Source organism: Kosakonia sacchari SP1 (assembly GCF_000300455.3).
Taxonomy (GTDB): Bacteria; Pseudomonadota; Gammaproteobacteria; order Enterobacterales; family Enterobacteriaceae; genus Kosakonia; species Kosakonia sacchari.
This window is the reverse complement of sequence record NZ_CP007215.2, coordinates 3,506,394-3,564,064: the sequence shown is the minus strand read 5'-3', so window position 1 is coordinate 3,564,064 and position 57,671 is coordinate 3,506,394. Positions and strand designations below refer to the sequence as shown.

The window sequence follows — 57,671 nt, the reverse complement described above, 5'->3', positions numbered from 1 at the left end:
GATGTCTGATTTTGCCTGTTTAATGTCAAGTTCGCCATCTTACCACGTCAGGTTGCTCTGATTACACTCTCTGCATTGTGTTTATCACTTCATCAATACGTGGCGGGAGAGAACATGCGCAACGCTTTTCGCAAAGGAAAACGGTTTATCACGGGGGCCTCATGTGCGGCCATGTTGAGCGTGATGTCGGCGCAGGCTGTCGCACAGCCGATTAAAAATATTGTGCTGGTTCACGGTGCGTTTGCGGACGGTTCCAGTTGGGCCGCCGTGACCGAGCGTTTACAAAACATGGGCTACCACGTTTCGGCGGTGCAAAACCCGCTGACCTCGCTGGATGATGATGTTGCCGCCACCGAACGTGTGCTGGCGCGCCAGCATTGCGATGTGCTGCTGGTTGGTCATTCATGGGGCGGGGCCGTTATCAGCCAGGCCGGTAACAACAGCCATGTGCGGGGGCTGGTCTACCTTTCAGCGCTGGCACCGGCAACGGGGGAATCCGTGACGGATTTACTGGCACGGCTTAACGCGCCAATGAGTGGGTTAACGCCGGATGCGCAAGGGCTGGTGTGGTTAGATGATGCCAGCCAGTTTCAACAGGTGATGGCGAACGATATCTCAACCCGCAATGTCCAGGCGCTGGCTGCGGTTTCACAACCGATCGCGCTCACGGCATTTCAGGGAAAAATCACCCATGCCGCCTGGGAAAATAAACCGAGTTGGTATTTGCTGACCGAAAATGATCATGCTTTGTTACCTGTCGTTCAGGAGAAAATAGCCAGACAGATCCACGCCACTGTATATAGCGTTAACAGTTCACATTTATCTATGGTTTCGCAACCCGATGCCGTAGCGAAATTTATCGATACTGCCGCTAAGTCCTTTAAATAACTATTGTGTTTATTGTCGGAGAGCATCATGAAGATTCTGCATATTGATTCCAGTATTTCGGGTGACTATTCCGTCACGCGTGCACTTTCCGCTGATGTTATGCGGGAAATAAAAGCCCATTATCCGCAAGCAGAAATAACCTATCGCGATGTGGTTCGCGACGAAATAAGCCATTTAACTGCAGATATCGCCGCCGGATTCCGCCTTGTTGCCGGTAGCCAAACGGCACGTGACAGGCACCCGGAGCACCAGATTTCACAGCAACTGGTCGATGAGTTCCTGTCCCATGACCTGATTGTTATCGCGGCACCCATGTATAACTTCTCTGTTTCCAGCCAGTTAAAAGCCTGGCTGGACAGGCTTGCGCAACCGGGAAAAACCTTTCAGTACACCGCCACCGGGCCGGTCGGGCTGGCGGAGGAAAAACAGATATTGATTATTTCGGCGCGCGGTGGCTTTTATTTACAGCCACCTTTTGATGGCATGGATTTTCAGGAAAAATATCTGCGTGCGTTTTTTGGTTTCCTGGGTATTGACGCTCTTCATATTATCCGCGCGGAAGGTACCTCGAAAGGGGATGACATTAAGCATCAGCAAATTACCGCCGCGCGATCGGCTATCAGTAATATTATTGCCGCACTACCATTAAATTAATCTGCGGGGAATGAATTATGTTATATGCGATTACGCTTAATTACGGTAGTGAACCCGATATTCTTGGCGCATATGTTGATGCGCATAAACTGTGGCTTGGGGAGATGATCAAAAAAGGTCATGTTATTTTCGCCGGGCCTCTGCGAAACAAACCGGGTGGATTTATCCTGGCGACGGCCAGCGACAGCCATATCCTGCAAAACGAAATAGAGCGCGATCCGTTTGTGAGATTTGGCCTGGTTAGCGTCGATATTGCGGTTATCGAGCCTGCTATTTGCTCCACGCATTTCCTGCGTGAATGGGCAGGAGAGGCAAAAGCGCTATAGTCTGGATGAACGTCGGTGCAAGGGAGGCGACGCTCAGCCGCCCCCTTTTGCATTGCAGGTCTTCATGAGGGATACGCGCAGGCATCTTTCCCCGCGACGAGAGATCCACACTCTGCATGCCATTTGGCGTTGCAGAACGGACATTTCTGACAAAATTATTATTTTCGCGTCATGTTTGCGTAAGTATCACTCCGCTAAGGTGAATGCTCCTGTTCTCAAGGAGGTTTCAACCATGGGTATGCAACACGCGGTAATTCTTGAGATCCAGCAATGGATTGACGATAACCTTGAAAGGCCGCTGCGGATCGAGGATGTCGCCACGCGGGCGGGGTATTCGAAATGGCATCTTCAGCGTCTGTTCCAGCAAGTAATCCAGATACCACTCGGGATCTATATCCGCGAGAAGAAGCTGGAAAGCGCCGCGCATGAACTGCTGGCGACTGAGCAGTCGATTATGGCTATCTCCACCAAATACGGTTATGACTCGCAGCAGACCTTTACACGCACCTTTACGCGCAAATACCAGATGCCGCCTGGCGTCTGGCGACGTCAGCATCAGAGCCTGGGAAAGTGGGCGTGATGAAAGGAAAACGAGCGGAAAATGAAGGTGAAAAAAAGGCGGCCTGTGCCGCCTTTTGCTGGTTTAGAACTGGTAAACCATACCCACAGCGACCACGTCATCAGTGTTGATGCCAGCGGCGGTGGTGAATTTATCTTCATCAATCAGGTTGATTTTATAATCAACAAACATGTTGAAGTTCTTGTTGAAGTAGTACGTGACACCGAGATCGACATATTTTTCGATGTCCTGATCGCCGTATTTATCGCCCGCGCTGTTGCTGCCAATATTCTTACCTTTAAGCGCGTTATACGCCACGAATGGCTGCAAGCCAAAGTCGAACTGGTAACTGGCGTACGCTTCAAAAATCTGCGATTCGTTGGCGTAGCCGTAGGCGGTCGTCGTATCGGAAGCACTGCCAAAACGCGAAGCGTTATAAGCCTGAGTAAACATCGCCGCCAGATAGATATTATTGGCGTCATATTTAATCGCGCCAGAATAGGCTTCGGCGCGATCGCCATCACCGAGAATATTGGTAGCGGTATTTTGTTCTTCGGTACGTTTGGCACTGGTCATGGCACCGACAACGCTTACGCCCGCGCCGATGTTATATTCCACGGATAAGCCATAACCGTCGCCGTTTTGACGTAATACATTTCGACCGGCACCTGATTCGCCGCCGCCATCATTTTTACCCTGGTATTGCAGGGAGAAATTCAGGCCGTCAACCAGACCGAAGAAATCCGTATTACGGTAGGTCAGCATGCCGCTGCCACGGCTAAACATAAATTGATCAGAACCGTATGTCATACCATCGAATTCTGGCTGCATATCGGTATAACCGAGGGAGTCATATAAAACACCTTTATTGCGACCGTAATCCACAGAACCGTAATTGGCGAATTTTAAACCAGCGAAGCCATAACGCGTGCGTGGTGTATTGGTATCACCTTCCGATTTATTGGCGTCAATATGCATCTGCCACTGGCCGTAGCCGGTCAGTTGATCATTAATTTGTGTTTCACCGCGAAAGCCAAGACGCATATAAGTCTGGTCGCCATCCCAGCCGCTGTTATCAGAAAAATAATGTTCTGCTGATACCAAACCATATAAGTCTAACTTATTACCGTCTTTATTATATATTTCTGCCGCCTGTACTGACGAGCACAGTACCGCAGCAGAGACGAAAAGACTCAGTTGAGAGATTTTCATATAAATAAACCCTTGATGTTTGCCACTGTGTTTTTTAATAACAACAAGAATACATTGCCACTTATGAGAGTGGCTCATGGATTATTCCGGTTGTAAGATATTGTTTATCACCTGAGTTCTTCTGGTGTAAATATTTAAATTTGTTTTAGCACATATTGACAAATATCGGCTGGAAATTTTTTTGGTGCTATTTTTAATCGCACAGATCGCTAATATCAACCCGCGTTTTATCGGTTACCGTTAAGACGCTTTATTAACCTCATTGCATTTTTTGTGTCTACTGTTACTTTTTTCTCTATCCGGGGGGTAATTCCCCCGGCTTTTATTGGCAAAATGTGCGATTAAATATGCAGGTTGATTAAGGCGTTGTTTTAAACAAGCGAGAGTGGCAGGTGTTTAATTATTAAATATCTGCCGCTGCTGCATGGTTAATTTTAATGGTGTATCAGCGCGTTTATGCCTGGCGAATAATAAAATGTATTGATTAAGTAATATGGCTCATTGCGGTTATGAGTATGGTTCATCAAAAAGAGAGGCGCTGGCGCTTATTAACATAAGCAGAGGTGACCTGCTTCACGATCAGAGCCCTTTTATTGCGGGATTAGTGAATTATAGACATATATTAAAACTCAGCCGAAGTGTAGCATAAACGCTATTTTCATGGTCTGGTCACGGGGCGGAAATGCTGAAAGATAATTTTAACGATCTGTTCTATTTAATTGTGGTGGCCCGCGAACGCAGCTTTACTCGCGCGGCAGCAAAATTAGGCGTCTCGCAATCGGCACTCAGCCATGCTATTCGCGGGCTGGAAGAGCGCCTGCAAATTCGTCTGCTTACCCGTACTACGCGCAGCGTCGCCCCCACCGATGCAGGCGAGGCATTAATAAATAGTATTGGCCCGCGCTTTAAAGAGATTGAGGAAGAACTGATTGCCTTAACCGATATGCGCGATCGCGTCGCCGGCAATATTCGTATCACGCTTGGCGAGCACGCATTGCATTCGACGGTGTGGCCAGCCATTAAGCCTTTTTTAGACGCTTACCCTGACGTGAAAGTGGAATTAACCATCGATAACACCCTGACGGATATTGTCAGTGAGCGTTACGATGCCGGCATTCGCCTTGGTGAACAGGTTGCCAGAGATATGGTCGCGGTGCGTATCGGTCCGGACTGGCGCATGGTGGTGGTGGGTGCGCCAGGATATTTTTCCCGTCATGGTAAACCGCAAACACCGCATGATTTACAGCAGCACAACTGTATTAATATGCGCCTGCCGACGCTCGGCGGGCTGTATGCCTGGGAGTTTTCCAAAGACGGTCAGCCAATGCGTGTGCGCGTGGAAGGGCAATTAACCTTTAATAATCTGGCTTCCAGAATCGAAGCGGCAACAAGCGGTATGGGGCTGGCGCTGGTACCGGAAGATTGCGTGACGCAGGCTGTTAGCGAAGGCAAACTTGAAACGGTGCTCGACGACTGGTGTGAACCGTTCCCCGGCTATTACCTCTATTATCCCAGCCGCAAACAGCACACTGCCGCGTTTAGCTTATTGATTGACGCGCTGCGTTACGCTTAATTGTCTGGCTTTACAGAATGGGATAATCAACCGCGAGGTGTTGCTGAAAAAACGTTTCCCGGCAATAAAGCGTCAGCACCTTTTCCGGCGGAATAAGATACCCTTTCCCGGCTACGCGCAGAATAAAATCATCGGGCAAACCGAATACCGCCAGTTTACGTTTCAGGTTGTTCATCACTTGCCACAGCCGCTGGCTTGAACAACTCAATCCGTTATTTTCCCATACCTGAATCTGCAGCGTTTTGTCGGCCACAATATTCCCCACGGCGTGTGCCAGCAGATAGGTCAGCAGGTTGTTCATGGTGTTACGTAAATAGGTGCAGTTGCCGCGGATCGCGCAGGTTGTCAGACTTTGCTTATAAGGCACGAATTCCACTTGATATTCGTTACCGAGGCGATATCCATATACCGTTAACTTTTCCATGATGCGCGTCCAGTGATCAGCCGAGTGAACCGAAGCAGCGGTGTACATACACCCTACTGATTAAATCGGCTGTCTGGTGCGAAAACTGAAATGATCAGCTGACATTTGACGGGATAGCGTTGGTCCATTTGGTGGCGGCTTTAATCAATTCCGCCACCATGCTGCGGTTAAAACCCAGCCGATGGCCGAGCGCGCTGACCTCTTCCCAGTTGTGATTTTCGTACAGTTCAATCAGTTGCAGATAAGGGTAGAGCGGCCCTTTTTGCTCTTTTAGCGCCATCATTACACTGGCGGAGATATCAATCTGGCTTAATAAATCGGCCATCGGCATTTCAAAAATGCTGTCGAGCTGAGAAAACAGACCGACGATAAACGCGTCATCGGCGGAGTGACGGCTGATGGAGTGCGCCGAGGCCAGCTCGCAAAATTTGGCGCGGATCAGGCTCTGGTAGTAAATGTCATCAGTCTTTACTTTGTTGACCGAGGTCAGGCAGGAAACCAGCACAAAGCGGCGTAACTCGTTGGTGCCAAGGTAAAAAATGACGTCCTTTAACGACTGGCTGCGGAAGTTTTTAATCCCGCGCGCGTTGAACACAATATTTTGTGCATAGCGCATGATCTTAAACGACAGCGCCAGATCCTGTTTCAGCAGAGCTTCGATTCGGCCAAAATCCGGTGAGTCGGCATTCACCTCTTTCATCAGTTTTAAGGTGATTTCCTGATTCTGAAACAGTTTATTGGCTGAGTGGATCACCGGCTTGCTGAAAAAATGCCCCTGAAACAGCGTGCAGCCCATATTGCGAAAACACTCGTACTCTTCCTGGGTTTCCACCTTTTCGGCAAGAAATATCGTGTCATTCAGCAAATGGGTCTTGTCATTGATATAGCCGCTTATCTCGTCGGGCGTATTTTCCCGCACGTCGAATTTGATGATGCTGATATAAGGTAAAAACGCGTTCCAGGTGTCGCCTAACGCGAAGTCATCCAGTGCGATGCGAAAACCTTGCGCAGAGAGTTTTTTTACCGTGTTGAGCAACTGAGGCGTGGGTTTGGCGGTTTCGAGGATTTCCACAATCACGCGGTCTTTCGGCAATGTTTCCGCCATCCCCTGCACCAGCAGTTCATAGGGGAAGTTAACAAAGATCGCGCTGTACTCTTTCAGGCGGCCCAGCGGCGCGCCGAGAAACTGTTCGACAATAATTTGGGCAGTGGCGTACTCCGGCGTAACGTCGGGAAACCGGTTCGTCATACTGTCTCTGAACAACAACTCGTAACCGACTGTGTTCATATTTGCATCAAAAATCGCCTGCCGGGCGACAAAAGAGAACATGCGATACTCCACTTACAGATGCCTGCAAATCTTAAAATAGTCGGTAAAACGCAAATCTGAACCGGTCAATCCGCGCCATTTTTACGCAGGGTAAAATGGAAGCCTGGACGAAAACAGGAAAGACGCAAGTCGGACTTAAGGAAGGCAGTATCTTTTGTAAACGTCTGAAGGATTTAAGTCAAATTCCGAATGGCGCAATCATAACGCATTGCCTCTTTTATCGACAATGGCGGCGAAAAAATCATCAATTTTGCGCTCGCATCGCGATACGCGTCACGCTTCGTCTGTTTTTTTCGGCACGCAAATTGTCATCCCTTGCTGACAAGTGACCGCCGTCACGCGGGGTTGCGCGAAGATCCGGCAAATTATGACCAGCATCAAAAAACAGAAAATTGCAACGAAAGGGCTATTGTTAAGAACATTCCGATGGACTATTGTGGTCTCACCCCATAAAGAGCTAACGCCACCTAAAAGAGTGAGTGCCGGAGATAAGCGCCGGGCGGGGTAAAACGATTAAACACCCAGGAAAAAAGAATAAAAGCAGGCCCCGGCATTTATGCCGGGGCGTTTTATTTTGTGGCTCAGTACAACTCAGGTTTAATCCCGGTCGATGGCAAACGGCTGCCAGGCCTGGCGCACCGGCATCACTTCTACACGGTTGATATTCATATGATCCGGCAGGGTGGCGATGTAGAACATCTGCCCGGCAATATCCTGCGCGCTGAGCGGCGTCGTGCCGCGATACAAATTATCAGATGCCGCCTTGTCACCTTTGGTGCGTACCAGGGTAAATTCCGTTTCGGCAATTCCCGGCGCAAGATCGGTTACCCGCACGCCCGTTCCCAGTAAATCGCAGCGCAGGTTGTAGCTAAATTGCTTCACAAAAGCTTTGGTCGCGCCATACACATGGCTGCCGGGGTAGGGCCACTGCCCGGCGATAGAGCCAATATTGATAATCGATGCCCCCGCACCATGCGCAATCAGCGTTGGCAGCAGCGCGTGTGTCACATTTACCAGCCCGGTGACATTGGTGTCGATCATCGTTTGCCAGTCCTGCAACTCCACTTTCTGGGCGGGCTGCGGGGCGAGTGCCAGCCCGGCATTATTGATAAGCGTTGTGATATCGGCGAATTCCGCAGGCAGTTCGGCCACCGCTTTTTTTACTGCGGCGTTATCGCGGACATCCAGTTCAATAATGTGTACCGGTACCTTGCCATGCAGCCGTTCTTTTAGATTTTCCAGACGCGTAAGCCGACGCCCGCTCAATACCAGCGCCCATCCGGCATCGGCAAAAACCTGTGCCGCCGCTTCGCCAAATCCGGATGTCGCGCCGGTAATGAACACCACGTTTTTCGCTGCCATTGTTCTCTTCTCCTGTGCAGGGTTATTGCGCCACTATAAAAACCCTTCCGCCTGCCAGACAGTGCCAGTTACGCCACTGACATGTGACACGGGTGTCACATCCTGCGAAGGCGACTGGCTCTACCCGCCTATTTATGGCGCGCAGCATGATGCAGACAACAACAACGGCATGAGAGGATCTGGCATGAAACTGGCACTTCACAACGAGATGGCGATAACGAACGACGACGTGCGTCAACTGGACCGGTCATATGTGTTTCATTCATGGTCGATGCAGGGCAACCTCAACCCGATGGTGATTGCCGGGGCGCAAGGCTGCGAGCTGTGGGATTACGATGGTAACCGCTACCTCGATTTCAGCAGCCAGTTAGTGAACGTTAATATTGGTTATCAACACCCGCGCGTGCTGGCGGCGATGAAAGCGCAGCTGGAAACGCTGGTCACCATTGCGCCGGCCACCGCCAACCTGGCGCGTGGCGAAGCGGCAAAACGCATTGTGGAACTCGCGCCGGAAGGCTTCAGTAAAGTCTTTTTCACCAACGCCGGGGCTGATGCCAACGAAAACGCCATCCGTATGGCACGGCTGTACACCGGGCGCGACAAAATTTTCTCTGCTTATCGCTCTTATCACGGCAACACCGGCAGCGCCATTGCGGCAACCGGCGACTGGCGGCGTGTGCCAAATGAATATTCGCGCGGGCATGTTCACTTCTTTAACCCGTACCTGTATCGCAGCGAATTTAATGCCAGCAGCGAAGCCGAAGAGTGCGAGCGCGCGCTGGCGCACCTGCGCCGCATGATTGAGTGTGAAGGGCCGTCGTCGATTGCGGCGATCCTGCTGGAGTCCATTCCTGGCACAGCCGGTATTCTGGTGCCGCCCGCCGGGTATATGCAAGGCGTGCGCGCGCTGGCAGATGAGTTCGGCATTGTGCTGATCCTCGATGAAGTGATGGCTGGTTTTGGCCGTACCGGTAGCTGGTTCGCTTTCGAACAAGATGGCATCGTGCCGGATCTGGTCACCTTCGCCAAAGGGGTGAATGCAGGTTATGTGCCGGCGGGCGGCGTGCTGATTTCCGCGCCTATCGCTCACTATTTTGACGATCACTTCTTCGCCGGTGGGCTGACGTACTCCGGGCATCCGCTGGCGATGGCGGCGATTGTCGCCACGCTTGATGCGATGAAAGAGGAGAACGTGGTGCAGAATGCGGCAGAAGTCGGCAACGGCGTTCTGCGCCCTGCGCTGGAGGCACTGGCAGCAAAACATCCACTGATTGGCGAAGTGCGTGGCCGCGGCATGTTCCAGGCGCTGGAACTGGTGAGCAACCGCAAAACCAAAACGCCTTTAGCCGCGACAGAGATGGCAGCGATTAAGACGGCGCTCACCGGAGCCGGACTGTTAACTTTTGTTGTCGAAAACCGCATTCATGTGGTGCCGCCTTGCATTATGAGCGCGAAAGAAGTCCAGCAAGGAATGGCCATTTTTGACCAGGTTTTGGCTCAATTTGGCCATTTTGGTCAGTAAGTGTAAAGGCATCAGACTATTCTGATGCCAAATCTGGTCAGTCCTCTGATTTCAAAGACATTTTTCTCTACTTCCCCACTAATTTTAGGCACTATATTCCGGGCTTAACTGCTGATAAAACACTCTTTTTCTGTTTAACTTTTTTATCTGGGGGAAAAAAGTGCCGGAATTGAATCATTATGGTCAAACCGTCGGTGACATGTTGCCGCACTGGCACGGCGTCCAGCCGTTGCCGCGCAGTGTGCTGCACGGACAATATTGTCGGCTGGAACCGCTTGACGCCAGAGTACACACGCACGATCTTCTGCACGCTTACTCTCAAGCGGAAAACGAGGCCGACTGGACATGGCTGGCAAGTGAACGCCCACAAACGCTGGACAACATGGCGCAGTGGGTAGTGGGTAAAATGGTCGACACCACCGTCGCGCCTTTCGCCGTGGTGGAGTGTGCCAGCGGTGAGGCGCTCGGCGTTGTCGCCTGGCTTGCCATCAACGCACAGAATGGTTCGGTAGAAATCGGCCACGTCACCTGGTCACCGCGTATGAAAAACAGCGTGCTGGGAACGGAAGCTATCTGGTTAATGCTGCGCCACGCGTTTGCCTGTAACTACCGCCGCGTGGAGTGGAAATGTGATGTGCTCAACGTCGCTTCCCGCCGTGCCGCCGAACGTCTCGGCTTTAGCTGGGAAGGGCGTTTCCGCCAGCACATGGTGCGCAAAGGACGCAACCGCGATACTGACTATTTATCGATGCTGGATATCGAATGGCCGCAGCGAGACGCGGCGATTTCCGCCTGGCTGGCGGCCAGTAATTTTGACGGGCAGGGCAGGCAAAAACAAAAACTCAGCGCCTTCTTTGCTCCCTTATCACCTTAATAAACAGGGCATCGGTATCCGCCGATGCCCTCGCTTATCCCTTCCGCGCGCCATGCAACACGACATCGTTTACCGATGTAAACGCCTGCCAAATTATCACTTTACGTCCGTTTAAAAAGTTAAGTCACGGTAAACTACGTGTTATCACCATTTCAATAAAAAGGTTATTGCCTTACTTCTTTTTATTCTTAATTAACCCGGAGACTTAGCCGATGGGGTTTATGACAGCGAGAAGAACGCTGCTTTAAAACGTTATTTCACAACTATTTACCGGGGTTTTTATGCACTTTATTCGAAATTTAAAAATCAAGGTCGCGATGCTGGCGATCCTGGTCATTTTCACTTTGCTCTGGGGCGGTGTCTCGTTTTATTCGTTACACGCGTTGAGCGCCTTAACCGATGAAGTGGAACTCACCAACGTTCAGCAAATTAACGGCGACATCATCAACAATGCCAGCGATCGCTACTACCAGGTCAAACTGCTGATGGATCGCGCGCTGGTTTTCCAGGCCAATAATGATGCGCAAAACTACCAACAAATGATCGATCGTATCGGCAAAGATATCGATTTTCTGCAAAACGGTCTGAATCAGTTCAAAGTGACCGACCATGCGAATATCAGCACCGAGGCCATCGATAATATCTATAACAGCTCCTTGAACCTGTTTAACCAGGCGATTACGCCGATGTTCGCCGCCATTAAAGCCAACAACGTTGAAAGCTATAACCAACTGTCGAAGGCGCAATTCAGCCCGCTGCGCAGCGGTTTTTCGCAGGCGATCGTGGCGTATAACCAGCAAATTCATGACCTGAAATCTGCCGCTAACGCGCGTATTGCCAGCTGGGTTTCCCTGACGCGCACCATCATCATTGTTGCCATGATTATTGGCCTGGCGATGTTGGTGATGTCCGAGCGTTACCTGGCGCTGTGCCTGGCGCGCTCGCTGGAGTGGGTAAAACAGCACTTGCAGGTGCTGTCGGTGGGCAAGCTGGATAAGCCGACAAAAGATCTGGGCAACAACGAAGTGGGGCAACTGATCCCCTACCTTGAAACCATGCAGAACAACTGGGTGCAAACCGTCACGCAGATCCGTAACAGCGCCGGGGAAATTTACCAGGGGGCGAGCGAAATCGCGTCCGGTAACACCGATCTCTCTTCGCGCACGGAAGAGCAGGCCGCCGCGCTGACGCAAACCGCCGCCAGCATGGAAGAGCTGAGCGCGGTGGTCAAACAGAACGCTGACAACGCCAGCGAAGCCAGTACGCTTGCAAAAACGGCGTCAGCCGCGGTGAATAAAGGCGAAGAGCGTGTGCAGGCGGTCATTGCCAGCATGAAAAACATCACCAGCAGTTCGCAGAAAATCACCGACATCATTAACGTCATTGATAGCATCGCCTTCCAGACCAACATCCTGGCCCTCAACGCCGCCGTCGAAGCAGCGCGAGCCGGTGAACAGGGCCGTGGTTTCGCGGTGGTCGCCAGCGAAGTGCGTAACCTCGCGCAGCGCAGCGCCGGTGCAGCAAAAGAGATCAAAACGCTGATCGATGAGTCGGTCACGAACGTCAACAACGGTTTTGACCAGGTGACGCTGACCAGCGAATCGATGGATAACATTCTGCGTTCGGTCACCAGCGTGACGGATATCATGGGCGAGATCGCATCGGCGTCTATCGAGCAGAGCAAAGGGATTGGTCAGGTCGGCACGGCGATTTCGCAAATGGACAGCGTCACGCAGCAAAACGCCGCGCTGGTGGAAGAGTCCTCTGCTACCTCCGGTTCGCTGGAGCAGCAGGCCTATCAGTTAACCGAGATTGTATCGGTGTTTAAACTGCCGGGTGATGCAGAGCAGGGTGCTACTGGCAAACCGTCAGCCGCTGTGCCAAAAGCGGGGAAAGCCTTGCGTCGACCTGCTTTGGCAGGCGGCAGCAAAGCGCCAGAACATGACTGGGAAGCATTCTGATAACCCCTGCCCGGACGCATTGTCCCGGCAATAGATAAATCCGGCACGCGAACCGTACAGGTGGCGTGCCGTCTTCATTCAGCCCTCTCTTGATAAGGCAAGCGCCCTCTCCCCGTGGGAAGTGGGGTAGCTTCCGTTGGGGGGAGGGCGCTTGTTGCTTAGAAGCGGGTGTTTACGCCCATATACCAGGTGCGGCCCGACTCGTTATACGTTGCAGCACCTGCACCGTACATCCAGTTTGCGCCGCCGCCAGTGGTTTGCGCGTTACCTTCGCGCCAGTGACGTTTGTCAAACACGTTACTGACCCCGCCCGTCAGGCTGACGTTTTTGGTCACGTCCCAGGTGCCGCTCAGGCCAACGATGCTGTACGGGCTCACTTCGTTGGTGGCGGAACCAGTCACGCGGTTACCTTTGTAGTCATATTTCTTCGGCTGCTGTTTACCGTACCAGGTAAAGGTCGATTGCAGCGAAACATCCTGGGTAACCTGCCAGCTCAGCGTGGAGTTCCAGGTGTATTCAGGAATGATCGACAGCCGTTCGCCGGTGGTTTTGTTTTTGCTTTGCAGCATATAGGTGACATTGTTGGTCCAGTTTACCGTCTCGCTTACCGGCACATTCAACGCACCTTCTAACCCTTCCACTACCGCTTTCGGCACGTTATCCCACTGGTAGATATAGGTGTTCAAGTTTGAATTGCCGCTCTTGATGGAGGTCTGTCCAACCGGCGCGTAGCCAGACTCAATCTTGTTGCGGTAGTCGTTACGGAACCAGGTGACACCCGCCAGCCAGCCGTCACGTTTGAACTCCAGACCAATCTCTTTGTTGATGCTGTTTTCCGCTTTCAGATCGTCGTTACCTTGCAGATAGCAGCCGATGTCTCTGCCATTGGCATCCACGGTGACCGCGTAGCAACCTTGGCCACGGCTGTAGAGAATGTAGTTCGGATTGGTCTGGTACAGGCTCGGTGCTTTGTAAGCGCGGGCGATACCCATTTTCAGGGTGAAGTCGTCGCCAAGGCCCTGAGATAAGTTCAGCGACGGGCTCCAGTTATTGCCGACGATGGTGTGGTGGTCGAAGCGTAACGCCGGGGTCAGCATGGTGCTGTCAGTCAGCTCAATGTTGTCTTCGGCAAACACCGAGAAGATATCCGCATCGGAATAGGGGCTACGGCCGGTGCTGCTGTAACCCGGGATATTGCCGCCCATAAAGGTCTGGGTATTCGAGGTGGAATCTTTCATGCTCTGGTGATCCCACTCGGCACCGATGGTCAGATTCTGCTTGAACAGCAGTTCAAACGGTACGCTTGCTTCGCTGTGCAGCAGCAGATCGCCGTAGTCGATATCAGAGAATTTTTGCGCGTTGAACAGACCTTCCGTACCGCCCGCCAGTCCTTCCGGGATACGTGAGTTACGGGTGTGTTCATAACGTATCCAGTTGTTGGTGGTCACGCCGTTATCCCAGCCGCCGGTCCAGGTCGCCGAGTAGTTCTGGCGATAAAGACGGTTGGTCTCTTTGCCGTAGTTATCATTGACGTAGTTATTGGTGCTGCTGTCGTTGTTGGTGTTCTGCGTATCACCCGCGTAGAGGTTGCCCTGGCGGCTGTAACCGGCCTGCAACTCCAGCGCCTGCATCGGGGCAAAATCCCAGCGCACGACGCCAGTAATGTCTTTGTTGATCGAACCTTCACGCCCGGCAACGACGGTGTTGGCGTAAGTTCCGGTACGTTCGGACTGGTGATCTTTGTTGATGTCCTGCGCATCGGCCTGGGTTTTGGCGAGGTTGCCATACAGGCGGAAGCTAACATCGTCGCCGAGCGGGCCGCTCAGGCTGAAGTTGGTGCGTTTGGTTGAACCTTCATCTTTGTGTTCCGGCGCGTTGAAATAGGTATTCCACGAGCCGTGCCATTCGCCAGTATTCTCTTTTTTGGTGATGATATTCACCACGCCGCCTGCCGCGCCGTTACCGTAGCGCGCCGCCGCCGGGCCGCGAATCACTTCAATACGCTCGATCATTTCCGGCGGCACCCAGTTGGTGTCACCCCGGCTGTCGCGCTCACCGCGCCAGCCAAGGCGCACGGAGTTACGGCTGGTGACCGGTTTACCATCCACCAGAATCAGGGTGTTTTCCGGACCCATGCCGCGAATGTCGATCTGGCGGTTGTTCCCGCGCTGACCGCTGGTGGCGTTACCGGTTAAGTTCACGCCCGGCATGGTACGGATAATTTCGGAGACATCACGGGAAGGCGGGTTCTTACGAATTTCGTCGGCCGTGATGGTGGAAACGCCCGGTGCCTGCAAGTTTTGCTGCTCAGCCGTGACGACAATCGTCTCTTCGCCAGAGGCGGCGCTGGTTTCTGCCGCCAACGCTGGCACAGCAACGCCGTAGATCCCCAGATTGACCAGAACGGCCAGGGATTTGATTTTGTTATTCATTGTTGTTCCTGCTTTTCGTCGCCGCATCCCCGGCTAGTCCTTTCCCAGGGGAGAGGAGGCGGCATAATGAAGCCAGCTCGTAGCGAGGCGCTCAGTCCTGAGAAAATTCGCCCACGGCGGCCGTTTTAAGTGAAAGACGCGCTTCCCATAGCGCGCCAATACGCTATTGCAAATGAAAATAGTTATCAATAATATTATCGATATTTTTTGATCTGCAAGCAAAAATTTCCACAGCATATTTGAGGTTAAAGCCGTGACGTCAACAACGGGAAGTGATGCCTGGTGGGAGTCAAAACAGGGGCCCGAATGGGTCAAAAACGCGCAGGGAAATTATGAGGTCACGTTCTGGTGGCGCGATCGTGCCGGGACAGAAGCCACCTCGCGCGTGCGCCGGGTGTGGATCTACGTTACCGGGGTGACCGATCACCATCAAAAATCGACGCCACAATCGCTGACGCGCATTGCCGGAACCGATGTCTGGTGCTGGAAAACCACGCTTGCCGCTAGCTGGCGCGGCAGCTACTGCTTTATTCCTTCGCAAAACAGCGACGATTTTTCCGCCGACGTTTTCACGATTACGCCGCCGGATCGCACCGCGCTGCGCGAAGGCTGGCGCAAATTACTGGCGCGTGCGATTGCCGATCCGCTCAATGCGCAAAGCTGGCGTGGCGGGCGCGGTCATCCCGTTTCGGCGCTGGAAATGCCCGATGCGCCGTTGCAGCCGGGCTGGCGCGAAATCGAAACGCCGTTCAACGAACCGCAGTGCCTGCAATGGCGCAGCGCGCGCCTGAACAACACGCGCCGCGTCTGGGTTTATAGCACCGGCAATAGTGATAGCGCTGAACACCCGCTGGCGATCCTGCTCGACGGGCAGTTTTGGGCGCAAAGCATGCCGGTATGGCCTGCGCTGGCAGCCTTAACCACCGCCGGGCAACTGCCGGAGGCGGTGTATGTGCTGATCGATGTGATTGATAACGCCCACCGCAGCCGGGAGTTGCCGTGCAATGCCGATTTCTGGCTGGCGGTACAAGCCGAGTTATTGCCGCAGGTTCGTGGCATCGCGCCATTCAGCGACAACGCGGAGCACACCGTGGTGGCCGGGCAGAGTTTTGGCGGCCTGTCGTCACTGTATGCCGCGCTGCACTGGCCGCAGCGGTTTGGTTGCGTGTTGAGCCAGTCCGGATCGTTCTGGTGGCCGCATCGCGGCGGCGAGCGTGACGGCATCATTATCGAACAACTTAAAAACGGTGAGTTGAACCCGCAGGGCCTGCGCATTGTGCTGGAGGCGGGCGTTCGCGAACCGCTTATTTTTCGCGCCAACGAGGCGCTTCTTCCCCTGTTACAACGCACACAGCAGTCGGTTTTCTGGCGTCAGGTTGATGGCGGACACGATGCGCTTTGCTGGCGCGGCGGGTTGACCTCCGGGCTTATCACCCTCTGGCAGCCGCTTACCCGCGCTTGTTAATCGCACCTTTTCACGACAGGAGTTTGCTATGGAATTCACCAACCCTTTCGATAACCCGCAAGGGCAATTTTATATTCTGCAAAATACCCGGCGGCAGTTCAGCCTGTGGCCTGCGCAGTGCGCGCTTCCCGCAGGCTGGAATGTTGTCTGCGAGCCACAACCGCAGGATGAGTGCGACGCCTGGCTGGCGGCAAACTGGCAAACATTAACCCCGGCGCACCATGTGCAATGAGGAGCGGAAAATGACCCAACGTTTACCGCTGGTCGCCGCACAGCCGGGGATCTGGATGGCGGAAAAACTCTCAACCCTGCCCAACGCCTGGAGCGTGGCGCACTATGTTGAATTAAAAGGTGATATCGACGCCGCGCTGCTGGCACAGGCGATTGTTAGCGGTTTGTCGCAGGCCGACACGCTGCGCATGCGTTTTGAGGAAGAGAACGGCGAAGTGTGGCAGTGGGTCGATGAGGCACATGTCTTTGCCCTGCCGGAGATTGTTGATTTGCGTGACAACGGCGAACCACATGCCGCCGCATTACAGATAATGCAGGATGACCTGGCGCAAAACCTGCGTGTGGAGAGCGGCAATCCGCTGGTTTGCCATCAACTGTTGCGCGTGGGCGCGCAGCACTGGTACTGGTATCAGCGTTATCACCATTTACTGGTTGATGGCTTCAGTTTCCCGGCGATTACCCGCCAGATTGCCGCCATTTACAGCACATGGCGGCGCGGTGAACCCACACCGACATCACCCTTTACACCGTTTGCCGGGGTGGTGGAAGAGTACCAGCGCTACCGCGAAAGTGACGCCTGGCAACGTGACCGCGCTTTTTGGGCACAGCAGCGCAGCGTGTTGCCCTCGCCGGTTTCGCTTTCCGATACGCCATTGCCGGGGCGTGCGGCAACAACCGATATTTTACGTCTCAACGTGGCGATGGATACCGGGGCATTTCGCCGCGTAACTCAGGCTTTTAGCCACAATTCACCTGCCGATCTGGCGCTGGCGCTGACCGCACTGTGGCTGGGGCGGCTGTGCGGGCGCACCGACTATACCGCCGGATTTATCTTTATGCGCCGTATGGGTTCGGCGGCGTTAACTGCCACCGGGCCGGTGCTGAACGTGTTGCCGCTGGGTATTCATCTGGATGGCACACAAACGCTCTCCGGGCTGGCGACGGTGCTTGCAGGCAGCCTGAAAGCGATGCGTCGTCACCAGCGTTATGACGCCGAACAAATTGCGCGCGACGCCGGGCGTGCGGCGGGCGACGAACCGCTGTTCGGCCCGGTGTTTAACGTCAAAATGTTTGATTACCTGCTGGATGTTGACGGCATTAAAGGCACTACGCACACGCTGGCGACCGGACCGGTCAACGATCTGGAAATCGCCCTGTTCCCGCACGAAGAGGGCGGGCTGTCGCTGGAAGTGCTGGCGAACCGCAGCCGTTATGATGAATCCACATTAAAAACACACATCGGGCGCCTGGCGCATCTGCTCAGACAATTTGCCGAAAACCCGCAGTTGCGCTGCGGCGATGCTGAGCTGCTCTTATCGCCAGAAGCGCAGCGGCTGGCAGACATTAACGAAACCGGCAAGGAGCTGCCGACCACCACGTTAAGCGCGCTGGTTGCTGCGCAGGCGGCGAAAACGCCGGATGCGCCCGCGCTGGCGGATGCGCAGTGGCAATTTAGCTACCGCGAAATGCGCGAGCAGGTGGTGGCGCTGGCGCACCAGCTCTGCCTGCTTGGCGTACAGCCCGGCGACAGCGTGGCGGTGGCGCTGCCGCGCTCGGTATTCCTGACGCTGGCGCTGCACGGCATTGTCGAAGCGGGTGCCGCCTGGCTACCGCTGGATACCGGTTACCCGGATGAGCGGCTGAAAATGATGCTCGAAGATGCCAAACCGCGTCTGCTGATCACCGCGCAGAATCAACTGGCGCGCTTTAGCGATATTCCCACGCTTCGCCATTTCTGCTACGAAGCTCCGCTGGCAACCCACGGCAGCGACGCGCTCAATCTGGCGCGTCCGGAGCATACCGCGTACATCATTTTCACCTCTGGCTCCACCGGGCGACCAAAAGGGGTGATGGTCGGGCAGACTGCCATCGTCAACCGGCTGCTCTGGATGCAGGACCACTATCCGCTTACCACACAGGATGTGGTGGCGCAGAAAACGCCGTGCAGTTTTGACGTGTCGGTGTGGGAGTTCTGGTGGCCGTTTATCGCCGGGGCAAAGCTGGTAATGGTGGAACCGGACGCGCATCGCGATCCGCACGCGTTGCAGGACTTCTTTACCCATTACGGCGTGACGACCACGCACTTTGTGCCGTCGATGTTGGCCGCATTTGTCGCTTCACTCACGCCGGAAAGCGCGCAGCGCAGTTGCCGCACGCTAAAACAGGTGTTCTGCAGTGGCGAAGCGCTGCCTGCCGATCTCTGTCGCGAATGGCAGCACCTGACCAGCGCGCCGCTGCATAATTTATACGGCCCGACGGAAGCGGCTGTCGACGTAAGCTGGTATCCGGCGTATGGCGAGGCGCTGGCAGGTGTGCGCGGTAATAGCGTGCCAATTGGTTTTCCGGTATGGAACACGGGCTTACGCATTCTGGACGCGATGATGCGCCCTGTGCCGCCGGGCGTGGCGGGCGATCTCTACCTCACCGGCATTCAACTGGCGCAGGGCTATCTTGGCCGCCCGGATCTCACCGCCAGCCGCTTTATCGCCGATCCGTTTGTCGCAGGCGAACGCATGTACCGCACCGGTGATGTCGCGCGCTGGCTGGAAAACGGCGCGGTTGAATACCTCGGGCGCAGCGACGACCAGTTGAAAATTCGCGGTCAGCGCATTGAGTTAGGTGAAATCGACCGCGCCCTGCAGGCGCTGCCGGATGTGGTTCAGGCGGTGGCGCATGCCTGCGTCTTTAACCAGGCCGCCGCCGGTGGTGGCGATGCGCGTCAGTTAGTCGGTTATGTGGTTTCTGCCTCCGGGCAGCCGCTGGATGCGACGGCGCTGCTGGGGCAATTGCGTGAGCAACTGCCGCCGCATATGGTGCCGGTATTGCTGGTGCAACTGGACGTGCTGCCGCTGAGCGCCAACGGTAAGCTCGACAGAAAAGCGTTGCCGCTGCCGGAACTGGCGGTGCAGCCGGGCGGTCGTCCGCTCAACGCGGGTATGGAAACGCTGGTGGCGCAGGCATTTGCCGGTTTGCTCGGGTGTGAAGTGAACGACGCGCAGGCGGATTTCTTCGCGCTCGGCGGACATTCGTTGCTGGCGATGCGCCTGGCGGCGCAACTGAGCCGCGAGTGCCAACGCCAGGTGACGCCGGGGCAAATCATGGTCGCTTCCACGGTAGAAAAACTCGCCGCCTCGCTGGAAGAATCCCTTTCGGCGGAACAGGCCGGGCGGCTTGGGATGGAAACGCTGCTGCCACTGCGCGAAAGCACCGGGCCAACGCTGTTTTGCTTCCATCCGGCGTCCGGTTTTGCCTGGCAGTTTAGCGTTCTCGCCCGTCACCTTGCGCCGCGCTGGTCGATCATCGGTATTCAGTCACCACGACCGGATGGACCGTTGCAACAGGCTGCCACGTTAGATGAGGCTTGTGAACAACACCTGGCGACGCTGCTGGCGCAGCAGCCGCACGGGCCATATTACCTGTTGGGCTATTCGCTCGGTGGTACGCTGGCGCAGGGCATCGCCGCGCGTCTGCGGAAACGAGGTGAAGAGGTGGCGTTTCTTGGCCTGCTTGATACCTGGCCGCCGGAAACGCAAAACTGGGCAGAGAAAGAGGCAAACGGGCTGGATGCGGAAGTGCTGGCGGAGATCGAACGCGAGCGGCAGGCGTTTCTCGCCGCGCAGCAGGGGCAAGCCTCCGGCGAGCTGTTCTCGGTTATCGAGGGCAACTATGCCGATGCGGTTCGCTTGCTGACCACCGCCCACAGCCTGCCGTTTGACGGCAAAGCCACGCTGTTTGTTGCCGATCGCACGTTACCCGCAGGCACCGATCCGCACACCGCCTGGGCACCGTGGGTTCGCGAGCTGGAGGTTTACCGTCAGGATTGCGCCCACGTGGAGATTATCTCGCCGCAGGCGTTTGCGCGCATTGGGCCGGTGTTGAGGGAAGTGTTGGGAGAGTAGGGAAAGACCCGGCGCGTCTGCGTTTATAAGGGGCCGACAGGTCCCTTTATCCTGTTTCAGCGCCTGTTGAACCGCTGAAACAGGATACGTCTGGTGAACGGAACAAAACCGTCACCACAATAAATATCGGGTAAACATCACCCCGCAATGCATTTACCGCCCGCTACGTCCGAGCGGCACCACCAGCGGGGTATGGGCGATGGGATCGTCAATGATCATGCAGCGCATGCCATACACCGCTTCAATCAGATCTGCGGTCACAATCTCTTTCGGTGCGCCCTGCGCCACGATCTTACCGTCGCGCAGCGCAATCAGATGCGTGGCGTAACGGCAAGCCTGGTTCAAATCATGCAGCACCGCCGCCAGTGTATAGCCCTGTTCGCGATTTAACTCACTTAACAGTTCCAGCAAGTCGATCTGATAGCTGATATCCAGCCAGGTTGTCGGCTCATCGAGCAGCATGATCGCCGTCTCTTGCGCCAGCACCATAGCGATCCATGCACGTTGGCGCTGTCCGCCGGAGAGCGTATCGACGCTCTGCGTGGCCAGGCTTTCCACCCCGGTGGCCCGCATCGCGCGTTGCACGGCGTCGTCATCCTCTTTGCGCCAGCGGGTGAACAGCGGCTGGTGTGGATAACGCCCACGCGCGACCAATTCCTGCACGGTGATATCGCCGGGCGTGGTGGCGTTTTGCGCAAGCAACCCTATGCGACGCGCCACCTCTTTGCTGGCATAGCGCTGGATCTGCTCGCCATCAAGATAAACATGGCCTTGAGCGGGCGTCATCAGGCGGCTCAGCGTGCGCAGCAACGTGGATTTACCGCAGCCGTTGGGGCCGATAATAGCGGTGAAATGGCCATCTGGGATCGCCACGCTTAAGCGCTCGGCAACCACTTTTTTGCCGTAGCCAATGGTGAGCGCTTCGCCGTGCAAACGGGCAGATAAATCGGTCATTTCTTACGAGACTCCTGAATTAACAAGGCGATAAGGTAAATACCGCCGAGGCTGACGGTCACCACGCCGACCGGCAACTGATAAGGCGTAAAGCCTCGCTGGGCAATCATATCCGCCAGCAACAACAACACCGCGCCACACAGGGCGGATTGGGTTAACCCCCAGCGCGCAGTGGCGCTAACCCGGCGGGCGATATGCGGCGCGACCAGCGCGATAAACGAAATCGGCCCCGCCAGCGCGGTTGCGGCGGCGGTGAGTGCGACGGCGACCAGCATCAGCAGCAGACGTGAACGCTCAACGCTGACGCCCAGCGCGCAGGCACTGTCGTCACCCATTTCCAGCAGCCGCATACGACGTGCCAGCAGGGCGGCAAAAAGAAACATCACCAGCATGATCGGTGCGGAAGGGACGGTTTTCACCCAGGTCAGACCATTGAGCGATCCGGCGTTCCACAGCCCGGCGGAGAGCGCCGTTTCCAGCGAGGCATGCAGCAGCAGCCAGGTATTAAACGCCACCAGCATCGCGCGCACGCCAATACCGACGATGATCAAGCGGAACGTCTCAATGCCGTTGCGCCAGGCCAGCAGCCAGACCACCAGCGAAGTCAGCAGACCGCCGAGCATCGCCGCCAGCGCGATAGCGGCCAGATGCTGACCAAACAGCACCATCGCCACCAGCACGCCGCTCCACGCGCCGGTGTTAAAGCCCATCACATCCGGGCTGCCGAGCGGGTTACGCATCAGCGACTGGAAAATCGCGCCGCTCACGCCAAGCGCCGCGCCAACCAGTAATGCCATTAACACGCGCGGCAAGCGCCACTCAATCACGACCAGTTGCATGGCGCGTGGCGCATCGCCGGTGAGCGCGTCAAGCACCTGCGAAAACGCCAGCGTCACCGCACCGCTGCGTAAACCCCAGTTGGCTAAAAGCAACGCGGCGATAACCATGAACAAGCAGCTGCCGAGCAGGCGGCGGGAGGGAGCCATCATAAGCCGCCTCCGCGCGCGTGGCGCACCAGCACAATCAATACCGGCGCGCCGATAAAGGCACTGACCACGGAAACCCGCAGTTCGCCAGGCACCAGCAGGCGGCCAATGATATCGGCAAACAACAGCAGGGCTGGGGTGGCTATCAACGTGACCGGCAACGACCAGCGGTGATCCGCGCCCACCAGCCAGCGCGCCATGTGTGGCATCATCAGGCCGATAAAGGCAATCGGGCCGACAACCGCCGTCGCGCTGCCGCATAGCACCGTAATCACCACTAAACCGAGCAACTGCGTGCGCGCCACGCGGCTGCCCAGCGCCGTAGCGGTGTCGCTGCCGAGGCTCAGACTGTTCAGCGCGCGGCTCAGCATCAATGCGATGAGCGCTGCCAGCAGCACCGGAATAAGGACAATTTTTAGCGTTTGCAGGGTGCGGATATCCAGCGAACCGGCCTGCCAGAAGCGCAACTGGTCGTAAACGTCGGCATTAAGCAACGAAATGCCGCTCGATAGCCCTTCCAGCACCGCCGCCAGCGCCACGCCCGCCAGCGTCAGGCGAACCGGGCTGAGCTGCCCGCCGCCCTGACTGCCGGTAAAGGCGACCAGCAGCGACGCCGCCAGTGCGCCGCAAAAAGCGAGCAACAGTTGTTCAACGGGCGTGACCGCGCCCAGTAGCGCCGCGCCGAGCACAATGGCGAAGCTGGCACCAGCGTTAACGCCGAGTAAGCCAGGATCAGCGAGCGGATTTCGCGTGAGGGTTTGCATTAACGCGCCGGCAATCCCCAGTGCGCCGCCCGCGAGTAAACCAGCCAGCGTACGCGGCAAGCGGGCATCGTTGATGATGGTGCAGTCCGCGCTATGGCAGACGCCAGTCAGGGCGTCAATGACGACCGAAGCGGGCAGGGGTTTTGCGCCAACAAACAGGCTGAGTGCAACGGCGACAACCAACAATATTAATAACCCGGCGAGGGCAACGGGGCGCGCCGGGAAGGCAGAACACGACATAAAACGTCCCAAATTTGATAATGATAGTAATTATCGTTATCGATCTTGTTTTGATATGTTATCATGCGCAGCCTGCGAATGGACATAGAAAGTGTGTATTTAAGGCATTGGAATGAAGCAACAATCCTGGCTGTTGAACCTGAGTCTGCTGCGTACGCATCCGGATTTTCGCGCGGTATTTCTGGCGCGTTTTATCTCGATTCTCTCGCTGGGTTTATTGGGCGTGGCGGTGCCGGTACAAATTCAGGCGATGACCCACTCCAGTTGGCAAGTTGGCCTGGCCGTCACGCTGACTGGCAGTGCCATGTTCGTCGGCCTGATGTTTGGCGGTGTTCTAGCGGATCGATTTGAGCGCAAAAAACTGATTCTGCTGGCGCGTTCCACCTGCGGCATTGGTTTTATCGGCCTGTTTCTGAATGCGTTGTTGCCGGCGCCTTCGCTGCTGGCAATTTATCTGCTCGGTTTGTGGGATGGTTTTTTCGGCGCGCTGGGCGTAACGGCGCTGCTGGCGGCGACACCCGCGTTGGTCGGGCGTGAAAACCTGATGCATGCTGGCGCAATTACCATGCTGACGGTGCGGCTGGGTTCCGTTATTTCGCCAATGTGCGGCGGTTTGCTACTGGCGACCGGCGGCGTGGCCTGGAACTACGGACTGGCGGCGGCGGGCACGTTTATCACCTTGTTGCCGTTACTTAGCCTGCCAGCATTACCGCCACCGCCACAACCGCGCGAGCACCCGCTGAAATCGCTCCTTACCGCCCTGCAGTTTTTACTTCACAACCCGCTAATTGGCGGCATCGCACTGCTTGGCGGGCTATTGACGATGGCAAGCGCGGTGCGCGTGCTCTACCCGGCGCTGGCGATAAGCTGGAATATGTCGGCGGCCGAAATTGGCTTGCTGTATGCCGCACTACCGCTCGGTGCGGCCATTGGCGCGTTAACCAGCGGCAAGCTGGCGCACAGCGAACGCCCCGGCGTGATTATGCTGCTGGCCTCCGTTGGCGCGTTTATCTCTATCGGTTTGTTTAGCCTGATGCCCGTCTGGGTGCTGGGCGTTGTGTTTCTGGCGCTGTGCGGCTGGCTGACGGCGGTAAGTTCGCTGCTGCAATACACGCTGTTGCAAACGCAAACCCCGGAAGCGATGCTCGGAAGAATTAACGGCTTATGGACGGCGCAAAACGTCACGGGTGACGCCATCGGGGCGGCGCTGCTTGGCGCGATGGCGTCGATGATGACGCCGGTTTCGTCAGCAAGTATCAGCGGTTTTGTGCTGGCGATTGTTGGCGTGTTGCTGGTGGTGGTGCTCGGCGAGCTGCGGCGTTTTCGCCAGGCGCAGCCCGCCACAGAAGCCTGATTACCCAAACAGCGCCGACAAACGTTGTAACACGCGGGTGGCGCTGTAGTAATCAAGGCGGAACGTTTCCGCACCCAGCGCGTACACGTGGTGGTTTTGCACCGCGGAGAGGTGCGCCAGTAATGGGTTCTGGCTGAGTGCGTCCGCGTCTTTCTGGTCGCTGGCAAACAGTAACAGCGCTTCGCCATTCAGCCCGGCGGCCAGGTTCTCTCCGCCCAGTTGAACGATGTCATGACGTTTCCCCTGGCTCTGGCTGGTGTGCAGATTCGCTGGTAACGGCGCGAGGGTAAAGCCCAGTTGCTGCATCAATTTTCCCTGCGCGGACTCTTCAGTCCACAGATTCGCGCCGTGCGCCGCCGGGGTATAAACCAGCGCGGTGACCGGCTGAGGTGGCAGTTTCATCCGCGCTTTAACCTCAGCAAGCTGTTTATTGAACTGGCTGATACGCGCCGCTGCCTCTTTTTCGTGACCGGTGATTTCGCCAAGCTGCGTTAACAGCGCCTGCCAGCTTTTGTCGTCGTAGTTGATGATAAGCGTCGGGGCGATGGTCGAGAGCTGATCATACAGCGACAACGCGGAGTCGCCGCCGGTGGCACTGATCAAAATTAAATCCGGCATCTGCGCGGCAACGGCTTCAGCGTTGGCTTCACCGATGTAGAGACGCGCGACATTGCGCTGTTTGGCGATGTCGCCCCACTGGCGCAGAAAGCCCTGCTCGTCGGCGAAACGATTATTTGGCGTGGTCGCGCCGCTGGCGATAACCGGCGCGTCAATCGCCAGTAGCGAACCGGTGAGCGTCACGCTGGTGGAAACAATGCGCAGCGGCTTGCTGGTAAGGGCGTGTGTTCCGTGGTTGTCGGTCACCTGGCGAGGCCAGTCGGCGGCGGTGGCTGAGGTTAGTCCTAAAACAAAAATGCTCAAAAACACTAAGGGTTTACGGCTCCATAAAGAGAATCTCACAAGGCGTATCCTGTTTTTGCTGAGGTTAATGCTTCTCATTTTCATCGTTGAATGAAGCAGATGCAAGCATTAGCGCTGCTGGCGAAGAATCTGCTGTTGACAGAGCAGGGCATAACTTTTTATCTTACTGCAACAAAACACAAATGATAATCATTCTTAGTTCATTTATCATTGTTGGAGGATGATATGGATACGTCCCTGGCTGAGGAAACCCGGCAGTCTGTGAATACGCTGGCCGCAGATCAGTTTTTCTTTATGTCGCCGTACCGCAGTTTCACCACCTCCGGGTGCGTGGCGCGTTTCTGCGAGCCTGCCGCAGGCGGCGATGCGCCCGACAGCGCTTTCCAGCAAAAGCTGGCGCAAGCCTTTGCCGATGCGAAAGCGCAGGGCGTTGCCCGCCCTGTGATGGTAGGGGCGATCCCGTTCGATACCACGCAGCCGTCTGCGCTGTTTATCCCGCACACCTGGCAAACTTTCTCCCGCCCGGAGAAACAGCGATCTGCGCGCTATTTCACCAGCGGCGCGATGCCGAACGTCACGGCGCAGCAGGCGATCCCGCCGCAGGAGACGTTTATGCAGATGGTGGCGAACGCCGCCGCCCGCACCGCCACGCCGGAAGTCGACAAAGTGGTGCTCTCGCGTCTGATTGAGTTAACCACTGACCGCCGCATCGACAGCGGCGTGCTGTTAGAGCGCCTGATTGCCCAGAACCCGGCCAGTTTCAACTTCCACGTTCCGTTGCCGGATGGCGCCGTGCTGTTGGGCGCAAGCCCGGAATTGTTGCTACGTAAAGAGCAGGAGCACTTCAGTTCTCTGCCGTTAGCCGGTTCCGCTCGCCGTCAGCCGGACGACATTCTCGATCGCGAAGCCGGCAACAAGTTGCTGGCTTCGGAAAAAGACCGGCACGAACACGAACTGGTGACGCAGGCAATGAAAAACGTGCTGCAACCGCGCAGCCGAACTCTGACGCTGCCGGATTCGCCGCAGCTCGTCACCACGCCAACGTTGTGGCACCTGGCCACACCGATCACCGGCACTGCAGTAGCCGGGGAAAACGCGCTGACCCTGGCCTGTCTGCTCCACCCGACGCCCGCGCTGAGTGGCTTCCCGCATCAGGTGGCGAAACAGGTGATTGCCGAGCTGGAGCCGTTCAACCGTGAGCTGTTCGGCGGCATCGTTGGCTGGTGCGACGCCGATGGTAACGGCGAGTGGGTAGTCACTATTCGCTGCGCGCGGCTTCACGATAACCACGTTCGGCTGTTCGCCGGTGCCGGGATTGTTCCGGCCTCTTCGCCACTTTCAGAGTGGCGCGAAACCGGCGTCAAGCTGACCACCATGCTGAACGCATTTGGTTTGCACTGAGGACCAACCATGACCATTCCTTTTACCCGCTGGCCGCACGAGTTTGCAGAGCGTTACCGTGAAAAGGGTTACTGGCAGGATTTACCGCTGACCGACATTTTAACCCGCCACGCGCGCAGTAACGCCACGGCGGTGATCGAGGGCGAACGCCGCTTGAGCTACCGCCAGCTCAACGCTGCTTCAGACAATCTGGCTTCCGCGTTACAGGCACAGGGCGTCACGCGTGGGGAAACCGCGCTGGTGCAACTGGGCAACGTCAGCGAGTTCTACATAGTTTTCTTTGCGTTGCTGAAAATCGGCGTGGCGCCAGTGAATGCGTTGTTCAGCCATCAACGTAGTGAACTGAACGCCTATGCCGAGCAAATCGCTCCGGCGCTGCTGATTGCCGATCGCGCCCACACGCTGTTTGAGAATGACCATTTCCTCACCGCGTTTACCGCGCAGCACCCGTCGGTGCGCACTGTGCTGCTGCGCGGCGACAGTGGCGGGCAGGCGCTGGAAAACGCCATTACCCGCCCGGCAGATAATTTTATCGCCACGCCAACGCCCGCCGATGAAGTGGCGTTTTTCCAGCTTTCCGGCGGCAGTACCGGCACGCCAAAGCTCATTCCGCGCACGCACAATGATTACTACTACAGTATTGTGCGCAGTAACGAGATCTGCGGATTCACCGCGCAAACCCGGTATCTCTGCGCGCTGCCGGCGGCGCACAACTACCCGATGAGCTCACCCGGCGCGCTTGGCGTTTTCCACGCCGAAGGTTGCGTAGTGCTGGCTGCCGATCCGAGCGCCACGCTCTGCTTCCCGCTGATAGAAAAACACCAGATTAACGTTACCGCGCTGGTACCGCCGGCGGTGAGCCTGTGGTTACAGGCGATTGCCGAGTGGGGCAGTAATGCGCCACTCGCCTCGCTGAGGCTGTTACAGGTCGGTGGCGCGCGTTTATCGGCAACGCTTGCGGCGCGTATTCCGGCGGAGATCGGCTGCCAGTTGCAGCAGGTATTCGGTATGGCGGAAGGGCTGGTGAATTACACCCGTCTGGACGATCCCTTTGAACGCATTATCAACACGCAAGGCCGCCCGATGTGCCCGGATGATGAAGTGTGGGTGGCGGATGAAAACGGCAATCTGCTGCCGCCAGGCCATGTTGGCCGCCTGATGACGCGTGGTCCGTACACCTTTCGCGGCTACTTTAACAGCCCGGAACACAATGCCAGCGCCTTTGACGAACAAGGTTTTTACAGTTCCGGCGATCTGATTTCGATCGACGAACAGGGCTATATCACCGTGCAGGGGCGCGAAAAAGATCAGATCAACCGCGGCGGCGAGAAGATTGCCGCCGAGGAGATCGAAAACCTGCTGCTGCGCCATGAGTCGGTGATCCACGCCGCGCTGGTCAGCATGGAAGACAGCCTGCTGGGCGAAAAAAGCTGCGCATATCTGGTGGTGAAAACGCCGCTGCGCGCGGTGGCAGTCCGTCGCTTCCTACGCGAGCAGGGCGTTGCCGAGTTCAAACTGCCGGATCGCGTGGAGTGCGTGGACGCACTGCCGCTGACGCCGGTAGGCAAGGTTGATAAAAAACAGTTACGTCAGTGGTTAGCGCAACGCGCACCGGCGTAAAGGAGAGAAGATGGCGATTCCAAAATTACAGGGCTACGCGCTCCCTGCCGCGACCGATATCCCGGAAAACAAAGTGAGCTGGCCGTTTGAGCCGGAACGTGCGGCGCTGCTGATCCACGATATGCAGGATTACTTTGTTAACTTCTGGGGCGAAAACTGCCCGATGATGCAGCAAGTGGTGGCGAACATCGCCAAAATTCGCGATTTCTGCAAACAAAGCAACATTCCGGTTTACTACACCGCGCAGCCGAAAGAGCAGAACGATGAAGACCGGGCGCTGCTCAACGATATGTGGGGGCCGGGCTTAACCCGCTCGCCGGAGCAGCAAAAAATTGTTGCACAACTCGCGCCGGATGAGGCTGATACGGTGCTGGTGAAGTGGCGCTACAGCGCATTTCACCGCTCGCCGCTGGAGCAGATGCTCAAAGAGACAGGCCGTAACCAGTTGCTGATCACCGGCGTTTATTCACACATTGGCTGCATGACCACCGCCACCGATGCGTTTATGCGCGATATCAAACCGTTTATGGTCGCCGACGCGCTGGCGGATTTCAGCCGCGAAGAGCATTTGATGTCGCTGAAATATGTCGCCGGACGTTCTGGTCGCGTGGTGATGACGCACGATCTGCTGCCCGCACCGGCAAACAAAGCAGCGTTACGCGCGCTGATCCTGCCGTTGCTGGATGAATCCGACGAACCATTAGATGACGAGAATCTCATCGACTACGGCCTTGATTCCGTGCGCATGATGGCGCTCGCCGCGCGCTGGCGCAAAATACATGGTGATATCGACTTTGTGATGCTGGCGAAAAACCCGACCATTGATGCCTGGTGGGCGCTGCTTGCGCGCGAGGTGAAATAATGGCCAGCCTGGATTTTACCGGCAAAGTTGTCTGGGTGACTGGTGCCGGTAAAGGCATCGGTTATGCCGCGGCGAAAGCTTTCGTCGAGGCGGGCGCGCACGTGACTGGTTTTGATCTGGTCTTTGGCGGCACGGACTACCCCTTCTCTTGTGAAGTGGTGGACGTTGCCGACGCTGGACAGGTGCAGGCAGTTTGCCAGCGCGTGCTGGCACAACGCGAACGGCTGGACGTGCTGGTGAACGCCGCCGGGGTTTTACATATGGGCACCACCGACGAACTGACAGCGCAAGCCTGGCAAAACACCTTCGCCGTTAACGTTGGTGGCGCGTTTAACCTGTTTCAGCAGACGATGGCGCAATTTCGCCGTCAGCAGAGCGGGGCGATTGTCACCGTCGCATCCGATGCGGCGCACACACCGCGTATCGGCATGAGCGCGTATGGCGCATCGAAAGCGGCGCTGAAAAGCCTGGCGCTCACCGTCGGTCTTGAGCTGGCGGTAAGCCATGTGCGCTGCAACATCGTCTCGCCAGGATCGACCGACACCGACATGCAGCGTTTGCTGTGGGTGAGCGATGACGCAGAACAGCAGCGCATTCGCGGTTTCGGCGAGCAGTTCAAGCTCGGCATACCGTTGGGGAAAATCGCCCGTCCGCAGGAAGTGGCGAACACCATTTTGTTCCTCGCTTCCGATCTGGCAAGCCATATCACCTTGCAGGACATCGTGGTGGATGGCGGCTCAACGCTGGGGGCGTAGATGATCTGGAAACGTCATTTAACCCTTGATGAACTGAATGCGACCAGCGAAAACACGCTGGTTGCGCATCTCGCGATTACTTATACCCGCATCGGCGATGATTTCCTTGAAGCGGAAATGCCGGTAGACAGCCGCACGCATCAACCGTTTGGCCTGCTGCACGGTGGCGCCTCGGCGGCGCTGGCGGAAACGCTGGGATCGATGGCGGGCTATCTGATGACACGCGACGGCCAGTGCGTGGTGGGCACGGAATTAAACGCCACCCATCACCGTCCGGTTTCACAGGGGAAAGTGCGCGGCGTTTGCCAGCCGCTGCATCTTGGTCGGCAGAACCAGAGCTGGGAAATTGTGGTGTTTGACGAACAAGGCCGACGCTGCTGCACCTGTCGTCTCAGCACGGCGGTGCTGGGGTAATTTCGCCCTCTCCATAGCGGGAGAGGGTGCAATCTTGCGATCCCGTTAACACAATCAGGTAAATGCCTGGTGGCAGGGCAAATTTCCCATGTTTCAAAGTTGTTAAAACCCGTGAGTTGATATAGATACAAAATGTAACATCTCTCTGTCTCTCAACGGATACCCGCTATGAACAACTCAGGGAAATATCTTATTTGGGGCGTGCTGTCGCTGGTTGGCGCATTTGCCCTCGGCTATATCGCGCTGAATCGCGGTGAGCAGATCAACGCACTGTGGATAGTGGTTGCCGCAGTCTGTATCTACCTTATCGCTTACCGTTTTTACGGCCTCTATATCGCTAAAAATGTGCTGCAGGTTGACCCGACGCGCATGACTCCGGCGGTGCGCTACAACGATGGCCTTGATTACGTGCCGACAGACAAAAAAGTGCTGTTCGGTCACCATTTTGCGGCGATTGCCGGCGCAGGCCCGCTGGTGGGGCCGGTGCTGGCGGCGCAAATGGGCTATTTACCGGGCATGATCTGGATCCTCGCCGGCGTAGTGCTGGCCGGTGCGGTGCAGGATTTCATGGTGCTGTTTATCTCCACCCGCCGCGACGGGCGTTCGCTCGGTGAGATGGTGAAAGCGGAGATGGGGCCGACCGTTGGCGTGATTGCGCTGGTGGCGACCTTTATGATCATGGTGATCATTCTCGCGGTGCTGGCGATGATTGTCGTCAAAGCGCTGACCCACAGCCCGTGGGGAACTTACACTGTCGCCTTTACCATTCCGCTGGCGATTTTTATGGGTATCTACATTCGTTATCTGCGCCCTGGGCGGATTGGCGAAGTGTCGGTGATTGGCCTGGTGCTGCTGGTGTTCGCCATTATTTCTGGCGGCTGGGTGGCGGCAAACCCGGCGATTGCCCCGTACTTTGATTTCACCGGTGTGCAGCTAACGTGGATGCTGGTGGGCTACGGTTTTGTCGCCTCGGTGCTGCCGGTGTGGCTGCTGCTGGCACCGCGTGATTACCTCTCTACTTTCCTGAAAATCGGCACCATTATCGGCCTGGCGATTGGCATTCTGATCATGCGCCCGACGCTGACCATGCCTGCTCTGACCAAGTTTGTCGATGGGACTGGCCCGGTGTGGACCGGTAACCTGTTCCCGTTCCTGTTTATTACCATCGCCTGTGGCGCGGTTTCCGGCTTCCATGCGCTGATTTCCTCCGGCACCACGCCGAAAATGCTCGCCAGCGAAGGGCAGGCTTGTTTTATCGGTTACGGCGGCATGCTGATGGAGTCGTTCGTGGCGATCATGGCGCTGGTGTCGGCGTGCATTATCGATCCGGGCGTTTACTTTGCGATGAACAGCCCAATGGCGGTCTTAGCGCCTGCTGGCACCACCGATGTAGTAGCGTCGGCGGCGCAGGTGGTGAGCGGCTGGGGCTTTAGTATCACCCCGGATGCGCTCAGGCAGATTGCCAGCGAAGTGGGCGAGCAGTCGATCATTTCACGCGCGGGCGGCGCGCCGACGCTGGCGGTGGGCATGGCTTATATCCTGCACGGCGCGCTCGGCGGCCTGATGGATGTCTCGTTCTGGTATCACTTCGCCATTCTGTTTGAGGCGCTGTTTATTCTGACGGCAGTGGATGCCGGGACACGCGCGGCGCGCTTTATGTTGCAGGATCTTTTGGGTGTGATTTCACCGAACCTCAAACGCACGGAATCGCTGCCCGCGAACCTGCTGGCGACCGGGCTGTGCGTGCTGGCGTGGGGCTACTTCCTGCACCAGGGCGTGGTTGATCCGCTCGGCGGTATTAACACCCTGTGGCCGCTGTTTGGCATCGCCAACCAGATGCTGGCGGGCATGGCGCTGATGCTGTGTGCGGTGGTGCTGTTCAAGATGAAACGCCAGCGTTATGCGTGGGTGGCACTGCTGCCAACCGCCTGGCTGCTGGTTTGTACGCTCACTGCGGGCTGGCAAAAAGCCTTTAGCCCGGATGCGAAAGTCGGCTTCCTGGCGATTGCCAATAAGTTCCAGGCGATGATCGACAGCGGCAATATTCCGGCGCAGTATACCCAGTCACAACTGGCGCAACTGGTGTTTAACAACCGTCTCGATGCTGGCTTGACCATCTTCTTTATGGTCGTGGTGGTGGTACTGGCGTTCTACTCGCTGAAAACCGCGCTGGCGGCGCTGAAAGAGGATCAACCGACAGCGAACGAGACGCCGTACCAGGAAATGTCGGGCGACGTTGAGCAGATTGTCGGCCAGGCAAAAGGTGTGCATTAATCGCGTAACGCGGAGGAATTATGTTCGATACGCTTTCAAAAGCCGGGAAGTATTTAGGCCAGGCGGCGAAAATGATGATTGGCGTTCCGGATTACGACAACTATGTCGAGCATATGCGCGTGACGCACCCGGAGCAGACACCGATGACCTATGAAGAGTTTTTCCGCGAGCGCCAGGATGCGCGCTACGGCGGGAAAGGCGGCGCACGCTGTTGTTAATACTCGTCTTGCTTAAAAAGCGGCGCATATGCGCCGCTTTTCTTTATCTACAGAAAACCCCCTGCCAGGCTGGTGCTTCCGGAAGCTTTCAGCTTTAAGCCAGTTATTTACGCCGGGATCAGGCGTTGGTGCCACCATCAACAACAATATCCGCACCGGTAATCTGCTTCGCCGCCGGGCTGGCGAGGAAAGCGACCGCTTCGGCAATATCCTGCGCTTCACCATAATGCCCGAGCGCAATCATACGACGCTGCTCTTCCGCGCCTTCGCCGTCCGCCGGGTTCATATCGCTGTCCGTCGAACCGGGTTTCACCATGTTCACGGTAATGCCACGTGGACCCAAATCCCGCGCCAGCCCGCGTGTTAACGAGTTCAGCGCGGATTTGGTCATCGAATAAATGGCGATATCTTTAAACGGCACGCGATCGGAAAGGCAACTGCCGATGTTGATAATGCGCCCGCCGTCCGGCAGATGCGCGATTGCTGCCTGCGTTGAATAGACCACGCCGCGAATATTCACGTCGATCATCGCATCGATATCCTCCTGCGACATCGCTTCTAACTGGCCGCCGCGCGCGATCCCGGCGTTATTGACCAGAATATCCAGCCCGCCGAGTTGATGCACGGTTTGATCAACGGCGGCGCGGGCAGCTTGTGGCTCGGCGCTGTTGGCCTGGATCGCCACGGCGTTACGCCCCAGCGCGCGGATCGCGTCCACAACAGCTTGTGCTTTATCGGCGGATTTTTCCCAGGTAATAGCGACATCCGCCCCTTCCCGCGCCAGCGTTAAGGCGATGGCTTTTCCCAGACCCCGGCTCGCGCCGGTGACCAGCGCGCGTTTTCCTGCAAGTGAATGTGACATGGTGGCTCCTGAATTATGTGTCGATTGATACATAATTAAAATAAACAGGCTTCCATACATTCGTCAATGTTATTAATATACCGATCAGCACAAAATGCGAGGGGGCGAAAGTGAGCCGGGGAAGACCACGGGAGTTTGACCGTACCGAGGCGTTGAATAAAGCGATGAAACTCTTCTGGCAGAAGGGGTACACCGCGACATCCATGAACGATCTGTATGAGGCGATGGGCATCAAATCGCCGAGCTTATACGCGGCGTTCGGTAGCAAAGAAGATCTCTACGATGAGGTGTTGCAACACTACGAACAGTGCGTTGCGCCATCAATCTGGGGCGATATGGCCAGTGAGCCATCACCGAAAAAAGCCATTGCGGCGTGGCTGGAGCGCTCGGCTGAGGTGTTAACCCGCTGTGATTTGCCGCACGGCTGCATGGTGACGCTGTCCGCGGTGGCCAGCGAAGGTCATGAGCGGTTGGGCGAGCGGGTTCGTCAGTTGCGTAATGGCGGCATTGAGCAACTAAAAACCCGTCTTAGCGAAGCACAGCAATGCGGTGAATTGCCAGCGACCACCGATATTGACGCGCTGACCCGGTTGTATGTCAGCATTCAGCAGGGGATGTCGATTCAGGCACGCGACGGCGCAAGCCGGGAAACGCTGCTCGGCATTGCGCGTATGGCGATGGGGTTATGGCCTGCGCCGTAAAAACAGGCCACCGAAGTGGCCTTTTTGTTTATGGTTGTGGAAAGACAATGTTATTGCCCGGCGCTTCGCGGTGCAGATGGATAAAGTTCAGGTGGCGCTCATACTGATCCAGTATGTCGATGATCACCTGCTCTTTGTTGTAATCCATCAAATCATTGCCCTGGCTGCCCTCCAGCAGGAAGGTTTCCAGGCGGAAGTAGTGCGATTTGCCGCTGCGTGCGCGGTAGGTAAAACCAGGTACGGAGTATTGCTGGGGCCATACCTGGTAGACAAAATCTTGCTCCTCGCCGAGATGGACGCGCAGATCCAGGTAGCCCAGCGGCTGGCCTTCCTCCGGCGCGACATTTTCAAGCGATACGCGTCCACCGCGCAGTTCCAGCTCTTTTGCCACATCCTGCATCGCCGGGTAAATCACCGTTTCCATCATCTGCCGGGTGTAATGCGTACCCGGATAATTCATCAGTCGCGAGAGACGTTTTTTCCAGCTCAGACGGTCGTTGCTCGCCGGAATATAAGGCGCGGTTTCGCGGCTGGCGCTGGCGCGACGGTGATCCTCCACCTTCAGGGATTTATACAGCCCGGCCATAATGAAGAAAATCACAAAACTGAACGGCAAGCCCATGATGACCGTGGTGTTTTGCAGCGCGGAAATACCATTGGTCATCAGCATACCCATGGTCAGTACACCGATGGCGACCGACCAGAAAATCCGCAGCCAGTTTGGCGCATCGCTATTGATATCTTTCAGCTTCGAGGTGAAGTTGCCCAGCACCAGCGAGCCAGAATCCGCCGAGGTGACATAAAACAACAGGCCGGTAATGGTGGCGACAGAAGCGCTGAGTTTAAACGCCGGGTACTGCGCCAGCAGGCTGTAGAAACCGCGTTCGGCATGGGAAATAACTTCCTGGGCGAATCCCGCATCACCGTGAATAATTTCATACAGCGCGGCGTTACCAAACACCGACAACCACAGCAGGGTGAAGGTGAACGGAATGATCAGCGTGCCGAGCACGAACTCGCGAATGGTGCGCCCGCGAGAAATTCGTGCGAGGAACAGCCCGACAAACGGCGACCACGCGACCCACCATGCCCAGAAGAAGAGCGTCCAGCTGTTCATCCACTGTGTCGGGCGATCAAACGCAAAGGTGTTCAGCGTCATGCCCATAAAGTGGTTGATGTAATCGCCGACGTTGAGCACTAGCGCGTTGAGCAGGAAATCGGTCTTGCCCATAAACAGCACGAACAGGATCAGCCCGAGCGCCAGCGCCACGTTCAGCTCCGAAAGAATGCGTATGCCTTTATCCACACCGGAGGTGACCGAAATGGTGGCGATCACTACCGACAGCACAATCAGCGCCATCTGCGCGGTTAGCCCTTCTGGTACGTCGAACAGCACTTTTAAGCCGTAATTCAGCTGTACCACGCCAATGCCGAGCGTGGTCGCGATACCAAAAATAGTGCCGATCACCGCAGCAATGTCCACCGTGTGACCGATCGGGCCGTTAATGCGTTTACCGAAAATAGGGTACAACGCAGAACGAATCGTGAGCGGCAAATTATAGCGGTAGCTAAAGTAGCCCAGCGCAATACCCATCAGCGCATACATCGACCAGCCAGTTAACCCGTAGTGGAACAGCGTCCACACCATCGCCTGGCGTGCGGCTTCCATCGTCTGGCCTGCGCCTTCCGGGGGTTGCATATACTGCGTGACCGGCTCCGCGACGGAGAAGAACATCAGGTCGATACCAATCCCGGCGGCAAACAGCATCGCTGACCAGCTTAATAAACTGAACTCCGGCTTGGACTGTTCCGGCCCGAGTTTGATAGCCCCGTAACGCGAACAGGCCATATAAATCACGAACACGATATAGAGCGTGGCGGCCAGCATGTAATACCAGCCAAATGTGGATGACACCCAGTTTACGGTGGTCTGGATCCAGGCTGCGGCTAAATCGCTGTACAAAATGGTGACCAGTGAAAATGTCAGAATCAGTCCGGCAGAGGTGTAAAACACCACGGGATTGATTCTGTCTTTTTCACTGGCAGGTGGATTAATCATCGGTTACCTCTGGTTAATTTCCTGTAATTTTTCAAAGAATTAAATTCAAAATATCGGTTGTTTTCTCGTGCTTGTTCCTCGCGTTTCTCGCGGTTTGCTTCGCCCTGTTCAGCTTATACATTCCCGCTTCGTTTGCTTAACAATTGAAGCACAACATCCTAACAAAATCTTTTTTTATATTGAACGTGCAATCAAAAAAAGATTAAATAAGGTCCTTACATTGTGGTGGAGATGGAGCCATGCCAAAGGTGGGAATGCAGCCGATACGCCGTCGGCAGCTGATTGATGCGACCCTGAGTACCATTAACGAAGTGGGCATTAACGATGCCACGATTGCACAGATTGCGCGCCGCGCTGGCGTATCGACCGGCATCATCAGCCACTACTTCAGGGACAAAAATGGTCTGCTGGAAGCGACCATGCGCGACATCACCCGCCAGTTGCGCGACGCCGTGGCACAGCGATTAAAACCGCTCGCGCAGGCCAGTACCGAAACGCGTTTGCTGGCGATTGTCGAAGGCAATTTTGACGACAGCCAGGTACACAGCGCGGCGATGAAAGCCTGGCTCGATTTCTGGGCCAGCAGCATGCATCAGCCGCAGCTTGGTCGCCTGGAGCGCGTCAGCAGTCGCCGACTGTTTTCCACGCTGGCGGCGGAGTTTCGCCGCGATCTGCCGCACGAACAGGCACGGCTGGCGGCGCATGGCCTTGCTTCGCTGATCGATGGCCTCTGGCTTCGCGCGGCGCTGAGCGGCAAGCCCTTTAACCTGGACATTGCCAGAACGCTCACCACCCAATTCATTCGCCAGCAACTGGCTGGCGCGACGAATCACTGAGAAGGAGGAAGTATGTCCCGATTCGCAGAACAGCAGCTCTATATCCATGGTCAATACGTCCCGGCTGCGGCGGGTAACACATTCCAGACCATCAACCCGGCGAACGGCGAGGTGCTGGCCGAAGTGCACGAAGCCGGGCAGGCCGATGTCGATCGCGCCGTTGCCAGTGCGCAAAAAGGGCAGAAAATCTGGGCGGCGATGACCGCCATGGAGCGCTCGCGTATCCTGCGCCGCGCCGTCGATATCCTGCGCGAGCGCAATGATGAGTTGGCAGCACTGGAAACGCTGGATACCGGCAAACCGCTGAGCGAAACCCAGGACGTCGATATCGTCACCGGCGCGGATGTGCTGGAGTATTACGCGGGGCTTATCCCCTCGCTTGAAGGCCAGCAAATTCCGCTGCGCGAAACCTCATTTGTCTACACCCGCCGCGAACCGCTTGGCGTGGTGGCCGGGATTGGCGCGTGGAACTACCCAATTCAGATTGCGTTGTGGAAATCTGCGCCTGCGCTGGCGGCCGGAAACGCCATGATCTTCAAACCGAGCGAAGTCACGCCGCTCACCGCGCTGAAACTGGCGGAGATTTACAGCGAAGCTGGCGTGCCGGACGGCGTATTTAACGTGCTGAACGGCAGCGGCGCGGTCACCGGCCAGTTGCTGACTGAGCATCCGGGCATCGACAAAGTCTCTTTCACCGGCGGCGTTGCCAGCGGTAAGAAAGTGATGGCGAATGCGGCTGGCTCGACGCTGAAAGAAGTGACCATGGAGCTAGGCGGGAAATCGCCGCTGATTATCTTTGACGACGCCGATCTCGATCTCGCCGCCGATATCGCCATGATGGCGAACTTCTATAGCTCCGGCCAGGTGTGTACCAACGGCACGCGCGTGTTTATTCCGAAGGCCTTGCAGACCGCGTTCGAAGCGAAAATTGTTGAACGCGTGGCGCGCATTAACGCCGGTGATGTCAACGATCTGAACACCAATTTCGGGCCGCTGGTCAGCTTCGCGCACCGCGACAACGTGATGCGTTATATCGAAACCGGCATCAACGAAGGCGCACGCTTGCTGTGCGGCGGTAAACGTCTGACCGGCGGTGAGTTTGACCACGGTGCGTGGGTAGAACCCACGGTATTCACCGATTGCCGCGATGAGATGACCATCGTGCGCGAAGAGATCTTCGGCCCGGTGATGTCGATTCTCACCTATGAAAGTGAAGAAGAAGCGGTGCGCCGCGCCAACGCCACCGATTACGGCCTGGCGGCGGGTATTGTGACGCAGGATCTTAACCGCGCGCACCGTGTCATTCACCAGATTGAAGCGGGTATCTGCTGGATCAACACCTGGGGCGAATCCGCCGCTGAAATGCCGGTGGGCGGCTACAAGCACTCTGGCATCGGGCGAGAAAACGGCCTGATGACGCTGCAAAACTACACGCAGGTCAAATCTGTCCAGCTTGAGCTGAGCCGTTTTCAGTCCGTATTTTGAATAAAGTTTTAACCTGAGGAGCGACGAATGGAATTTGATTACATCATCATTGGAGCCGGATCCGCAGGGAACGTTTTGGCAACAAGGCTGACCGAAGACAGCGATGTCAATGTGCTGCTGCTGGAAGCGGGCGGTCCCGATTACCGTTTTGATTTTCGTACGCAGATGCCTGCGGCGCTGGCTTACCCTTTGCAGGGGAAGCGCTACAACTGGGCCTATGAAACGGAGCCTGAGCCGCACATGAATAATCGCCGCATGGAGTGCGGACGCGGCAAAGGGCTGGGCGGCTCATCGCTGATTAACGGCATGTGCTACATCCGTGGCAACGCCATGGATCTTGATAACTGGGCGCAGCAGCCGGGTCTTGAGCGCTGGAGCTATCTGGATTGTCTGCCCTATTACCGTAAATCGGAAACGCGCGATATCGGCGCGAACGATTACCACGGCGGCGACGGCCCGGTCAGCATCACCACCTGTAAACCGGGCAATAACCCGCTGTTTGCCGCGATGATCGAAGCGGGCGTGCAGGCTGGTTATCCGCGCACTGATGATCTTAACGGCTACCAGCAGGAAGGTTTTGGTCCGATGGATCGCTTTGTCACGCCGAAAGGCCGCCGCTCCAGCACCGCGCGCGGCTATCTCGATATGGCAAAAACGCGACCGAACCTGAAAATCATTACTCATGCCACCACCGATCGCATCCTGTTTGACGGCAAACGCGCAATCGGCGTGGCCTATTTGCAGGGTTCCAGCGACACGCTGCATGAAGTACATGCGCGCCGGGAAGTGCTGCTCTGCGCAGGAGCGATTGCCTCGCCGCAAATTTTGCAGCGCTCCGGCGTCGGTGCCGCTGAGCTACTCAAACAGTTTGATATTCCGCTGGTGCACGATTTACCGGGCGTGGGCGAAAACTTGCAGGATCACCTGGAAATGTACCTGCAATATGAGTGTAAAGAACCGGTGTCGCTCTACCCGGCGCTGAAGTGGTGGAACCAGCCGAAAATCGGTGCGGAGTGGCTGTTTAACGGCACCGGGATTGGCGCCAGTAATCAGTTCGAGGGCGGCGGGTTTATCCGCAGCCGCGATGAGTTCGCCTGGCCGAACATTCAGTACCACTTTTTGCCGGTGGCGATTAACTACAACGGCTCGAATGCGGTGGAAGCGCACGGCTTCCAGTGCCATGTGGGTTCCATGCGCTCGCCAAGCCGGGGTTTTGTGCGCCTGAAATCGCGCGATCCGCGCCAGCATCCGGCGATTCAGTTTAATTACATGGCCCATGAGCAGGACTGGCACGAGTTCCGCGATGCGATCCGCATTACCCGGCAAATCATCAACCAGCCGGCGCTGGATAAGTATCGCGGGCGGGAAATCAGCCCTGGTATTGAGTGCCAGAGCGATGAGCAACTGGACGAGTTTGTGCGTAACCATGCGGAAACCGCGTATCACCCGTGCGGCACCTGCAAAATGGGCAGCGATGAGATGGCGGTGGTCGATGGCGAAGGACGTGTTCACGGGCTGGAAGCCTTGCGCGTGGTGGATGCCTCGATCATGCCGCTGATCATCACCGGGAACCTCAATGCCACCACCATTATGATTGGCGAGAAGATTGCCGATAATATCCGTGGCCGCACGCCGCTGCCGCGCAGCAATGCGGATTACTTTGTCGCGGGCGATCGCCCGGTTCGCGGTACACCGCTGCGGGCGTAAAAGAAAATGCCGCCGGTAAGGCGTTTACCGGCGGCATTACGCAAAGAAGGGTGATTAGCGCGACAGCGCTTCCACTTTTTCAAACGCCGCGCGTAGCGTATCGACGGAGAGTTCCACCGGCAGGTAGTGAATCGACTCGACCGGGCGCAGAGTGTGAGCAATCACTTTATTCAGCTCCGCGCGGTTATTAATGTCCACGTCCAGTGCTGCCAGCGAGGTCGGCAGGTTGAAACGCTGATAGGCGTTAATCAACTGTGCCAGCACATCGTCCTGGCCGAGCAGGGCACTCTGCACCAGAATGCCATACGCCACTTTGGTGCCGTGCAGAAACTTCTCCGTTTGCGGCAACACCGTTAAACCGTTGTGTACCGCGTGTGCGGCGGCGACGCGGGTGTAACGCTCGCCGAGGCCGCCAACCATCCCGCCACCGGCAATAATCGCATCCACCACATCGCGAAATGCCTGCGTCTCCTCGCTCCGTTGCTGGTCGACGAGTGCTTGTTCACTGCTCTGCAGCAACACATCGCGGATCGCCAGTGCGCCGTTAATCCCCAGCCGCACGGTGAGCGGCAGCGGCTGCGGCTGCGGCGCTAACACCACCGCTTCGTACCACTTCGCCAGCGTATCGCCGATGCCTGCCAGCAGATATTCCGCAGGCGCGTTCAGGATGATTTGCGGTTCAACCAGCACCAGGAAATTGGCGTCGTCGAAGATCTCAAAGTGCAGTGCCTGGCCGGCATCGTTATACCAGACCGACAGCGGTGTCCATGCCGCGCAGGTGGCGGCAATGGTCGGCATGGCAACCACCGGCAAACCGAGACGGCGTGCCACCGCTTTGGCGGTATCCAATAGCGCGCCGCCGCCAAGCCCAATCACTACCGCGCGATCGTCGCCCGCCTGCTGTACCAGTTCGCTTACGTCGTGTTCGCTACAGTGGCCTTTAAACAAAATGTGTTTTGCACCCGGCGCGTTAAACCCTTGCGGCAGAAACGCTTTTGCTCCGGCAAAGGCACGCTCGCCATAGATCCATACCGCGCGCGCCAGTTGTTCTTCGCTGAAGAAATCGTGCAGACGCGCGAGGCTACCGGCGTGAGAAAAGTAGTTAGCCGGGCCGGGTACGACGCGGATATCAGTGCTGTTCATGTGTTGTGTCCTTGTGCGTGATCGCTAACCTGATGTTATGTCTGGACATCCGGATGGCTAATAATTTTTAGCTTTATCTTATGCATTTTCTGTCGTTGCCAGTCAAGCGAGGCTGTGAAAAATTCGTTAAATCAACCTATTAATTGCAGGAACACCTTGCGAATGAGCAGCAACCACCTCGAAATGCGCGGCATTAGCCTGGCCTTTGGCGGCTTTAAGGCGCTGTCGCATGTGGATTTCACCCTGCGCGGCGGTTCGGTGCATGCCTTAACCGGTGCGAACGGCGCAGGAAAATCGACGCTGATGGCGGTGCTGTGCGGTACGTACGACCATTACGAAGGGGAAATAGCCATCAACAATCAGGCGGTGTCGGTTCGTACCCCGCGTGATGCCAAACAGTTCGGCATTCACCTGGTGCAGCAGGAAGTCGATGTGGCGCTGATCCCCGGCTTAAGCATTGCCGAGAACATCATGCTCGATACGCTGGCGGAAGGCGGACATCGTTTTCGCTGGGGCGAGATCCGAAAATCGGCGCGCGAGGCGCTGGCGCAACTCGATGTAATGTTTGATGTAAAACGTTCGATCGATAGCTGCACGCTGGCGGAGAAGCAGCAGATCCTGCTGGCGCGCGCGCTTTCGCACCACTGCCGTTTTTTAATTCTTGATGAGCCTACCGCGCCGCTCGACCAGCACGAAAGTGAGCGCTTGTTCACCGTGGTTAAACGTCTGCAACAGCAGGGCATTGGCGTGGTGTTTATCTCGCACCGCATTCACGAGTTGAAAGCGATTTGCGACACCTTAACGGTGCTGCGCGACGGCAAATTAATTGAATCCGGCCCAATGAGCGAGCTGAGCGGCGAAGCGATTGTCGAGAAAATGCTCGGTCACGAACTGAGCGACATTTACCCGCCTGCACGTCCGCCGCACAGTGATGAAGTGTTGTTAAGCATTGACGGTTTGCATGACGAAGGGTTGCTGAAAGATATCTCGTTGCGCCTGCGCAAAGGGGAAATTCTGGGCATTGCCGGGCTGGCGGGAGCCGGAAAAACCGAGCTATGCAAAGCCCTGTTCGGCGCAAGCAAAAGCCGTATTAATCGTGGCGAGCTAAACAGCCAGCCGTGGCGACCGCGCGATCCGGCCGATTCCGTGATGCGCGGGCTGGCGCTGGTGCCGGAAGAGCGGCGCAAAGAGGGCATTTTTATTGATGAGCCGGTGAGCATGAATTTGTCGATCAGCGCGGATAACAGTTTCTCGCGCTGGGGATTTTTTGCGCATCGCCAGGCCTGGCGCTGGGCGCAGGAAGTGATTGCCCGCGTTGGCGTGCGCACCAGCGGGCCAGGGCAGACGCTGCGCCGCCTTTCCGGCGGCAATCAGCAGAAAGTGGCGATTGGCAAATGGCTACGCGGTAACGCCAATGTGGTGATTTTTGATGAACCAACCAAAGGCGTGGACGTGAAAGCGAAAACCGACCTGTTCCAGTTGATTGACGGGCTGGCGCGCGAGGGCAAAGGGGTGATTTACGCCTCGGGCGAATTCGCCGAACTGGTGGGGTTGTGTGATCGGATTTGTGTGCTGTGGGACGGGCGCATTGTGGCAGAAGTGCAGGGCGAGGATGCCCGCGAAGAGACGCTTCTTTATTATTCCACCGGAGGAACGGCGCCGTGAGTAAGGCCCTTTCAGTCAATGCGGCGGTAACGCCCCGCCAGCAGTTTTTTGATTTTCTTTATAAATGGGGCATGTTGCTTACCGTGGTCGCGCTTGTCGCCATATTTGGCGTGGCGTCGGACAACTTCCTCGATCCGTTCAACATCATCAACATTTTGCGCTCGATCGCCATTGTCACGGTAATCGCGATTGGCGTTTCCATCTCACTGACCATCGGCGGATTTGATCTGTCGGTCGGCTCGACCGCTTCGCTGGCAAACGCGCTAGTGATTTCACTGTTTGTCTGGCACGGCGTTGGCACCACCGAAGCCATCATTATCACACTGGCGCTCTGCACGCTGGTGGGCTTGTTTAACGCCTTTTTGATTGTGGTGCTGCGCATCCCGGACATGCTGGCGACGCTCGGCAGCCTGTTTGTGATTCAGGGCGTGGCGATGACCTACAGCTATGGCGGCTCGATTACCGAAAATATGGTGTTGCCGAGCGGGGATATGGCAGAAGGCACCATTCCGGCGGCGTTTGGCCTGCTCGGCCAGGTGCCAACTATTGTGGTCATTATGCTGGTGGTGACGGTGGTTGCGCAGTTGGGTTTGTCGCTGACCACCCATGGTCGCCGCATGTATGCCATTGGCGGCAACCCGGAAGCGGCACGTCTTTCCGGCATTCGCACCACGCGCTACAAAGTGGCGGCGTATGTCATTGCTTCGCTGCTCGCCGGGCTTGGCGGCATTCTGCTGGCGTCACGCATTGGCTCTTCGCAGGTCAACGCCGGTGGTGGTTATTTGATGGATGCGGTAGCGGCGGCGTGGATCGGTTTTTCACTCGCCGGTTCCGGCAAACCGAATGCGCTCGGCACGCTGGTGGGAGCGGTTATTCTCGGCGTGCTGCAAAACGGGCTGGTGATGCTGTCGGTGCCCTATTACGCGATGGACATTATTAAGGGGCTGGTGCTGGCCGGTGCTCTTGCGTTGACTTACTTCCAGCGTCGTTAATTCTCCAGGGGAAAACAGATGAAAAAAATTGCACTCTCACTGCTGGCGCTGGGCTTACTGAGCGCGCTGCCAGGCCACGCCACCACACCTGCGCCGGTGCCGGATGCCATTGCTAACCATCAAGGCCCGATACGCATTGCGCTTATCCGCAACCTTGGTTCGGACGATAACACCACGCAGTTTGTCTCCGGCGCGTTGCAGGAAGGCAAAAAGCTCGGCTTTAAAATCAGCACTTTTTTGAGTAACGGCGATGATGCCAAATTCCAGGACTTCGTTAACCAGGCGATAAGCCAGAAGTATGACGGCATTATTCTGTCGCAGGGGCGCGATCCGTACTCCACCGATCTGATTAAAAAAGCGGTGGCTGCGGGCATCAAAGTGGCGGTGTTTGATACCGCCGTCAACGGTGACATTCCGGGGGTGACGGTTACGCAGCAGGATGACGCCTCGCTGACCAAACTCTCCTTTGGCGAGCTGGTGAAAGATTTCAACGGCAAAGCCAACATTATCAAATTGTGGGTTGCCGGTTTCCCGCCGATGGAGCGCCGCCAGGCCGCCTACGCCGAACTGCTGAAAGCCAACCCTGGCATCAAAGAGCTGGAGTCGATTGGCGCGGTCTCTTCTGATGTGCAGGGCGACACGGCCAACAAAGTGGGCGCGGTGCTGGCGAAGTACCCGAAAGGGCAGATTGATGCGATTTGGGGCACCTGGGATGCGTTCAGCCAGGGGGCGTATAAAGCGCTGAAAGAGAACGGTCGCACCGAAATCAAACTCTACAGCATCGACGTTTCTAATCAGGATCTGCAATTGATGCGCGAGTCGGGCAGCCCGTGGAAAGTGAGCGTGGCGGTGGATCCGAAACTGATTGGCGCGACCAACGTGCGCCTCATCGCCAACAAAATCGCCGGTGAACAGACGCCAGCGACGTATGACTTTAAAGCCGCTGCTATTCCGCAAGCGCTGCTGGCGAGCCAGCCGGGCGCGGTGAACGTGGCGTCGCTTGGCAAAATCATCCCGGGCTGGGGCCAGACGGAAGATTTTATCGCGCCGTGGTTCGCCACGCTGGAAGCGAAAAACAAGTAAGGAATGGACATGGCGAGTGAAATACCGCGACCCGAATACAGCCGCAATATGCGGCTGATTGGTCACAGCGACCAGGGCGGACGCCCGGACGGCGTGCAACTGATGGTGCATCGCGGCTTTGCCTATATCGGGCATATGGTGTCGCAGGGGTTTTCGATTGTGGATGTGCGCGACCCGAAAAACCCGAAAGCCGCCGGTTATGTACCGGCACCGCCGGGCACCTGGAATGTGCATCTGCAAGCCCACGACGACTTGTTGCTGGTGATCAACGCCCGCGATCTGTTCGCTGATGCGCGCTTTGCCGATGAAAAGGTCTATTACACCCGTTCGGTCGGCGAGACGGTTAGCGATGTGCAGGACAAAGGCTGGAGCGCCGGGCTGCGCATTTTTGATATCTCCACGCCCGATAAACCGCGTGAAATCAGCTTCCTGTCGCTTAACGGCATCGGCATTCATCGCATCTGGTATGTGGGCGGGCGCTGGGCGTATGTCTCGGCGTTGATCGACGGTTTTACCGACTACATCTTCCTGACCATTGATCTGGCCGATCCGCGTAAACCGCAGGTGGCCGGGCGCTGGTGGCTACCGGGTATGAACCAGGCCGCAGGGGAAACGCCAGCGTGGCCGGAAGGCAAACGTTATGCGCTACACCACGCGATTATCGCCGGGGATACGGCGTACGGTAGCTGGCGCGATGGCGGTTTAACGCTGCTGGATGTGAAAGACAGAACGCAGCCGAAGCTGATCAGCCACCGCAACTGGAGCCCGCCGTTTGGCGGTGGCACGCACACCGCACTGCCACTGCCGGACAGGGACTTGCTGGTGGTGCTGGATGAAGCGGTGCTCGACAATCAGGAAGATGGCGAGAAGCTGATCTGGCTGTTTGATATTCGTGAGCCGTCAAATCCGGTAAGCATCTCCACCTTTCCGCAACCGGACGAAACCGATTATGTGGCGAAAGGGGCGCATTTCGGGCCGCACAACCTGCACGAAAACCGCCCCGGCAGCTTTATCAGTTCGACGCTGATTTTCGCCACGTACCAGAACGCTGGCGTACGGGCTTACGATATCTCCAACCCGTATCGTCCGGTGGAAACTGGCGCGCTGGTGCCTGCCGCGCCGCAAAAGATGATGGATACGCGGCCTGGACGCCCGCGCGTTATTCAGTCCTGCGATGTGTTTGTGGATGCGAACGGCATTATCTACAGCACCGATTACAACGGTGGGCTGTCGGTGATTGAGTATCTGGGGTAGCAATGTTCTCTCCCCCGTAAGGGGGAGAGAACCGTATTAGCTGTACTGGCGCACGCGAGCAATCAGCTCATCGACGTTATCAATGCGCTCAGCAATGACAATCAGAGCTTTGCCGAGTGTAATCGCATGACGCAGGCAGGCGTGGCGCATCGCTTCGTCTTTGATGGTGTCGATATCGGCGACGTGCGAAAGCCCGACGCTGCGGCGAATGAGCTCGGTGCCGCAAAAACCGATCGCGTCAGTCCATACTTTTTTCAGGAAAGCGCTGGCGTAGCCCGGTTGTGCTAGCGCCGCGTCGCGGGTTTTCTCACTCGCCAGTGCCTGAAAGCGCTCGGCGAAGGTGGTCCACAAGGTTTGAATATCGGTCAGACGCTGTTCCCGCGCGCTGGCCGCATCGCGAATGCCCAGATGCCCCGGTAAACCACAGTAGTTGAGCAGCAGATTGCCGATGGCGGTGCCGATATCAAAACCGATCGGGCCGACGTAACCAAACTCGGCGTCAATCGCTTTCAGGCGACCCTCGGCGACAAAAATTGAGCCGCTGTGAATATCGCCGTGCAACAGCGCTTCGGCGTGGGAGAAGAAGCGGTGTTTGAGTGCCGCCACCGCCAGTTTCAGTTGCGTGTCATCGCGCAGGGCGGCGACATCGGCTTCCAGCTCGGCCGGGTAGTTGTTGCGCTCATGAATCTGGTAAGGGTCGTTGAAGAACAGATCTTCGGTGATTTCGCACATTTCCGGGTTGATGAACTGCGCGACCAGCGCTTTTTTGGCATGCGGATGCAGATAAAAATCGCTGGTGTGAAATAGTACCTGCGCCAGGTATTCACCCAGTTGCGCAGCGGCGTGCGGGTAAAACACATTGTTAATGAGTTCGCCGCGCCAAATTTTATGATCGGAGAGGTCTTCCATCACCATCACCGCCAGTTGCGGGTCGAAGTGGTGGATTTTCACTGTATGCTGCGGGCTGTGCTGGTAGTGTTCCACCAGCGTTTGCGCTTCCAGCCGGGCGCGATCGAGCGTTAACGGCCAGGACTCACCGACGCAGCGCACATACGGCAGCGCCTGTTTGACGATAATGCGGCTCACGCCCTGGTTGTCAAAAATTTTGAACACCAGATTGAGGTTACCGTCGCCCACCTCCTGCGCGTCCACCAGTTCGGACGGGTTGTCCAGGCCGCCAAATTGTTGTGCATACGCCACGGCATCGCGGGCGGAGAAGGTACGGTATTGCGACATTGCCTCGATCCTCTTTTGCTAATAAAGCCATTTAGACGTCTATACATCTGTAATTCATCCTGACACAATACGCTACAACAACGCAACAGGGATTTAACGCTATGCAGCCATTACAGACCACCAGCCTGCGAGTCACCGACAATCAATTATTTATTCTCGACCAACAGGCCTTACCGCAGCAGAAACAGTGGCTACCGGCCAGTACGGTAGAAGAACTTGTCGGCCATATTCATGCCCTGCGCGTGCGCGGAGCACCGTTGATTGGCCTTTCTGCGAGCTTGCTACTGGCGCTGTTGGCAGAGCAGGGCGCAAACCGCGATCAACTGGCGCAGGCGCTGGAAACGCTGCGTGCCGCGCGTCCGACGGCGGTGAACCTGATGAATAACCTCGATCGCATGAAACAGGCGCTCGCACAGGAGCATTTTGTGGCGGCGTTAAGCGCCGAAGCACTGCGGCTTATTGAGGAAGATAAAGCGCTCTGCGACAACATCGCCAATGCCGGTAGCGCGCTGGTGACGCCGGGCAGCCGCTTGCTGACCCACTGCAATACCGGCGGGCTGGCGACAGCTGGCGTCGGCACCGCGCTGGGTGTTATTGCGCTCGCCCATCAGCAGGGCAAAGTGGCGAATGTGTGGGTGGATGAAACCCGTCCTCTGTTGCAGGGCGGGCGTTTGACCGCCTGGGAACTGGGCGAGCTGGGCGTGCCGTATCAGTTAATTACCGATTCAATGGCCGCCAGCCTGATGGCGAAAGGGCAGGTGGATGCGGTATGGGTGGGCGCAGATCGCATTGCTGCCAATGGTGATGTGGCGAACAAAATCGGCACCTATTCGCTGGCGGTACTGGCGAAATTCCACAACGTGCCGTTTTATGTGGCTGCGCCGCAAACGACGCTTGACCCGCACTGCCCGAACGGGGATGCCATTCCCATCGAGCAGCGCGCTGCCGCAGAGGTGACCGGCGTGGCCGGGAGTTTTGGCGCGGTAAACTGGGCACCGGAAAACGCGCGGGTTTACAACCCGGCGTTTGATGTCACACCGGCGGCACTTATCAGCGGCTGGGTGCTGGACAGCGGCGTGGTGATGCCTGCCGATGTGGCAAACGGAATATTCCAGCCACGCTAAGCGCAACGCGACAGGCCGGATAACCGTTATCCGGCGTCAACACCGACGTCTGCTTGTCAGATGGCGGTGACTTATTCGATCAACCGTGCCGATCACACACAGGGCCCGGTGGCGCAGCCGTAGATCATAATTAACGGAAACGCGGGGATCAGTAAGGGAGCCACCCACGAGACGTTCTGTTCGGTGGTGTCGTTAATTGTCACGGTCACCGGTTTTTCCAGCGTACGGGTGTCGGGGCCGGGCGGGTGTTGCAGAATATAGACCACATCCCCCTGCGCTCTGAAGGTCACCACCAGCTTTTTATTCGGTTCAATAATGTTTGCGCCATAGTGATAACGCAGGCGCTCAATTTGTGCGGCACTGAGGCCGGAGGCATCAACGAACGCTTTGTACTCCGCCGTCACCTTTTCGTCTTTCACCACAAAGTTCACGGCAACGCCAGGAACATGGCTGGCAAACTCCTGATAAAACTCTGCATACCGGGCGTAGGCATCTGCATGCGGATCGTTACGGATGAAGTTGTAGGCGTAATGGCTGGAATAAGCGGTGATGCGATCCTGGCGCACTTCAAGTTCAGTGATTTTGTCCCATTTCGGCATCGGGGTCGTCGTCGCGCAGCCACCCAGCAGCACGATAAAAAACAGCACAATAACCTTTTGCATGGTTGCTCCCTGTAAGCGTTAGCGCCGGGGCAGCATACACGCCTTGCGGCACGCCACAAAGGGAGGCTACAGAATTGGGTAGGGGTAATTTATGTTGCCGGATGCAGCAAAATAACATCCTTATCAAGGGTGCTGGCCTGGCTTTGCGGCGCCGCGGCGTTTTTGTCATAGCGCGGCGGCGTGATCACCGGATAGACAAAACTGCCTACTTCGCTGCACTGCTCCGGCGCACTCGCGCCAGCATAAAACAGATAGTACTGACCGGAATCCGGGAAAAAGGCTAAGTTGTCGCCGTTGCCAAAGGTGGTGCTCCAGAACGGCACGCCCGCTTTAGTTTTGCTGTGCTCTTTCCCCGCCGCGACCTGAAAATGGTCGCTCCACTTCATGGTTATCAGGTTGTAGTTAAAAAAAGAGACCGTCAGGTTGCCGCGTGTCGGGCAGTGAAGTTTGACGGCATCATCAGCCCGCACGCTGGAGATAAAGGTTATCAGCAAGAGAAGCAGGGAGTATTTCATCGGCGGTTTCCGCAGGTTTTTGGCAAAGCACGAAGGTAATCCATCGCGCCGGTGAAAATCCGTAAGAAACGATGTCAGCAAAAGAGAAAACGAATCAGGATGTTAACGCGGGGTTGCGGTCAGCCTGTTTTTTGATGTTGTATATGTTTCGTTTAATTTGACATGATAATAATTATCAAAATCATTAATATCTGACTATCAGCAGGGTTGTTTTTTTATGCAAGGGAAATCAATCTTTACGCTCGCGCTCTCCGCTTTTCTCGCTGTTCCCATGCTGGCACACGCCACGCAATATCCGCTCACCGTTACCGATTTCGATGGCCGCAACGTGACCATTGAACACGAGCCGCAACGCATTATTTTGCAAGACGGGCGCGACATCATGACGATGGCGCTGCTGGATCGCGACAACCCGTTTAAACGGCTGGTGGCATGGAACAACCTGGCGAAAAAACAGGACATTGCCACCTGGGAAATGCTGAAAACCCAGTGGCCGGAAGCGACCCGCATTATGGACATGGGCTTTAGCGATAAAGGCAATGTTGATCTGGAAAGTGTGCTGGCAAAACAGCCGGATCTGATGATTGCGCAACTGCGCGCGAAACCGGCGCTGGCCGATAGCGGCGTACTGGCTAAACTGACCGCGCTGCACATTCCGGTGGTGTTTGTTGATTATGAAGTGAACCCGGCAAAAGACACCGCACCGAGTATCGATCTGCTGGGCAAAGTGATTAACCGTGAAAGCAACGCAGCGGCCTACACTGCGTATTATCGTCAGCAACTGGCGGCGATTGAGCAGAAAACAGCGGCCATCAATCCGAAACCGAAGGTATTTGTCGAAGCGCTGGCCGGTAACGCGGAGAGCTGCTGCTTTACCCACGGGCACAGCGGTTGGGGCGGGCTGGTTGAAGCGGTCGGCGCGAAGAACCTGGGCTCGGAACTGCTGCCGGGCGCAACCGGGTTTATTTCGCTGGAGAAAATCATCAGCGTCAACCCGGATGTCTATATCATGACCGGCTCAAAACGGGGCAACAGTCAGGTGCTGCCGCTCGGTCTGAATGTGTCGCAGAGTGAGGTGAACAACCAGGCGCATATCTTGCTGCAACGTACTGGCATCGCACAGATCCCGGCGGTCAGCGCCAAACGTGTATATGGCGTTTACCACCACTTCTATAACCATCCGTACAATATTGTCGGCATGGAATATCTGGCGAAAGATATCTATCCGCAGGCGTTTGCGGATTTGAACCCGGATGCGACCTACCATCACATCATCAAAAACTTCACCAAACTGCCGGATAACAACTTCGTGTATAGCTGGCAGCAGGGCAAATGAGTACCACGCTGGAAACAAGCGAGCAGAGGCAGGATACGGCTGCGGACAGCCTGATGCTCAACTACCGCGTGATCCTTCGCCGCCGCGTCAGTTTGCTGGCGCTGCTGGTGGTATTTATAGCTGCGGCGATGCTGCTGGATTTCACCCTTGGCCCCTCCGGCTTGCCGCTGGAGACGCTGTGGCAAACGCTGGTTGACCCGGCGAGCGCCGATGCCGGAACGCGGGTGATTGTCTGGGATATCCGCATGCCGTACGCGCTGATGGCAATCATTGTTGGGTTGACACTGGGACTGGCGGGGGCGGAGATGCAGACCATCCTCAACAACCCGCTGGCGAGCCCGTTTACGCTAGGCGTGTCGTCGGCGGCGGCGTTTGGCGCTGCATTAGCGATTGTGCTTGGCATCGGCATTCCCGGCGTTCCGGCGCAGTGGTTTATCTCGGCGAACGCGTTTCTCTTCGCGCTACTGGCGGCGCTGTTGCTGGATGGCATCACCCGCTGGACGCAGGTGGCAACTTCCGGCGTGGTGTTGTTCGGTATCGCGCTGGTGTTTACCTTCAACGCGCTGGTGTCGATGCTGCAATTTATCGCCAACGAAGACACGCTGCAGGGGCTGGTGTTCTGGACCATGGGCAGCATTGCCCGCGCGTCGTGGGAGAAACTCGGCATTTTGCTGCTGGCGCTGGCGGTGATCATGCCGCTGTCGATGCTCAGCTCGTGGAAGCTGACGTCGCTGCGCCTTGGCGAAGATCGGGCGATAAGTTTTGGCATTAACGTGCGTCGCCTGCGGCTGGCGACGCTTTTGCGCATCAGTATTTTGTCGGCGCTGTCGGTGGCGTTTGTCGGCCCGATCGGTTTTATCGGGCTGGTCGCTCCGCATATCGCCCGTATGGTGTTTGGCGAGGATCACCGCTTTTATCTGCCCGGTAGCGCGTTGATTGGTGCGCTGGTGTTATCGCTGGCTTCTATCGTTTCCAAAAATCTGATCGATGGCGTGATTATTCCGGTGGGCATTGTCACCTCGCTGGTTGGCGTGCCGTTCTTTATCACCATCATTGTGCGCCACCGGGGGAGTGTATGAGCCAGAGCGGCCTGAGTCTGCGCGGGTTTGGCGCGGGATATTACAAGCGGCAGATCATTCGCGATCTCAATATTGCTAATTTGCCGCGCGGCAAAGTGACAATTCTGCTTGGGCCAAACGGAAGCGGCAAATCGACGCTGCTGCGGGCAATGGCCGGGCTGAACAAGGCGGAAGGAGAGTTATTGCTGGATGGCGAAGACCTGCTCAGCCAGCCGTTTGCCAGACGCGCGGAGCAGGTCGTCTACCTGCCGCAATCGCTGCCGGCAGGAGTTCATCTGCATGTTCTGGAGTCGATTATTGTGGCGCAGCGTGCTTCCGGCGGTTTACACAGCGCGGCAAAGCAGACCGAAGTGATGTCGCTATTGCGCCAGCTCGGTATCGAGCATCTGGCGCTGCACTACCTCGACCAGCTCTCCGGCGGGCAGAAACAGTTAGTCGGGCTGGCGCAATCGCTGATCCGCCAGCCTTCGCTGCTGTTGCTCGATGAGCCGCTCAGCGCGCTGGATCTCAACTACCAGTTCCACGTGATGGATCTGGTGAAGCGGGAAACGCGTAGCCGCAATATCGTCACGGTTGTGGTGGTGCACGATATCAATATCGCGCTGCGCCACGGCGACCACGTGCTGATCCTGAAAAAAGGCGAACTGGTGGCAAACGGCGTGCCGGGCGAGGTGATAACGCCGGAAAGCCTGGCGCAGGTGTACGGTGTGCGCGGGCGCGTGGAACCCTGTTCGCAAGGGATGAAGCAGGTGATTATTGACGGCTTAACCCACCAGGCAAGTTAGCCTCACGCGCCGTCCAGTACGGCAAAAGGTAAACCGTCACCAGCGTTGATGCGGGTGCTGCGCGTAGTGATGCAGCACCGCTTTATAGGGTTCGGTGCGGGCGTCGGGATGCTGAATAATCGACGCCAGCAGCACGGCAATGGCGCTGTCGTGTTCGCCAAGATTGTGCAAACAAAGGGCATAAAAAGGCCGCACTTCGGTGGCTTGCGGCCAACTTGTCATGATCTCCTCAAACAGGGTTTTCGCCTGCGCATATTTCCCCAGGCAGCGCCACGTAGACGCCAGACCAAACTGCGCTTCGAACTGATCTTCTCCTGTTAACCCAGCATCAAGCGCCGCCAGGTAATGAGGCTCGGCGTCGCGCTCTTTGCCTTCGTTATCATACGACCAGGCGATATTGAGTAACGCCTGCGCGCGTAGCGCGGGCTCTTCTGCCAGCGATTGCAGCGCCCGACGGCTTTTATCGTGTTGACCCTGTTTGCGCAGCGTAATCGCTGCCTGCAATCTGCTATCCATCGTTTTCATCCGTTAAGCGTGTCTGAACGTTATAAAGCAGACGACAGGCAGCCACAAGATTAGCGCGCGCTGATCCGCCAGATAGCGTTACCGGCATCGTCGGCAATCAGCACGCCGCCTTGTTTATCCATCGCCAGTCCGACCGGTAGCCCGCGCACCTGTTTCTGGTCATCGGTGAGAAAACCGGTCACGACCGGTTGCGGTTGTCCAACCGGTTTGCCGCCCTCAAATTTCACCCACACCACCTGGTAGCCATTCAGTGGTGTGCGGTTCCAGCTTCCGTGCTCGCTGATAAACGCGCCGCCGCGATATTGCGGCATATTGTCACCGGTATAGAACAACAAGCCAAGTGGTGCGACGTGCGAGCTAAGCGCGTAATCGGGCTTGATGGCCTGGGCCACTAAGTCCGGGCGTGGCGGTTTAACGCGTTCGTCCACGTGCTGCCCAAAGTAGCTATACGGCCAGCCGTAAAACCCCTTCTCTTTTACCGAGGTCATATAGTCCGGCACCAGATCGGAGCCAATTTCGTCGCGTTCGTTGACGATCGCCCATAACGCACCGCTTTCAGGCTCCCATTGCAGCCCGGTCGGGTTACGCAGCCCGCTGGCACAAAAGCGTTAAAAATCGCCAGCACGATAGCCACCAGCCAGAGCCAGAAATGGAATTTCTCCGCGCCTGAAGTGCGATGGCGCTGGGTCACAAACACCTGCACCAGATGTATCAAACGGGGAATGATGGCAATCAACAGACCAATGGCGATAAGCCAGCTTGCCGCATCGGTCCACATGATTTGAAAGGTTTTAATGTAGAGAATATCGAAAATCCACGCCGCGACAAAAAAACCGGTGGGCAGCGGGTTAAATAGTTCGTAAAGCGCAAGCGTCGCGCGCGATGGCCCGGAGAGTGTTTGCATTGGTCTTTCCTTTTGGTGGAAACAAGCGGAATAAGCCACAGGATCTGCTTGTTAAAGGGTAGACCGCTTAGACAAAATTTAATTAATTTTGCTTATGTGTTGCGTTTATTCCATTCACGTCGCGCTATTCCTTCGCGTCTCAATTTCGCCTGGAAAATATTCACTTTACATTCCTTTATCGATAATGATAATCGGTATCAAAATGTTTCTTATTGTTGTCATTTGATTTTGTTACGGAATGATCCCCGCAAACGGTGGGGAATAATAAAAATTGAGGGTTGTTTAGATGAGAGTTTCTCCTTTGTACGGCGCGATGGCTCTGCTTTTCGCCTCGCCACTTTATGCGCAGGATGCGAAAAATAGTGATGATGAACTGATTGTGACCGCCACCCGCACTGACGGTTCGCGTAATGATTCCCCGCAGGTCATCAAAGTTATCAGCGAAAAAGAGATTGCCCAGCAGCGGCAAATCACCTCCGACACCTCGCAGATCCTCAGCAATTTGCTGCCGTCGTTTTCACCGTCACGACAGAAAATGTCCGGCAGTGGCGAAACGCTGCGCGGGCGCACGCCGCTGGTAATGATTGACGGGATCCCGCAATCAAACCCGCTGCGCCCGACCGGGCGCGAAATGCACACCATCGACGCTTCGATGATCGAGCGCATTGAGGTGATCAAAGGGGCAAACGCCAGCAACGGCGTCGGCGCGACGGGCGGGGTAATCAACATCATCACCAAACGCGCGAAACCGGGCACCGTCAACCAGCACGTCAGCGTGGAAACCACCACGCCCACGGCGGAATTTGACCGCGATACGCTTTCCTATAAAACCAACTACAGCATCAACGGCAGCGAAGAGTATATCGATTACCTGTTCGCCCTGAGTTATGAAGACCAGGGGCTGTTCAAAGACGCCGACAACCACGCGATTGGAGTGGATAACACGCAGGGCGATTTGATGGACTCCCGCGCCTGGGATCTGCTGGCGAAAGTGGGTTACTGGCTGGATAACGATCAGCGCGTACAGCTGAGCCTTAACCGTTATCGCCTGAAAAACAAAGATAACTATGTCAGTGTGCGAGGCGATCGCGATGACGGTGTATTAACCACATCGAAGAAAGGTAACCCGCCGGGTAGCGCGCCGCACAACGATGTGTGGACGGTCGGCGCTACCTACGATAATTACAACCTGGCAGGCATGAAGCTGACGGCGCTGGCCTATTATCAGCGTTATGAAGCGCTGTTCGGCGCGACCAATTCCTCCTCGTTCCAGGATCCAGCCATTGCTCCCATTGGCACGTTGTACGATCAGAGCCGTGCGTATACCGATAAATACGGCAGCAAAATCGCGCTCACCAAAGACGATCTCTGGGATGACCGCATAAAAGCGACGGTGGGTTTCGATACCCTGTTTGATAACTCGAAACAGGATCTATGGGCCACCGGGCGCACCTACGTGCCGGAAATTAACTACACCGATCTGTCACCGTTCCTGCAACTGGAATACACGCCAGTTGAATCGGTGAAATTAAGCGGCGGCGTGCGCTATGAATACGCCCGGCTGAATATCGACAGTTATCAAACCGTATGGGCCAACGACCGGGTAACCGTGGAAGGCGGCACGCCATCGTTCGACCAGACCCTATATAACGCTGGTGTGGTCTGGTCGCCGGTTGAACCGTTAAGCCTGTTCGCCAGCTACAGCGAAGGGTTTACCGTGCCGGATGTCGGGCGCGTGCTGCGCGGCATCGACACGCCGGGCATTAAACTGGATGACTACAACGGCCTGAAACCGATCGTCACCAAAAACAGCGAAATTGGTTTTCGCGTACAACACGCGCCGTTTGATTTCGAAGCCAGTTACTACCAGTCCACATCCAAGCTCGGTAGCCGCGTTGAGCTGGTTAACGACGCCTTTGTCGCCCGTCGCGAAAAGACTGAGATTGACGGTGTGGAAGTGAGCGCCGGTTACAGCCCGAATGCCGATCACAAATTAACCTTGTCGTGGTCACACATGCGCGGGCGCTATGACAGCGACGACAACGGCAGTCTGGATGCGAAACTCGATGGCTTAAACATCGCCCCGGATCGCATCATCGCCAGCTGGTCAGCAAACTGGAATGCGCAGTTGAGCACCTTCCTGCAGGCCAACTGGGCGCTCAGCAAGAAATTCGACGACGCGGAAAAAGACTTTTCCGGCTATGCGCTGGTGGATGCGGCAGTCGGCTACAAGCTGCCGTACG

General features: G+C 56.4%; 49 protein-coding genes and 1 pseudogene (1 of these 50 only partly in view). 32 read left to right on the top strand and 18 right to left on the bottom strand.

Going from position 1 to position 57,671, the window contains the following annotated elements:
* Positions 1–114 precede the first annotated feature (114 nt).
* The 4 genes from C813_RS39895 to C813_RS39880 all read left to right on the top strand — a co-directional run bounded on the left by C813_RS39895 (position 115) and on the right by C813_RS39880 (position 2,448).
* Complete coding sequence (locus C813_RS39895) at positions 115–888, top strand: alpha/beta fold hydrolase (protein WP_017455785.1); 774 nt, start codon at positions 115–117, stop codon at positions 886–888.
* Between the two features lie 27 nt (positions 889–915).
* Positions 916–1,542 (top strand): FMN-dependent NADH-azoreductase, encoded by a 627-nt coding sequence (locus tag C813_RS39890; RefSeq protein WP_017455786.1) that lies wholly within the window; start codon positions 916–918, stop codon positions 1,540–1,542.
* A gap of 17 nt (positions 1,543–1,559) precedes the next feature.
* Positions 1,560–1,868 (top strand): YciI family protein, encoded by a 309-nt coding sequence (locus tag C813_RS39885; protein WP_017455787.1) that lies wholly within the window; start codon positions 1,560–1,562, stop codon positions 1,866–1,868.
* Between the two features lie 232 nt (positions 1,869–2,100).
* Positions 2,101–2,448 carry a helix-turn-helix domain-containing protein gene (locus tag C813_RS39880; protein WP_017455788.1) on the top strand — a complete coding sequence of 116 codons (348 nt, stop codon included), beginning with the start codon at positions 2,101–2,103 and terminating at the stop codon, positions 2,446–2,448.
* Between the two features lie 63 nt (positions 2,449–2,511).
* Here C813_RS39880 and ompC read toward each other — a convergent pair whose 3' ends face one another.
* The gene (ompC, locus tag C813_RS39875) at positions 2,512–3,639 is read right to left on the bottom strand and encodes a porin OmpC (RefSeq protein WP_025263698.1); all 1,128 of its coding nucleotides are present in this window, start codon (positions 3,637–3,639) and stop codon (positions 2,512–2,514) included.
* A gap of 682 nt (positions 3,640–4,321) precedes the next feature.
* Between ompC and C813_RS39870 the strand changes: the two genes are divergently transcribed.
* Positions 4,322–5,212, top strand: a complete 891-nt coding sequence (locus C813_RS39870; protein WP_017455790.1) for a LysR family transcriptional regulator — start codon at positions 4,322–4,324, stop codon at positions 5,210–5,212.
* A gap of 10 nt (positions 5,213–5,222) precedes the next feature.
* Here the strand turns inward: C813_RS39870 and C813_RS39865 are convergent, their stop codons facing one another.
* The 3 genes from C813_RS39865 to C813_RS39855 form a co-directional block, all read right to left on the bottom strand.
* Positions 5,223–5,636 (bottom strand): winged helix-turn-helix domain-containing protein, encoded by a 414-nt coding sequence (locus tag C813_RS39865; protein WP_025263697.1) that lies wholly within the window; start codon positions 5,634–5,636, stop codon positions 5,223–5,225.
* Between the two features lie 94 nt (positions 5,637–5,730).
* Positions 5,731–6,966: an EAL and HDOD domain-containing protein gene (locus tag C813_RS39860; RefSeq protein WP_017455792.1), complete on the bottom strand. Its 1,236-nt coding sequence runs from the start codon at positions 6,964–6,966 to the stop codon at positions 5,731–5,733.
* A gap of 597 nt (positions 6,967–7,563) precedes the next feature.
* Positions 7,564–8,328, bottom strand: coding sequence for an SDR family NAD(P)-dependent oxidoreductase (locus C813_RS39855; protein ID WP_017455793.1), 765 nt, complete (start codon positions 8,326–8,328; stop codon positions 7,564–7,566).
* 184 nt (positions 8,329–8,512) lie between these two features.
* Here C813_RS39855 and C813_RS39850 point away from each other — a divergent pair, with 184 nt between their 5' ends.
* The 3 genes and pseudogenes from C813_RS39850 to C813_RS39840 form a co-directional block, all read left to right on the top strand.
* Entirely contained in the window at positions 8,513–9,850 is a 1,338-nt protein-coding gene (locus C813_RS39850) for an aspartate aminotransferase family protein (protein WP_017455794.1), read from the top strand.
* Positions 9,851–10,010: 160 nt separating this feature from the next.
* Positions 10,011–10,724, top strand: a complete 714-nt coding sequence (locus C813_RS39845) for a GNAT family N-acetyltransferase (RefSeq protein WP_025263696.1) — start codon at positions 10,011–10,013, stop codon at positions 10,722–10,724.
* Positions 10,725–11,005: 281 nt separating this feature from the next.
* A pseudogene (locus C813_RS39840) lies at positions 11,006–12,397 on the top strand (methyl-accepting chemotaxis protein); the annotation flags it as partial.
* Positions 12,398–12,843: 446 nt separating this feature from the next.
* Here C813_RS39840 and C813_RS39835 read toward each other — a convergent pair.
* Positions 12,844–15,117: a TonB-dependent siderophore receptor gene (locus C813_RS39835; RefSeq protein WP_017455797.1), complete on the bottom strand. Its 2,274-nt coding sequence runs from the start codon at positions 15,115–15,117 to the stop codon at positions 12,844–12,846.
* A 253-nt stretch (positions 15,118–15,370) separates the two neighbouring features.
* Here C813_RS39835 and fes point away from each other — a divergent pair, with 253 nt between their 5' ends.
* Genes fes through entF form a run of 3 tightly spaced genes read left to right on the top strand, consistent with a single transcriptional unit; the run spans position 15,371 to position 20,712 of the window.
* Positions 15,371–16,582, top strand: a complete 1,212-nt coding sequence (fes, locus tag C813_RS39830) for an enterochelin esterase (protein WP_017455798.1) — start codon at positions 15,371–15,373, stop codon at positions 16,580–16,582.
* Between the two features lie 28 nt (positions 16,583–16,610).
* Positions 16,611–16,814, top strand: coding sequence for an MbtH family protein (locus tag C813_RS39825; protein ID WP_017455799.1), 204 nt, complete (start codon positions 16,611–16,613; stop codon positions 16,812–16,814).
* A gap of 10 nt (positions 16,815–16,824) precedes the next feature.
* Positions 16,825–20,712, top strand: a complete 3,888-nt coding sequence (entF, locus tag C813_RS39820; protein ID WP_017455800.1) for an enterobactin non-ribosomal peptide synthetase EntF — start codon at positions 16,825–16,827, stop codon at positions 20,710–20,712.
* 153 nt (positions 20,713–20,865) lie between these two features.
* Here entF and fepC read toward each other — a convergent pair whose 3' ends face one another.
* From fepC to fepD, 3 genes are read right to left on the bottom strand one after another with little or no spacing between them, the layout of a single operon-like run.
* Positions 20,866–21,666: an iron-enterobactin ABC transporter ATP-binding protein gene (gene fepC / locus C813_RS39815; protein ID WP_017455801.1), complete on the bottom strand. Its 801-nt coding sequence runs from the start codon at positions 21,664–21,666 to the stop codon at positions 20,866–20,868.
* Entirely contained in the window at positions 21,663–22,655 is a 993-nt protein-coding gene (gene fepG / locus C813_RS39810; RefSeq protein WP_017455802.1) for an iron-enterobactin ABC transporter permease, read from the bottom strand. Before fepG ends, fepC begins: the two co-directional genes overlap by 4 nt.
* Positions 22,652–23,656, bottom strand: coding sequence for a Fe(3+)-siderophore ABC transporter permease (gene fepD / locus C813_RS39805; RefSeq protein WP_017455803.1), 1,005 nt, complete (start codon positions 23,654–23,656; stop codon positions 22,652–22,654). Before fepD ends, fepG begins: the two co-directional genes overlap by 4 nt.
* Positions 23,657–23,768: 112 nt before the next feature.
* Between fepD and entS the strand changes: the two genes are divergently transcribed.
* A complete protein-coding gene (gene entS / locus C813_RS39800) occupies positions 23,769–25,010 on the top strand; it encodes an enterobactin transporter EntS (RefSeq protein ID WP_017455804.1) in 1,242 nt (413 codons plus the stop codon).
* On the opposite strand, the gene fepB is transcribed toward entS, so the two are convergent.
* Positions 25,011–25,970: a Fe2+-enterobactin ABC transporter substrate-binding protein gene (gene fepB / locus C813_RS39795; protein ID WP_025263695.1), complete on the bottom strand. Its 960-nt coding sequence runs from the start codon at positions 25,968–25,970 to the stop codon at positions 25,011–25,013. It abuts the gene before it with no gap.
* A gap of 186 nt (positions 25,971–26,156) precedes the next feature.
* Between fepB and entC the strand changes: the two genes are divergently transcribed.
* The 7 genes from entC (at position 26,157) to C813_RS39760 (ending at position 33,475) form a co-directional block, all read left to right on the top strand.
* Positions 26,157–27,332, top strand: a complete 1,176-nt coding sequence (entC, locus tag C813_RS39790) for an isochorismate synthase EntC (RefSeq protein ID WP_017455806.1) — start codon at positions 26,157–26,159, stop codon at positions 27,330–27,332.
* A gap of 9 nt (positions 27,333–27,341) precedes the next feature.
* Complete coding sequence (gene entE / locus C813_RS39785; RefSeq protein WP_017455807.1) at positions 27,342–28,952, top strand: (2,3-dihydroxybenzoyl)adenylate synthase EntE; 1,611 nt, start codon at positions 27,342–27,344, stop codon at positions 28,950–28,952.
* 10 nt (positions 28,953–28,962) lie between these two features.
* Positions 28,963–29,814, top strand: a complete 852-nt coding sequence (locus tag C813_RS39780) for an isochorismatase (RefSeq protein WP_017455808.1) — start codon at positions 28,963–28,965, stop codon at positions 29,812–29,814.
* On the top strand, positions 29,814–30,569 hold the full coding sequence (gene entA, locus C813_RS39775) for a 2,3-dihydro-2,3-dihydroxybenzoate dehydrogenase EntA (protein WP_017455809.1): 756 nt from the start codon (positions 29,814–29,816) through the stop codon (positions 30,567–30,569). The genes C813_RS39780 and entA overlap by 1 nt, the downstream gene beginning before the upstream one ends.
* Entirely contained in the window at positions 30,570–30,983 is a 414-nt protein-coding gene (entH, locus tag C813_RS39770; protein ID WP_017455810.1) for a proofreading thioesterase EntH, read from the top strand.
* Positions 30,984–31,151: 168 nt separating this feature from the next.
* Positions 31,152–33,257: a pyruvate/proton symporter CstA gene (cstA, locus tag C813_RS39765; RefSeq protein ID WP_017455811.1), complete on the top strand. Its 2,106-nt coding sequence runs from the start codon at positions 31,152–31,154 to the stop codon at positions 33,255–33,257.
* Positions 33,258–33,277: 20 nt separating this feature from the next.
* Positions 33,278–33,475, top strand: coding sequence for a YbdD/YjiX family protein (locus C813_RS39760; protein WP_017455812.1), 198 nt, complete (start codon positions 33,278–33,280; stop codon positions 33,473–33,475).
* A gap of 118 nt (positions 33,476–33,593) precedes the next feature.
* On the opposite strand, the gene C813_RS39755 is transcribed toward C813_RS39760, so the two are convergent.
* Positions 33,594–34,337, bottom strand: a complete 744-nt coding sequence (locus C813_RS39755) for an SDR family NAD(P)-dependent oxidoreductase (RefSeq protein WP_017455813.1) — start codon at positions 34,335–34,337, stop codon at positions 33,594–33,596.
* 110 nt (positions 34,338–34,447) lie between these two features.
* Here C813_RS39755 and C813_RS39750 point away from each other — a divergent pair, with 110 nt between their 5' ends.
* Positions 34,448–35,038, top strand: coding sequence for a TetR/AcrR family transcriptional regulator (locus C813_RS39750; RefSeq protein WP_025263693.1), 591 nt, complete (start codon positions 34,448–34,450; stop codon positions 35,036–35,038).
* 28 nt (positions 35,039–35,066) lie between these two features.
* On the opposite strand, the gene C813_RS39745 is transcribed toward C813_RS39750, so the two are convergent.
* Positions 35,067–37,097 carry a choline transporter gene (locus C813_RS39745; protein WP_017455815.1) on the bottom strand — a complete coding sequence of 677 codons (2,031 nt, stop codon included), beginning with the start codon at positions 37,095–37,097 and terminating at the stop codon, positions 35,067–35,069.
* A gap of 239 nt (positions 37,098–37,336) precedes the next feature.
* On the opposite strand from C813_RS39745, the gene betI reads away from it, so the two are divergent.
* The 3 genes from betI to betA are packed head-to-tail and all read left to right on the top strand — an operon-like array spanning position 37,337 to position 41,125.
* The gene (betI, locus tag C813_RS39740; RefSeq protein ID WP_017455816.1) at positions 37,337–37,933 is read left to right on the top strand and encodes a transcriptional regulator BetI; all 597 of its coding nucleotides are present in this window, start codon (positions 37,337–37,339) and stop codon (positions 37,931–37,933) included.
* A 12-nt stretch (positions 37,934–37,945) separates the two neighbouring features.
* Positions 37,946–39,418 carry a betaine-aldehyde dehydrogenase gene (gene betB, locus C813_RS39735; RefSeq protein WP_017455817.1) on the top strand — a complete coding sequence of 491 codons (1,473 nt, stop codon included), beginning with the start codon at positions 37,946–37,948 and terminating at the stop codon, positions 39,416–39,418.
* A gap of 27 nt (positions 39,419–39,445) precedes the next feature.
* On the top strand, positions 39,446–41,125 hold the full coding sequence (gene betA, locus C813_RS39730) for a choline dehydrogenase (RefSeq protein ID WP_017455818.1): 1,680 nt from the start codon (positions 39,446–39,448) through the stop codon (positions 41,123–41,125).
* A 54-nt stretch (positions 41,126–41,179) separates the two neighbouring features.
* Here betA and C813_RS39725 read toward each other — a convergent pair whose 3' ends face one another.
* The gene (locus C813_RS39725; protein WP_017455819.1) at positions 41,180–42,268 is read right to left on the bottom strand and encodes an oxidoreductase; all 1,089 of its coding nucleotides are present in this window, start codon (positions 42,266–42,268) and stop codon (positions 41,180–41,182) included.
* 162 nt (positions 42,269–42,430) lie between these two features.
* Here C813_RS39725 and C813_RS39720 point away from each other — a divergent pair, with 162 nt between their 5' ends.
* Genes C813_RS39720 through C813_RS39705 form a run of 4 tightly spaced genes read left to right on the top strand, consistent with a single transcriptional unit; the run spans position 42,431 to position 47,262 of the window.
* Positions 42,431–43,933 carry a sugar ABC transporter ATP-binding protein gene (locus C813_RS39720; RefSeq protein WP_017455820.1) on the top strand — a complete coding sequence of 501 codons (1,503 nt, stop codon included), beginning with the start codon at positions 42,431–42,433 and terminating at the stop codon, positions 43,931–43,933.
* Positions 43,930–44,925, top strand: coding sequence for an ABC transporter permease (locus C813_RS39715; protein ID WP_017455821.1), 996 nt, complete (start codon positions 43,930–43,932; stop codon positions 44,923–44,925). The genes C813_RS39720 and C813_RS39715 overlap by 4 nt, the downstream gene beginning before the upstream one ends.
* Positions 44,926–44,943: 18 nt before the next feature.
* Positions 44,944–46,008: a sugar ABC transporter substrate-binding protein gene (locus C813_RS39710; RefSeq protein WP_017455822.1), complete on the top strand. Its 1,065-nt coding sequence runs from the start codon at positions 44,944–44,946 to the stop codon at positions 46,006–46,008.
* A gap of 9 nt (positions 46,009–46,017) precedes the next feature.
* Entirely contained in the window at positions 46,018–47,262 is a 1,245-nt protein-coding gene (locus C813_RS39705; RefSeq protein ID WP_017455823.1) for an LVIVD repeat-containing protein, read from the top strand.
* Positions 47,263–47,298: 36 nt separating this feature from the next.
* Here C813_RS39705 and mtnK read toward each other — a convergent pair whose 3' ends face one another.
* The gene (gene mtnK, locus C813_RS39700; RefSeq protein WP_017455824.1) at positions 47,299–48,498 is read right to left on the bottom strand and encodes an S-methyl-5-thioribose kinase; all 1,200 of its coding nucleotides are present in this window, start codon (positions 48,496–48,498) and stop codon (positions 47,299–47,301) included.
* 101 nt (positions 48,499–48,599) lie between these two features.
* Here mtnK and mtnA point away from each other — a divergent pair, with 101 nt between their 5' ends.
* Positions 48,600–49,622, top strand: coding sequence for an S-methyl-5-thioribose-1-phosphate isomerase (mtnA, locus tag C813_RS39695; RefSeq protein WP_017455825.1), 1,023 nt, complete (start codon positions 48,600–48,602; stop codon positions 49,620–49,622).
* 92 nt (positions 49,623–49,714) lie between these two features.
* Here mtnA and C813_RS39690 read toward each other — a convergent pair whose 3' ends face one another.
* Together C813_RS39690 and C813_RS39685 are read right to left on the bottom strand one after the other, a co-directional pair.
* Complete coding sequence (locus C813_RS39690; RefSeq protein WP_017455826.1) at positions 49,715–50,284, bottom strand: hypothetical protein; 570 nt, start codon at positions 50,282–50,284, stop codon at positions 49,715–49,717.
* 89 nt (positions 50,285–50,373) lie between these two features.
* A complete protein-coding gene (locus C813_RS39685) occupies positions 50,374–50,799 on the bottom strand; it encodes a hypothetical protein (RefSeq protein ID WP_017455827.1) in 426 nt (141 codons plus the stop codon).
* A 217-nt stretch (positions 50,800–51,016) separates the two neighbouring features.
* Between C813_RS39685 and C813_RS39680 the strand changes: the two genes are divergently transcribed.
* From C813_RS39680 to C813_RS39670, 3 genes are read left to right on the top strand one after another with little or no spacing between them, the layout of a single operon-like run.
* Positions 51,017–52,135 (top strand): ABC transporter substrate-binding protein, encoded by a 1,119-nt coding sequence (locus C813_RS39680; RefSeq protein ID WP_017455828.1) that lies wholly within the window; start codon positions 51,017–51,019, stop codon positions 52,133–52,135.
* Positions 52,136–52,185: 50 nt separating this feature from the next.
* Entirely contained in the window at positions 52,186–53,214 is a 1,029-nt protein-coding gene (locus tag C813_RS39675) for a FecCD family ABC transporter permease (protein ID WP_167579018.1), read from the top strand.
* Entirely contained in the window at positions 53,211–53,999 is a 789-nt protein-coding gene (locus C813_RS39670) for an ABC transporter ATP-binding protein (protein WP_017455830.1), read from the top strand. The genes C813_RS39675 and C813_RS39670 overlap by 4 nt, the downstream gene beginning before the upstream one ends.
* A gap of 36 nt (positions 54,000–54,035) precedes the next feature.
* On the opposite strand, the gene C813_RS39665 is transcribed toward C813_RS39670, so the two are convergent.
* Genes C813_RS39665 through C813_RS39655 form a run of 3 tightly spaced genes read right to left on the bottom strand, consistent with a single transcriptional unit; the run spans position 54,036 to position 55,428 of the window.
* Positions 54,036–54,515 carry a tetratricopeptide repeat protein gene (locus C813_RS39665; RefSeq protein ID WP_017455831.1) on the bottom strand — a complete coding sequence of 160 codons (480 nt, stop codon included), beginning with the start codon at positions 54,513–54,515 and terminating at the stop codon, positions 54,036–54,038.
* A gap of 59 nt (positions 54,516–54,574) precedes the next feature.
* Complete coding sequence (locus C813_RS39660; RefSeq protein WP_407656253.1) at positions 54,575–55,060, bottom strand: PQQ-dependent sugar dehydrogenase; 486 nt, start codon at positions 55,058–55,060, stop codon at positions 54,575–54,577.
* The gene (locus C813_RS39655; protein ID WP_017455833.1) at positions 55,009–55,428 is read right to left on the bottom strand and encodes a DUF2231 domain-containing protein; all 420 of its coding nucleotides are present in this window, start codon (positions 55,426–55,428) and stop codon (positions 55,009–55,011) included. The genes C813_RS39660 and C813_RS39655 overlap by 52 nt, the downstream gene beginning before the upstream one ends.
* 286 nt (positions 55,429–55,714) lie before the next feature.
* Here C813_RS39655 and C813_RS39650 point away from each other — a divergent pair, with 286 nt between their 5' ends.
* Positions 55,715–57,671 carry the 5' portion of a TonB-dependent receptor gene (locus C813_RS39650; protein ID WP_025263692.1) on the top strand. It continues 140 nt past the right edge of the window, so 1,957 of the gene's 2,097 nt are visible here — the first part of the coding sequence; it begins with the start codon at positions 55,715–55,717; its stop codon lies beyond the right edge, outside the window.

Bases quoted from the DNA above. Each gene is read 5' to 3' on its own strand.
- entA (WP_017455809.1), top strand. From the start codon at position 29,814: ATGGCCAGCCTGGATTTTACCGGCAAAGTTGTCTGGGTGACTGGTGCC.
- entE (WP_017455807.1), top strand. From the start codon at position 27,342: ATGACCATTCCTTTTACCCGCTGGCCGCACGAGTTTGCAGAGCGTTAC.
- mtnA (WP_017455825.1), top strand. From the start codon at position 48,600: ATGCAGCCATTACAGACCACCAGCCTGCGAGTCACCGACAATCAATTA.
- betI (WP_017455816.1), top strand. From the start codon at position 37,337: ATGCCAAAGGTGGGAATGCAGCCGATACGCCGTCGGCAGCTGATTGAT.
- C813_RS39725 (WP_017455819.1), bottom strand. From the start codon at position 42,268: ATGAACAGCACTGATATCCGCGTCGTACCCGGCCCGGCTAACTACTTT.
- C813_RS39760 (WP_017455812.1), top strand. From the start codon at position 33,278: ATGTTCGATACGCTTTCAAAAGCCGGGAAGTATTTAGGCCAGGCGGCG.
- C813_RS39685 (WP_017455827.1), bottom strand. From the start codon at position 50,799: ATGAAATACTCCCTGCTTCTCTTGCTGATAACCTTTATCTCCAGCGTG.
- mtnK (WP_017455824.1), bottom strand. From the start codon at position 48,498: ATGTCGCAATACCGTACCTTCTCCGCCCGCGATGCCGTGGCGTATGCA.
- C813_RS39670 (WP_017455830.1), top strand. From the start codon at position 53,211: ATGAGCCAGAGCGGCCTGAGTCTGCGCGGGTTTGGCGCGGGATATTAC.
- C813_RS39890 (WP_017455786.1), top strand. From the start codon at position 916: ATGAAGATTCTGCATATTGATTCCAGTATTTCGGGTGACTATTCCGTC.
- betA (WP_017455818.1), top strand. From the start codon at position 39,446: ATGGAATTTGATTACATCATCATTGGAGCCGGATCCGCAGGGAACGTT.
- fepD (WP_017455803.1), bottom strand. From the start codon at position 23,656: ATGTCGTGTTCTGCCTTCCCGGCGCGCCCCGTTGCCCTCGCCGGGTTA.
- C813_RS39665 (WP_017455831.1), bottom strand. From the start codon at position 54,515: ATGGATAGCAGATTGCAGGCAGCGATTACGCTGCGCAAACAGGGTCAA.
- fepG (WP_017455802.1), bottom strand. From the start codon at position 22,655: ATGATGGCTCCCTCCCGCCGCCTGCTCGGCAGCTGCTTGTTCATGGTT.
- C813_RS39710 (WP_017455822.1), top strand. From the start codon at position 44,944: ATGAAAAAAATTGCACTCTCACTGCTGGCGCTGGGCTTACTGAGCGCG.
- entF (WP_017455800.1), top strand. From the start codon at position 16,825: ATGACCCAACGTTTACCGCTGGTCGCCGCACAGCCGGGGATCTGGATG.
- C813_RS39865 (WP_025263697.1), bottom strand. From the start codon at position 5,636: ATGGAAAAGTTAACGGTATATGGATATCGCCTCGGTAACGAATATCAA.
- C813_RS39690 (WP_017455826.1), bottom strand. From the start codon at position 50,284: ATGCAAAAGGTTATTGTGCTGTTTTTTATCGTGCTGCTGGGTGGCTGC.
- C813_RS39705 (WP_017455823.1), top strand. From the start codon at position 46,018: ATGGCGAGTGAAATACCGCGACCCGAATACAGCCGCAATATGCGGCTG.
- C813_RS39825 (WP_017455799.1), top strand. From the start codon at position 16,611: ATGGAATTCACCAACCCTTTCGATAACCCGCAAGGGCAATTTTATATT.
- C813_RS39855 (WP_017455793.1), bottom strand. From the start codon at position 8,328: ATGGCAGCGAAAAACGTGGTGTTCATTACCGGCGCGACATCCGGATTT.
- C813_RS39755 (WP_017455813.1), bottom strand. From the start codon at position 34,337: ATGTCACATTCACTTGCAGGAAAACGCGCGCTGGTCACCGGCGCGAGC.
- C813_RS39850 (WP_017455794.1), top strand. From the start codon at position 8,513: ATGAAACTGGCACTTCACAACGAGATGGCGATAACGAACGACGACGTG.
- ompC (WP_025263698.1), bottom strand. From the start codon at position 3,639: ATGAAAATCTCTCAACTGAGTCTTTTCGTCTCTGCTGCGGTACTGTGC.
- entH (WP_017455810.1), top strand. From the start codon at position 30,570: ATGATCTGGAAACGTCATTTAACCCTTGATGAACTGAATGCGACCAGC.
- fepC (WP_017455801.1), bottom strand. From the start codon at position 21,666: ATGACCGATTTATCTGCCCGTTTGCACGGCGAAGCGCTCACCATTGGC.
- C813_RS39680 (WP_017455828.1), top strand. From the start codon at position 51,017: ATGCAAGGGAAATCAATCTTTACGCTCGCGCTCTCCGCTTTTCTCGCT.
- entC (WP_017455806.1), top strand. From the start codon at position 26,157: ATGGATACGTCCCTGGCTGAGGAAACCCGGCAGTCTGTGAATACGCTG.
- C813_RS39655 (WP_017455833.1), bottom strand. From the start codon at position 55,428: ATGCAAACACTCTCCGGGCCATCGCGCGCGACGCTTGCGCTTTACGAA.
- C813_RS39885 (WP_017455787.1), top strand. From the start codon at position 1,560: ATGTTATATGCGATTACGCTTAATTACGGTAGTGAACCCGATATTCTT.
- C813_RS39780 (WP_017455808.1), top strand. From the start codon at position 28,963: ATGGCGATTCCAAAATTACAGGGCTACGCGCTCCCTGCCGCGACCGAT.
- cstA (WP_017455811.1), top strand. From the start codon at position 31,152: ATGAACAACTCAGGGAAATATCTTATTTGGGGCGTGCTGTCGCTGGTT.
- entS (WP_017455804.1), top strand. From the start codon at position 23,769: ATGAAGCAACAATCCTGGCTGTTGAACCTGAGTCTGCTGCGTACGCAT.
- C813_RS39870 (WP_017455790.1), top strand. From the start codon at position 4,322: ATGCTGAAAGATAATTTTAACGATCTGTTCTATTTAATTGTGGTGGCC.
- C813_RS39835 (WP_017455797.1), bottom strand. From the start codon at position 15,117: ATGAATAACAAAATCAAATCCCTGGCCGTTCTGGTCAATCTGGGGATC.
- C813_RS39720 (WP_017455820.1), top strand. From the start codon at position 42,431: ATGAGCAGCAACCACCTCGAAATGCGCGGCATTAGCCTGGCCTTTGGC.
- C813_RS39895 (WP_017455785.1), top strand. From the start codon at position 115: ATGCGCAACGCTTTTCGCAAAGGAAAACGGTTTATCACGGGGGCCTCA.
- C813_RS39860 (WP_017455792.1), bottom strand. From the start codon at position 6,966: ATGTTCTCTTTTGTCGCCCGGCAGGCGATTTTTGATGCAAATATGAAC.
- C813_RS39880 (WP_017455788.1), top strand. From the start codon at position 2,101: ATGGGTATGCAACACGCGGTAATTCTTGAGATCCAGCAATGGATTGAC.
- betB (WP_017455817.1), top strand. From the start codon at position 37,946: ATGTCCCGATTCGCAGAACAGCAGCTCTATATCCATGGTCAATACGTC.
- C813_RS39745 (WP_017455815.1), bottom strand. From the start codon at position 37,097: ATGATTAATCCACCTGCCAGTGAAAAAGACAGAATCAATCCCGTGGTG.